Origin of the sequence: Rhodohalobacter sp. 8-1 (assembly GCF_038150125.1) — a bacterium.
Classification (GTDB): Bacteria; Bacteroidota; Rhodothermia; order Balneolales; family Balneolaceae; genus SW132.
Genome location: NZ_JBBVMF010000023.1, coordinates 1 through 57,671, shown reverse-complemented (window position 1 = coordinate 57,671; position 57,671 = coordinate 1). Strand labels below are relative to the sequence as shown.

The 57,671-nt window shown below is 44.1% G+C and carries 34 protein-coding genes (1 of these 34 running past the window's edge); 21 read left to right on the top strand and 13 right to left on the bottom strand.

The features are described 5' to 3' along the window. Positions 1-1,023, bottom strand: partial view of a UDP-N-acetylglucosamine 2-epimerase gene (gene neuC, locus AABW11_RS17305; protein ID WP_340106402.1) — the 5' portion only. It extends 120 nt beyond the left edge of the window; the window shows 1,023 of its 1,143 coding nt (coding positions 1-1,023); it begins with the start codon at positions 1,021-1,023; the stop codon falls past the left edge of the window. A gap of 394 nt (positions 1,024-1,417) precedes the next feature. On the opposite strand from neuC, the gene AABW11_RS17300 reads away from it, so the two are divergent. From AABW11_RS17300 to cysN, 8 genes are all read left to right on the top strand, one after another. Continuing rightward, positions 1,418-2,368 (top strand): polysaccharide deacetylase family protein, encoded by a 951-nt coding sequence (locus AABW11_RS17300; protein ID WP_340106401.1) that lies wholly within the window; start codon positions 1,418-1,420, stop codon positions 2,366-2,368. A 99-nt stretch (positions 2,369-2,467) separates the two neighbouring features. Continuing rightward, on the top strand, positions 2,468-3,136 hold the full coding sequence (locus tag AABW11_RS17295) for a TylF/MycF/NovP-related O-methyltransferase (protein ID WP_340106400.1): 669 nt from the start codon (positions 2,468-2,470) through the stop codon (positions 3,134-3,136). A 330-nt stretch (positions 3,137-3,466) separates the two neighbouring features. Further along, complete coding sequence (locus AABW11_RS17290) at positions 3,467-4,276, top strand: sulfotransferase domain-containing protein (protein ID WP_340106399.1); 810 nt, start codon at positions 3,467-3,469, stop codon at positions 4,274-4,276. A 241-nt stretch (positions 4,277-4,517) separates the two neighbouring features. After that, positions 4,518-6,230 carry an SLC13 family permease gene (locus tag AABW11_RS17285; RefSeq protein WP_340106398.1) on the top strand — a complete coding sequence of 571 codons (1,713 nt, stop codon included), beginning with the start codon at positions 4,518-4,520 and terminating at the stop codon, positions 6,228-6,230. A 339-nt stretch (positions 6,231-6,569) separates the two neighbouring features. Further along, the gene (cysQ, locus tag AABW11_RS17280; RefSeq protein ID WP_340106397.1) at positions 6,570-7,328 is read left to right on the top strand and encodes a 3'(2'),5'-bisphosphate nucleotidase CysQ; all 759 of its coding nucleotides are present in this window, start codon (positions 6,570-6,572) and stop codon (positions 7,326-7,328) included. A 715-nt stretch (positions 7,329-8,043) separates the two neighbouring features. Continuing rightward, a complete protein-coding gene (gene cysD, locus AABW11_RS17275) occupies positions 8,044-8,949 on the top strand; it encodes a sulfate adenylyltransferase subunit CysD (protein ID WP_340106396.1) in 906 nt (301 codons plus the stop codon). A 126-nt stretch (positions 8,950-9,075) separates the two neighbouring features. Continuing rightward, on the top strand, positions 9,076-9,456 hold the full coding sequence (locus AABW11_RS17270; protein WP_340106395.1) for a four helix bundle protein: 381 nt from the start codon (positions 9,076-9,078) through the stop codon (positions 9,454-9,456). Between the two features lie 241 nt (positions 9,457-9,697). After that, a complete protein-coding gene (cysN, locus tag AABW11_RS17265; protein WP_340106394.1) occupies positions 9,698-11,674 on the top strand; it encodes a sulfate adenylyltransferase subunit CysN in 1,977 nt (658 codons plus the stop codon). A 2,461-nt stretch (positions 11,675-14,135) separates the two neighbouring features. On the opposite strand, the gene AABW11_RS17260 is transcribed toward cysN, so the two are convergent. After that, complete coding sequence (locus AABW11_RS17260; protein WP_340106393.1) at positions 14,136-14,816, bottom strand: DUF6266 family protein; 681 nt, start codon at positions 14,814-14,816, stop codon at positions 14,136-14,138. A 494-nt stretch (positions 14,817-15,310) separates the two neighbouring features. Beyond that, positions 15,311-16,330, bottom strand: a complete 1,020-nt coding sequence (locus AABW11_RS17255) for a glycosyltransferase family 2 protein (protein ID WP_340106392.1) — start codon at positions 16,328-16,330, stop codon at positions 15,311-15,313. A 714-nt stretch (positions 16,331-17,044) separates the two neighbouring features. On the opposite strand from AABW11_RS17255, the gene AABW11_RS17250 reads away from it, so the two are divergent. Then, positions 17,045-17,896: a hypothetical protein gene (locus AABW11_RS17250; protein WP_340106391.1), complete on the top strand. Its 852-nt coding sequence runs from the start codon at positions 17,045-17,047 to the stop codon at positions 17,894-17,896. A gap of 229 nt (positions 17,897-18,125) precedes the next feature. Here the strand turns inward: AABW11_RS17250 and AABW11_RS17245 are convergent, their stop codons facing one another. Further along, complete coding sequence (locus tag AABW11_RS17245; RefSeq protein WP_340106390.1) at positions 18,126-19,382, bottom strand: glycosyltransferase family 4 protein; 1,257 nt, start codon at positions 19,380-19,382, stop codon at positions 18,126-18,128. Between the two features lie 561 nt (positions 19,383-19,943). On the opposite strand from AABW11_RS17245, the gene AABW11_RS17240 reads away from it, so the two are divergent. Together AABW11_RS17240 and tnpA are read left to right on the top strand one after the other, a co-directional pair. Then, positions 19,944-20,552 (top strand): class I SAM-dependent methyltransferase, encoded by a 609-nt coding sequence (locus AABW11_RS17240; protein WP_340106389.1) that lies wholly within the window; start codon positions 19,944-19,946, stop codon positions 20,550-20,552. A 917-nt stretch (positions 20,553-21,469) separates the two neighbouring features. After that, a complete protein-coding gene (gene tnpA / locus AABW11_RS17235) occupies positions 21,470-21,931 on the top strand; it encodes an IS200/IS605 family transposase (RefSeq protein ID WP_340106388.1) in 462 nt (153 codons plus the stop codon). A gap of 1,048 nt (positions 21,932-22,979) precedes the next feature. Here tnpA and AABW11_RS17230 read toward each other — a convergent pair. Continuing rightward, positions 22,980-23,966 carry an ATP-grasp fold amidoligase family protein gene (locus AABW11_RS17230; protein WP_340106387.1) on the bottom strand — a complete coding sequence of 329 codons (987 nt, stop codon included), beginning with the start codon at positions 23,964-23,966 and terminating at the stop codon, positions 22,980-22,982. 89 nt (positions 23,967-24,055) lie between these two features. After that, entirely contained in the window at positions 24,056-24,805 is a 750-nt protein-coding gene (locus AABW11_RS17225) for a hypothetical protein (RefSeq protein WP_340106386.1), read from the bottom strand. A gap of 2,285 nt (positions 24,806-27,090) precedes the next feature. On the opposite strand from AABW11_RS17225, the gene AABW11_RS17220 reads away from it, so the two are divergent. Together AABW11_RS17220 and AABW11_RS17215 are read left to right on the top strand one after the other, a co-directional pair. Then, entirely contained in the window at positions 27,091-28,278 is a 1,188-nt protein-coding gene (locus AABW11_RS17220; RefSeq protein WP_340106384.1) for a glycosyltransferase family 61 protein, read from the top strand. 20 nt (positions 28,279-28,298) lie between these two features. Further along, positions 28,299-29,405: a glycosyltransferase family 2 protein gene (locus AABW11_RS17215; protein ID WP_340106383.1), complete on the top strand. Its 1,107-nt coding sequence runs from the start codon at positions 28,299-28,301 to the stop codon at positions 29,403-29,405. A gap of 288 nt (positions 29,406-29,693) precedes the next feature. Here AABW11_RS17215 and AABW11_RS17210 read toward each other — a convergent pair whose 3' ends face one another. From AABW11_RS17210 to AABW11_RS17185, 6 genes are all read right to left on the bottom strand, one after another. Next, complete coding sequence (locus tag AABW11_RS17210) at positions 29,694-32,027, bottom strand: BNR-4 repeat-containing protein (RefSeq protein ID WP_340106381.1); 2,334 nt, start codon at positions 32,025-32,027, stop codon at positions 29,694-29,696. A gap of 19 nt (positions 32,028-32,046) precedes the next feature. Continuing rightward, on the bottom strand, positions 32,047-33,033 hold the full coding sequence (locus tag AABW11_RS17205) for a hypothetical protein (RefSeq protein WP_340106380.1): 987 nt from the start codon (positions 33,031-33,033) through the stop codon (positions 32,047-32,049). An 869-nt stretch (positions 33,034-33,902) separates the two neighbouring features. Then, on the bottom strand, positions 33,903-34,667 hold the full coding sequence (locus tag AABW11_RS17200) for a hypothetical protein (RefSeq protein WP_340106379.1): 765 nt from the start codon (positions 34,665-34,667) through the stop codon (positions 33,903-33,905). 130 nt (positions 34,668-34,797) lie between these two features. Then, on the bottom strand, positions 34,798-35,973 hold the full coding sequence (locus AABW11_RS17195) for a polysaccharide pyruvyl transferase family protein (RefSeq protein ID WP_340106378.1): 1,176 nt from the start codon (positions 35,971-35,973) through the stop codon (positions 34,798-34,800). Between the two features lie 635 nt (positions 35,974-36,608). Beyond that, positions 36,609-37,547, bottom strand: a complete 939-nt coding sequence (locus AABW11_RS17190) for a hypothetical protein (RefSeq protein ID WP_340106377.1) — start codon at positions 37,545-37,547, stop codon at positions 36,609-36,611. Between the two features lie 464 nt (positions 37,548-38,011). Next, a complete protein-coding gene (locus AABW11_RS17185; RefSeq protein WP_340106376.1) occupies positions 38,012-38,545 on the bottom strand; it encodes a hypothetical protein in 534 nt (177 codons plus the stop codon). Between the two features lie 282 nt (positions 38,546-38,827). Here AABW11_RS17185 and AABW11_RS17180 point away from each other — a divergent pair, with 282 nt between their 5' ends. Next, a complete protein-coding gene (locus tag AABW11_RS17180) occupies positions 38,828-40,423 on the top strand; it encodes a hypothetical protein (protein ID WP_340106375.1) in 1,596 nt (531 codons plus the stop codon). Positions 40,424-41,308: 885 nt separating this feature from the next. Here AABW11_RS17180 and AABW11_RS17175 read toward each other — a convergent pair. Continuing rightward, positions 41,309-42,148: a glycosyltransferase family 2 protein gene (locus AABW11_RS17175; protein WP_340106374.1), complete on the bottom strand. Its 840-nt coding sequence runs from the start codon at positions 42,146-42,148 to the stop codon at positions 41,309-41,311. Between the two features lie 1,301 nt (positions 42,149-43,449). Between AABW11_RS17175 and AABW11_RS17170 the strand changes: the two genes are divergently transcribed. The 7 genes from AABW11_RS17170 (at position 43,450) to AABW11_RS17145 (ending at position 57,610) form a co-directional block, all read left to right on the top strand. Beyond that, positions 43,450-44,604 (top strand): glycosyltransferase family 4 protein, encoded by a 1,155-nt coding sequence (locus AABW11_RS17170; protein WP_340106373.1) that lies wholly within the window; start codon positions 43,450-43,452, stop codon positions 44,602-44,604. A gap of 1,486 nt (positions 44,605-46,090) precedes the next feature. Then, positions 46,091-46,978, top strand: coding sequence for a glycosyltransferase (locus AABW11_RS17165; RefSeq protein ID WP_340106372.1), 888 nt, complete (start codon positions 46,091-46,093; stop codon positions 46,976-46,978). Positions 46,979-47,882: 904 nt separating this feature from the next. Beyond that, entirely contained in the window at positions 47,883-49,682 is a 1,800-nt protein-coding gene (locus AABW11_RS17160; RefSeq protein WP_340106371.1) for an ABC transporter ATP-binding protein, read from the top strand. Between the two features lie 2,702 nt (positions 49,683-52,384). Then, positions 52,385-53,323, top strand: a complete 939-nt coding sequence (locus tag AABW11_RS17155; RefSeq protein WP_340106370.1) for a hypothetical protein — start codon at positions 52,385-52,387, stop codon at positions 53,321-53,323. Between the two features lie 148 nt (positions 53,324-53,471). Continuing rightward, positions 53,472-55,160: a PQQ-dependent sugar dehydrogenase gene (locus AABW11_RS17150; RefSeq protein ID WP_340106369.1), complete on the top strand. Its 1,689-nt coding sequence runs from the start codon at positions 53,472-53,474 to the stop codon at positions 55,158-55,160. 565 nt (positions 55,161-55,725) lie between these two features. Continuing rightward, positions 55,726-55,914, top strand: coding sequence for a transposase (locus AABW11_RS20210; protein ID WP_445263795.1), 189 nt, complete (start codon positions 55,726-55,728; stop codon positions 55,912-55,914). A 985-nt stretch (positions 55,915-56,899) separates the two neighbouring features. After that, entirely contained in the window at positions 56,900-57,610 is a 711-nt protein-coding gene (locus AABW11_RS17145; RefSeq protein ID WP_340106368.1) for a sulfotransferase family 2 domain-containing protein, read from the top strand. Positions 57,611-57,671: the final 61 nt, after the last annotated feature.

The window sequence follows — 57,671 nt, the reverse complement described above, 5'->3', positions numbered from 1 at the left end:
TTGGAAATTGTTTGAGAGAGCAGTGTGCATTCCATTCAGGATATCCTGACTAGTGTATTTTTCTATATTCAGAACGTTGTCAGCCTGAGGCCGGCCATTTTGCCGTCTTCCTATATTAAGGCAGGCAAGTCCGAATGTAGGGGCTTCTAGAACCCCACTGCTCGAGTTGCCCACAATCAGGCTGGCTCTCCGCATTAACCCCAGGTAATCCCTCCGGGCCAGGTTTCTGAATAATTGAATATTGGTTCCCTTTAGCTTTTGGAGAGCTTTTCTGACCTCGGCACTACCGCCATCCGCATTGGGATAGATCATAATCGTTTTTCCACCGTATTCTTTCAGGGCCTTGACGGTTTCCTGTATATGAAGTGCGGCTAATTCCTCCTCTTCGGTAACAGGATGCTGTACGGCCAGGATAACTTCTTCATCTTTGTCAAGGTTGAAGCGGTCATTCAGCTCATCCTCCAGGGTGAAGTCCCCGTTAAGCAACTCATCCAGCTGCGGTGCACCCACGTTGTACACTCTGAAATCCTGTTCCCCCATTTTTATTACCCGTTCGGCGAACTCTTTATTTGCAGCAAAATGAAGATGGACAAGTTTAGTGATTGAGTGTCTGACAATCCCGTCAATATTTCCTGATAGCTCACCAGCCTGTATATGGGCACAGGGTATTCCGAGATGGCCGCCGGCAATGGCCCCCATCAGCTGCTCGCCACGGTCGCCTGCAAGAACCAGTAAATCCGGTTTAAGGCGTGTTAGTGAAGTTGTCAGTTCAATAAGTAGCAAGCCAAGAGATTTGGTCATTGTCTGGTTCGTGTAACCGTCCAGCGTCATATAGAGTCGCTCATGAACCTCAAATCCGTCACGTTCAATTTCATTTACTGCCATTCCAAATTCAGGCAGCAGCTGCATGTGTGTAGCCAGAATCTGGTAGTCCATGTCAGGGTCTCCGGCGATTCGCTTGATAATTGGGCGTATGTAGCCCCATTCTCCTCTTGACCCTGTTAAAAAAGCAATTTTTCTCATAAAAATGTTGTAGAGTTTAGACCGAAAAATTATGCTGAAACAAATGGCAGGTTCGCGTACAAATGCATGGCACAGAAACCGTCCTCAGCACAGATACTGGCTCGAATGATCCACAAAAATTTATTATTTGGCTTTGAATTTTTTTCTACTCAGGTTATCCTCTTAGTAGAATATTAGCCGTTTTCACGAGGTGCATCCTGCAGATGATTTTATCAGTTTGATAGTTTCCGTCTGAATTCCCGGTGAATATCCCGAATGATCTTATGATCAGCAGAAAAGAGGCCTGATTCAAGTTAATAATTTTTAACTGCATCTGAATTCACATTAATTTTACGTAAAATACGCAACAGATTTTTTCATCTGTTTTTTTCTCATTCCACAGAATGATTTTACAATGTCTGACTATAAAGAGATTACCGTGGTGATGTATCACTACATCCGTAATTTTTCTGCAAGCCGGTATCCGGAAATAAAAGGGCTGGAAATACGTGATTTTAAACGACAGCTCAATTTGCTTCAGGATCGATGTACATTTGTAACCATAGAGGAGTGCATGGAGTATTTGGATGATCCCGCTTCAGATAGTTCATTCCCGTCAGATGCCGCTTTGCTAACGTTTGATGATGGATATATGGAGCATTTTACAGAAGTTTTTCCAATCCTGAGCCGGGAGAAGATCCAGGGTGTATTTTTCCCTCCAGTGCGATCAGCAGCCGAACGGAAGGCACTCAATATAAATAAGGTCCATTTTATACTAGCTGCGAGCCCTGACCCGAATTCACTGATTCATGAGCTAACTGCCTGCATAAGAAAGTACAAAAATGAGTATGACCTCCTCGAACCCGAAGATTATTACGAGAGAGTCAGCAGTCGTGAGCACAAATATGATCCGATTAATATTATAAAATTTAAACGCGTACTTCAGCGGGAGCTTCCATCAGAGGTACGCACCAGGGTCATCGATGAGCTTTTTAATAAAATAGTGGGCATCAGAGAGGACATCTTTGTAGATGAGCTTTATCTGACGGAGGAGCACCTGAAATGCATGAAACGCAACGGGATGTACATAGGCGGACATGGCCACAGCCATGAGTGGATGAACAAGCAGGACGTTCATGAGCAGGAGCGGGAGGTTACGAAAACGCGGGAGTTTCTCGGGTCTCTGGGTGTAGATATCGATAATTGGGTTATGAGTTATCCTTTCGGTGCCTACGATAACTCTTTGATTCAAATACTGAGAGCAAATCGGTGCAAGCTTGCTTTTACAACCCGGGATGAAAAAGCCGTATTGGATCCGGATAAAAGATTCTGTATTACCAGGATTGATACCAATGAAATTGACTGAAAGGCAATGGTAAAGGAGTCTATTATATTAGCTTTCTATATCTAATTTAAAAGCAACTCGTTATGAGATATAACTTAAACATTTAAAAGTTAAGAGATTATGAGTGAAACGTTTTTTGGGTTTGAAACCGAAAAGATGTGGGATTATGAAAACGGTTTTTACCTGACGAGTCCCGCCAAGAGAATACCCAAGATGCTGGCCCAGTATGAGCTTTATAAATCTATCATTCACTTGCCGGGACATGTGGTAGAGTGCGGAGTTTATAAAGGGGCATCTCTTATCCGTCTTGCAACTTTCCGTGAGGTTCTTGAGAGCCCCTATTCCAGGAAAATCATAGGGTTTGATGCTTTTGGAGAGTTCCCCAAGCAGAAGAAAAAGGAAGATGCAGAATTTATCGAAGAATTTGAGGACACTGCAGGTTATGGGATCCCTGAAGATGAACTGAAAGAGGTTTTCAGAAGAAAAGCTTTTGAAAATTATGAGTTTATTAAAGGTGACATTATTGAAACGGTTCCGGATTACCTGCAAGACCATCCTGAGCTGAAGATCTCATTTCTGCATGTGGATGTTGATGTTTACAAACCAACAAAAGTGATACTTGATCATCTTTACGACAGGATTGTCAGGGGAGGCGTGATCGTTTTTGATGATTACGGAACTGTGGCCGGTGAGACTGAGGCAGTGGACGAGTTTTTTGAAGAAAAAGATATATTGATTGAAAAGCCGTCTATCTCACACATTCCATCCTTTATCAGGAAAAATAAGTAGCTATCGTTAAGATATAGCTTAGGGGTTGTTATCTATTTTTACGCAATCACGTTTTGGCCGGAATCTCCATCAGAATGAAATATGAAATTTGCTTAACTAATTAAACTATTGTGCTTTATTATACAAGATCGGTAAAAAAGAAAGAATGATCGGGAAATAAATCGATGCTATTTCGGAATGAAAGGGATACGAGAATTCTCGTCGCTGGGATTGGGGTCCTAAATTAAAGACAAATTGAATATGTACTCTTTTCAAAAAGGCCTTCAAATTGTTAATCGAAAAAATCTAAAGAAGTAATAAAAGTATTAATAGACCAAAATGTCATCAAAAATGACTCCAAATATACCTAAGGATGCTTATGTCATGATTATTGGTGCGATGAAATCAGGCACCACCTCGCTCTATAACTACCTTGCCAAACATCCCGAAATTTGCAGGGCAAAAACCAAAGAGCCCGAATTTTTTTCAAAAAAAGAAGAAGTGCCGCTCAGTTTGAATGAATACAATACGTTGTGGGAATTTAACTCTGAAAAGCAAAAATACGTAATTGAAGCTTCCACAGGCTACACCAAACATACCCGTAAAAGGGATGTGCCGGGAAGAATTTACAGAACCGGAATTCGTCCAAAACTGATCTACATTGTGCGCAATCCTTTTAAACGAATTGAATCGCACTACAATTTTATGCAGAAGGATGAATCATGGGGTTCCGATATTACCCAACAACATTTGATTCGTGCGAGTAACTACTATTACCACCTGGAGATGTACCGGGAGTATTTCTCAAGGGAACAGATTTTGCTGCTTGATTTTGCTGAGTTGAAACAACATCCGGAGCAGCTCATGAAAAGAATTCAGGATTTTCTAGAAATAGAGAGAGGTTACATGCCGGAAACATTCGAGGCTAAGAATAAGACGGTCGTGCAATCCGGTTTTGAAAAAAAGCTAAAAAAGAGTTTGGCGGGGTTCATTCTGAAAAAGTTTCCGCAGCCCCTAAAGGATGCGGGAAAAAAATTGTTCAGGCCGGAAAAACGCAGGTTAACAGATTCAGAAAGAGAGCGGGTCTACACGGAACTTAAAGAGGACATGAGGTCCCTTTCAGAAGTATATGGTTTTGATGTAAAACAATGGGGTTTTTGAGATACTCACAAGCCGTCTATTTAAACTATATAAAATATCCGATAGTATTACAGTATATGATTTTACATCATAAAACCTATTTTGATTACGCATTTGCGACATGTTGGCCCGAAAAAATAACAACACAGGAAAAGCAAGATCGAGTTTAAGAACCGAATATCGAAAAGCAGAGAAGGAATATCATTAAATGGGATTTGAAAATATCTTTGTTTTAGGAGTGATATTCCTCTGTCTCCTCCTGTTGATAATCAAAAAAATATCACCGGACGCTGTCTTTACCGGTGGACTCACGCTGATTATAGTGAGCGGCATTGTGCCGGTCAGTGATGCACTGGTCGGGTTTTCAAATGAAGGAATGCTCACGGTTGCGGCCCTCTATGTGGTGGCTGCCGGGATGAAAGAGACCGGCGCCATACAGTTTGTTATTAAAAAGCTGCTTGGTAACCCAAAAGCACTGTGGCAAACCCAGGCCCGTATTGTGTGGCCGGTTATGGTGATGAGTGCTTTTCTGAATAATACACCTATCGTTGCATCTTTTATCCCCGCTCTACAGGAGTGGACCCGAAAATACCGGGTTCCTGCTTCCAAAATTATGATGCCCCTTAGCTACGCCGCGATACTGGGAGGTACGTGCACGCTTATTGGAACAAGTACAAACCTGATCATAAATGGGTTGCTGATATCAGAAGAGGGTGTAAACCTGAATATTTTCGAACCTGCCTACGTTGGAATCCCTATCGCAATAACCGGCTTTATATATTTATTGATTTTTGGCAGAAAATGGCTTCCTGACAGTAAATCTGCCCTCTCCACGTTTGAAAATACGCGTGAATATACTATTGAGATGATGGTTCGCGATGACAGCCCACTGGTCGGCAACACGATTGAAAATGCCGGCCTGCGACATCTTCCGAACCTCTTTCTTGTTGAAATTGTCAGAAATGGAACCATTCTTGCCGCTGTTGAACCGGATGAAATCCTCCGGGCAGATGACCGCCTGATTTTTACCGGGATGGTTGAATCGATTGTAGATCTTCATCATATTCAGGGTCTTGAACCAGCCACTGAGCAGGTGTTCAAGCTGGGGTCACCCCGGCGGGATCGTCACCTGGTGGAAGCTGTTGTATCACAGTCAAACCCTCTGAGAGGCAAATCTGTGAAGGATGGAGAGTTTCGAAATCATTTTGGTGGTGTAATTCTGGCCGTCTCACGAGGCGGTAAGCGTATCAATAAAAAAGTAGGGGATATTATATTGAAAACCGGCGATATCCTGCTGATGGAGGCACCACGTAATTTTTCAGATAGATACAAGTCATCCAATGATTTTTTACTAGTCAGTACCCTGGATAAGGAGGGGACTCCAAATTATGAAAAAAGCAGCACTGCATGGAGTATTCTTCTATTGATGGTAGCCGTTGCTGCCTCGGGCTGGCTGACTATGTTCCAGGCATCATTTCTGGCAGCTGGCGCCATGATTATAACAGGCTGCACCCGCACCGAAACGGCACGGTCAAGCATTGACTGGCAAGTTCTGATTGTAATTGCTGCCGCCCTCGGAATTGGCAACGCGCTCCAGGTGACGGGAACAGCAGAACAATTAGCGGGAGGCTTTTTGAAATTTGCCGGTCAGCAACCCTATTTTGCCCTGATCATCACCTACCTTATTACATGGATGCTGACTGAAATGATAACAAATAATGCCGCAGCTGTTCTCATTTTTCCATTCGCACTTTCAACTGCGGCAAGCCTTGGCGTTGACTTTATGCCTTTTGTAATGACGATTATGTTTGCCGCATCGGCGAGTTTTGCAACACCGATCGGTTATCAGACCAACCTGATGGTACTTGGCCCGGGCGGTTACGACTTTAAAGACTACCTTAAATTTGGGTTGCCCCTTAATATTGTTGTAGCCGGAGTAACGGTTCTGCTTGTGCCGGTGGTGTGGCCGTTTTAGACAGCTGACCGGGGACGGTGGACCGATGACGGATGACTGTGGACCGAAGGCCAATTCGACCTGCAAGACTGCGATCCGTCGGCTGACGTAGAGCTGCTGGCAGAGTCGGGGAAAAGACGGGGGACTGGGGACGGATGACCGTGGACCGGAGACCGAAGATGCGACAACATAAATTGGATACTGTTTAAAAATAATGGTTGTTTTTTGACGAAGTAAGAACAGATGCCGACCCGAAATACACGGTCGTCGGTCTACCGTCATCGGTCAACGGTCATCCATCTTCCGTCACCGGTCTCACTAAGACTAATAATTTTTAACCAACATTTGAACCAATTACACATGAAACCAGACGTAACCATTATCAACGATATTGCGAAACTTGCAGGGGAGCAAATCCTGAACTACTACGATGATGATATCGAGGTGGATCACAAAAGTGACGATTCACCGCTGACGAAAGCGGACCTTGCATCGCACAGGGAAATTGTCTCGGGGTTGAGTGAGCACTACCCTGAGATCCCGGTGCTGTCGGAAGAATCAGAAATACCGGATTACTCAGTCCGTAAAGACTGGGATGAATATTTTTTAATCGATCCACTGGATGGCACAAAGGAGTTTATCAAAAAGAATGGCGAGTTTACGGTGAATATTGCGTTTATCGAAAATAATATTCCGGTATTAGGAGTCGTCTATATTCCGGCTGAAGAGGTGCTCTATTTTGCGACGAAAGAAAAAGGTGCATTTAAGCAAAAAGGAGACGGGCCGATAAAACAAATTGAACATGATGAATACAATAAAAACGAACCGGCACGCATTATGGTCAGCCGGTCACATCGCGGCAGCGATACGAATGAGAAACTGGCGGAGATGGGGATTGAGGTGAGTGAAGAGATTCCGTCAGGCAGTTCACTGAAGATCTGTTTTGTGGCGGAAGGAAAGGCGGATCTTTACCCACGGTTTGGCCCTACCATGGAGTGGGATACAGCGGCGGCGGATGCAGTATACCGGTATTCTGGAAAAAACGGGCCTGTGAGTTCGCCGCTGAAATATAATAAGGAGGACTTGCATAACCCGGAGTTTATTATTGGGCTAGCGTAGCTCGAAGCTCCTGCTTCGAGAGCCAGGTGTGCCCCGTGAGCAAGGCTATAAGCTTCAAACAAATTGACCGATGACTGGGGACGGATGACCGGAGAGGGTTTACGAGCTTGAAACTCAAGTCGTCGTCTTTTCAGAAAAGAATGAGGTTAAGGAGGTTTGTAACAAAGAATCTTAGCCTTAAGAAATTTTGGTTGAGCGACAGATATCATTGCCTTTTCAAAACAGGTTAAGGTTGAGAAGAGTTGTAACGAGGAGTTTTGGTTTATTTTGATTGACAGGGTTTGAGCGTACAGCCGCGTGGTAACCCACCCCTCTCGTTCTCCCCTCCCTTCAGGTGTGAATGGAGGGGAGAGGTGTTGGAACGAAGTTTTGATATTTGGAGACTCTCTCCTGTCCTCTTTCACTCGGAGAAGGGAGTAAATTCTCCTACGGCGGAGGAGACAGGGTTTGAGCGTCCAGCGAAGGCGCAGAGGTGGGTCCGTGAAGTGCAGGTACGCTACTTACGTGGTAGTGAAACCGGACTCTTGCCACATGGTGATCCACAGGGCAGGAAGCCGAAAAGCACGGCCACGCTGCCAGGTCCTCGGTCTTCGGTCCCCGGTCCTCCGTCTTCTGTCCCCAACGCAATTAAAAAATACCAACTCGATTTTTGAACCGTATACCTTTAACTTAGACGCTTGAATTCAGGATCACTGATTACAGACAATTTGATACTATGACAAAAATTAAAAACTCACACCTCAAAGAGCTTGAAGACGAGGGAATTTATATCATGAGAGAAGTAGCGGCACAGTTTGAGCGGCCGGTACTGTTATTTTCCGGAGGGAAAGATTCGATTGTGATGGTTCATCTCGCTTTAAAAGCATTTCACCCCGGAAAAATCCCGTTTCCTTTAATGCATGTGGATACCGGCCATAATTTCCCGGAAACGATACAGTTCCGTGATAAGCTGGTGGAGAAAACCGGCGTGGAGTTGATCGTAGGCAGCGTTCAGGAATCGATTGATAAGGGGCGCGTAAAGGAAGAAACTGGTCCAGATGCGAGCAGAAACGCACTTCAGACCACAACGCTGCTTGATACTCTTAAAGAGCACCAGGTTGACGCAGCACTTGGCGGCGGCCGCCGGGATGAAGAGAAAGCACGTGCCAAAGAGCGATTTTTCTCTCACCGTGACAGTTTCGGCCAGTGGGATCCCAAAAATCAACGGCCGGAGCTTTGGAATTTATACAACGGCCGCAAGAACATGGGCGAAAGCTTCCGCGTATTCCCAATCAGTAACTGGACCGAAATGGATATCTGGCAGTACATCGCACAGGAAGAGATCGATATCCCATCTCTTTATTTTGCACATGAGCGGGAAGTATTTAACCGTCGCGGCGTATGGCTGGCTGATACCGATTTTGTAAACCGGATGGAAGAGGAAGAGCTGGAAAATAAAACAGTTCGATTTCGAACAATTGGTGATGCAACATGCACCGGCGCTGTGCTCTCAACTGCATCAAACATGGAAGAGATTATTCAGGAAGTAGCCTCCGCCCGTCAAACCGAGCGCGGAAATCGTCACGACGATAAACGAAGCGAAACGGCGATGGAGGATCGAAAGCGGCAGGGGTACTTTTGAGTTGTGAGTGATGAGTTTTTAGTGGTGAGTGTTTAGGTTTTTTGATCGTTGACCGATGACGGGAGACCGGAAATGTTAGACCGTGGACGGATGACGGTTGACCGAAGGTGAAAACTTACGACAAAATTGAAATTTAATGAGGGGTTTGAGATGGAGTATAAGTTTGAAAAATTGGATGTTTGGAAGATATCATTGGATTTGTCTGATGTGATTTATGACATTGCTGCTCAGCTGCCGGATATTGAACGGTTTAATTTGAAGTCACAGATTATTCTGGCGTGTACGTCAATCTCATTGAATATTGCGGAAGGATCAACTTCCCAGACAAATGCCCAGCAATCCAAGTTTTTAGGATACGCTATCCGGTCACTAATTGAAGTTATTGCCTGTAAGCGGCACATTGAAAGAAGAGGTTATATTCAGGATGCTAATCAAATGACGGAAGCAGAGCAAACCTGTGACAGACTTTTTATGAAGCTACAAGCTTTTAAGAATGCATTAAAATAAATTTTTTGACGGAGGACGGAAGACTGAGGACCGAGGATGGAAGACCGATGATAAGCGGCGATCATTCTCGGTCAATCGTCTTTTGACTAAGAGCCCCCTGTCGTCGGTCGTCCGTCCACGGTCGTTCAAAAAAAATTGAAATTCACTTTCGAACTCAAAACTCAGCACTAAAAAAACCGGTCCACCGTCTCCGGTCCCCGGTCAGAAATTTAATTACTATCAAAAGATACAGAAACCACTGATGAGCAATAATAAAAGCAATAACAAGGTTAAAGAAACCGAAGACAATAAGTACCTCAACATGGATCTCCTGCGTTTTACGACGGCGGGGAGTGTGGATGATGGGAAAAGTACGCTGATCGGGCGGCTTCTGTATGACTCAAAATCTATTTTTGAAGATCAGATGGAGGCTATTGAGAAATCAAGCAAGAGCAGCGGTGAGGAAGAGGTAAACCTTGCGCTTTTGACGGACGGCCTGAAGGCGGAACGGGAACAGAAAATTACGATTGACGTAGCTTACCGCTATTTTGCAACCCCAAAGCGGAAGTTTATTATTGCGGATACCCCGGGCCATACGCAGTACACCCGGAATATGGTGACCGGGGCATCCACGGCGGAACTTGCTATTGTTCTCCTGGACGCATCCAAAGGGGTTCTGACCCAAAGCCGGCGCCACGCCTTTATCTCGTCTCTGCTGAAGATTCCGCATCTGGTAGTGGCGGTGAATAAAATGGACCTTGTTGATTATGACGAGAACCGGTTTAATGAAATCGTCAGCGATTTTCGTGAATTTGCCAAGAAACTTGAGATCGATGATATCACGTATGTCCCTATTTCGGCTCTCAAAGGTGATAACGTCGTAAGCAAGACCCGAACTAAAGAAGGCAATGAATCCAACCACATGCCGTGGTACAACGGTCCCACGCTGCTTCATCATCTTGAAACCGTGAAAGTGGATGCATCCAGAAACGTCATCGATTTCCGGTTCCCTGTTCAATATGTGATCCGTCCCAACCAGAATTTCCGTGGGTTCTCAGGCCAAATTTCTTCGGGCCGTATTAAGCCGGGAGATGAAATCACAGCACTGCCATCAAAAATATCAAGCCGTGTAAAAGAGATTGTCACTAAAGACGGAAATCTTGATGAGGCGTTAGCCGGAGATTCAGTTGTTCTGACGATTGAGGATGAGATTGATATCTCTCGCGGGGATATGATTGTGAGGAAAAACAATGTGCCGGAAGTGACTACGGGTTTTGAAGGGTACCTGTGCTGGATGAACGATGAGGCGATGGAGCCCGGCCGGCAATACCTGATGATGCATACGACAAAGACCACCCCGGTGTTCATCGATAAGCTGATCTACAAAATGAACGTAGATACTCTCAGCCAGGAAGACGCCGACAAGCTTCAATTAAATGAAATTGGCCGAGCGAAATTCAGAACGGGCCAGCCGCTTTTTATCGATGCCTACCAGGTCAACCAAAAAACGGGAAGTTTTATCATCATTGACCCCGCCAGTAATGTCACCGTCGGCGCCGGCATGATCCGCGCCGGTTCAACCGAATCAAATGGCCGGGAAGACTTGACCGAAGACGGCAGACGGAAGACCGATGAACCTTCGGTCGACAGTCCTCCGTCCATCGTCTCTCCCAACGTCACATGGGAACCTTGGAACATCCCTCGCGAAGAACGCGAAAAACGGAACGGCCACAAGGCAAACATACTCTGGCTGACCGGAATTTCGGGTGCCGGAAAAAGCACCATTGCCAAAGCACTTGAGAAGAAACTCTGGAAAGAGGGCAAACAAACTGTTCTGCTCGACGGCGACCAGGTGCGCCACGGCCTCAATGGTGACCTTGGCTTTAGTCCAGTAGATCGAGCCGAAAACATCCGTAGAGTGGGCGAAGTGTCCAGGCTCTTTTTTGAGCACGGCAATATTGTAATCTGTACGTTTGTATCGCCTTATAAAGAAGATCGTGATCGTGTGCGAACCCTTGTGCCGGACGGACGATTCAAGGAAATTCATATCACCTGCAGCTCGGAGACGGCTCAGAAACGCGATCCCAAAGGCCTGTACGAGAAGGCGAAAAAAGGTAAAATCAAAGGCCTGACCGGCTACGACGGAAAATTCGAAACTTCAGAAAGTTTTGATCTGACGATCAATACTGAAGAGGTTTCAGTAGAGCAGGCTGTTGAGTCGATTATGAAGTTGTTGTGACCCACGTAAATCGAAGCTCCCGCTTCGATTATTTGGGTACCATCAATTCATCCATCTTGAATCATATCGTTGATGCAGACCGATGACTGACATTTAATGTCATTTCCCCAATTCACTTCCAAACCTCTCGAACGGAGACGTTCGAGCTACGTAGAGCGGGTCGCTGACCCGCTTCTCATGAGCCAAGTAAACAACTGAGTGTCGTGAAAAGATATGGCAAAGGTTTACCTCTGTCCATAAAAAACTGATTAGCCCGTAATTTGAATCTTTTCCACTCGGCTCAGGCGAGCCAAGCTACGTAGAGCGGGTCGCTGACCCGCTTCTCATGAGCCAAGTAAACAACTGAGTGTCGTGAAAAGATATGGCAAAGGTTTACCTCTGTCCATAAAAAACTGATTAGCCCGTAATTTGAATCTTTTCCACTCGGCTCAGGCGAGCCAAGCTACGTAGAGCGGGTCGCTGACCCGCTTCTCATGAGCCAAGTAAACAACTGAGTGTCGTGAAAAGATATGGCACAGGTTTACCTCTGTCCATAAAAAAACTGATTAGCCCGTAATTTGAATCTTTTCCACTCGGCTCAGGCGAGCCAAGGTACGTAGAGCGGGTCGCTGACCCGCTTTTTGTGAATATTGCAAAACGAGAAATTTTGTGAAAGGAGTGGTTTACTGTCGTGAATATAGGACCTGCCGAAGGTTGACTGACAAAAAATCTTCTTATGATAGGGAGGAGTCTCGGAAAAGCGTTGTTCAGGATTGATCTAAGAACAAGGAGATCCCTCGGTTCTCCGCCAGCCGGCTGATCACTCGGGATGACAAGGTGGTTTTTTAATTGTGGGGCGGCGTTTCCGGTTCATAAATTTGCACAGGTTTGATTAACGCCGCAATCCCAAAAGATTCCCCCGATGCAATTGTGTTAATTGGTTCAATTTTTTTGCTATATGCGCCGCGCATTAACTACCCTGCTAACTCTCATCAGTCGGGGGGAGGACGCGGTCCTGACCGCAGGCGTGTTTTTCGCCGGAGTGGAGGGATTTCGCTGCGCGGGGAAAAGATGAGCCTTTTGCTAGGCAGGTGTATTTAAAAGGCCTTGTTCAAGATGGATCTATGAATAGGAAGATCACAAGTTAAAGCCCGCGATGACGGATGTTTATGCGAGAATCGGCCACTGTGGCCTGCCCGAAACCATAGCCTGAAGGGCTCAAAGATCACAGCCCAGTGCAACGCGCTGGGTAAAGGTGAGGCCAAAAATAATGCCATCGGTATGGATCAATGTAGGGTCTCGAGACAAATACCGATGGGTGTGCAGGGAGGTATATCAACGCAGTTGGACTAAGAATGTTTCTGGGTATGCGTTTCGAAAAGGTGTTGTTCAGGATGGATCTGCGAACAGGGAGATATCTCGACTTCACACCGGAAAAGCGCCGGTTTTCGCTCGATATGACAGGAGGTTTGAGGTGAGAAAGGGCGGCGTATTTGGCTCATAAATTTGCACAGTTTTGATTTACGCCGCCAGGCAATTTGATTAACGCGGCGCAAAAAAGGTAATAGGTTCGATTTTTGGGTTACGAGCGCCGCGCATCATCAAACAAAACCCTGTCATATCGACTGCAGGCCGCGCTTTTCGGCCGGAATGGAGATATCTCCTTGATGTGGATATGTGTCTTGAAAAGGCGTTTTTTAAGATGGATATACGAGTAGGAAGATCGTGGGTCTGGACCCGCGATGACGGTCAAAAAAAAAGTGGATCCTAACAACATGGCATGTCTCTTCAAACCAAAACTGCGGTACAAATTCTAAGCATTTATCAGGCTCAAAAAGCACGCACATAACGAAACAGACATGCAATGTTTCTTATGGGCCTTTGACTAACTCGAAATAAATACTGATGGGAGTGCAGGGTGGTAGACCAACGGTTAAGATTTGGGTGAGAAGGGGAGGGAGTCAGGAAAAGCCGTTGTTTTAGATGGATCTATGAACAGCGAGATATCTCGACTACACACCGAAAAAGCACCGGTGTTTCGCTCGATATGACAGGAGGTTTGGGGTGGAAATGGGCGGCGTACCCGATTCATAGATTTGCAATGCCTTGTCCTACGCCGCCTGGCCAAATGATTAACGCGGCGCAAAAAAGGTAATAGATTCAGTTTTTGGGTTACGAGCGCCGCGCATTATCCAAAGAAAGCCCATGTCATACTGAGCGTAGGTGTGCTTTTTCACCGAAGTCGCACCATAGGCGTCTTGGGAAAGGATCTCCTTGAAATGGGCATGAGTTTTGAAAAGGCGTTGTTTAAGATGGATCTTCGAACGGGGAGATCGCGGGTCTGGGCCCGCGATGAGGAACATTAGGCGGGGAGCTTGTATTCGTGGGTTCCAATAAAAAAACAACTCTGCCAGGATCCCGCGAAATGCACGCGGGAACTCTGGCAGGTTGTTTTGCCTGTAGCCGCATTAAAAAAATGCGATCAGGCTGCGTTTTCAGTGCCGAGGTAGATGCTTTCAGACACTTCCCGGCCGGTTTCCGACCGGAAGGCCAGGTAGCCGGCGACGGGATCACCGCTCCACGATGGCGGAATGGCAATCTGCAGTGTTTCATCCTGCCGGGACGCCCCGAACACGCTGTAAACTACCGCTTGTTTCGCCGTATTGAAGAGCAGCACCATGGCGCCGTCTTCATTGATGCCATTACCGGTTGCGGCATCGTTACTCCACGTGACGTCGGCCGTTCCGGCCACCGAGAGATCGATCCCTGCTGCTGACGCTCCAAGAAGATCACCGGTGGAGACCACCAGCGCTTCAGGGCTGATCTCCAGGTCGGGATAGGTTCCCGTGATCGCCTCACGGACGTTCAGGGACATCGCCCGGTTCATCGCCGTCTGTCCCCGGCCGCTGTTTTGGAACCCGATGCCGATGAAGGCCCGGCTCTTTTTCAGGAAGTTCATCACCATGCTGAAACGCATGCGCTGCGCCAGCTGGCCTTCCGTTTTCGGGTTTTTTACGGAGGAGGGTTTTGAACGGATATAGTCAATACCCCTCCATCGCCCGCCAACTACGTTACCGACTGTGCCTGAGATTCCTCCCAGGATACCTTTACTTAATTTAGCCATAATTATATGGATTAAGTTTAAAGTTAAGCAGACCAGCATGCCGTGTTAAGACCTGCTGTCCTGCAATTCACCCGCAAACTAAACCGGTCAGACGGGCTTCAGTAGCCGCAGAGGGTCACTTTCCGAAATCTTCCCGAATCTCCCGAAATCTTCTTTTCCTTCTAAAACCAGCAAAACACAGTACGTTTCAGGACATTTTTTAGCCACAAAAGTCTGAATCTGTGCGTGAAAACAACCGCGGTCCCCGTCCATACCCCCTCAATTGCACGGCCATAATTTCAGGGAGTTGGTACGGAGATGGTACGGGGTTTGTACAGTGATGGGAGGGAGTTGGATACGGTCTGTTGCAGCGGGTTTATAATTGTAAAATTGAAAAAGTCAAGACCTGCGAAAATCTTCCAAAAGCGTTCGGAATCGCTTCGATTATTTAGACAGGCTATATATGCTTTACATAACAGAATATCGCAGAAACCCGGAAAGGCCTGGCTGTTCTGCCGGCTTTTTACAATTGTATCATACTCTTTCCAAAGCCTTTATTTGGTCGAATCTATTTTAAAAAGTGCAGGATTATGTCGAATTTTTTTCAGCAACCCCGTTGATCGGAGAAGAAATTTTTCAAAGCTATTCAGATGGTAGAAGTTCTTGTAAAGGTCCAAAAGGGATCCCTCATCACTATGCTTCTTGAAATCTTCCAGGATACTGTTCCTGTAGGCGCTGAATTGACGTGTGTCAAAATTTGAGGCTCCGGTAAGACGCGAAGTCCATTTGTTCTTCCAGCTTTCGAACCCCATACAGTCGTAGTGAAGCACATAAAAACGCTCTGAAACTTTCATTTCAGGAACAGAATGCTCAGCTGGCTCAGGAAGGTGGCATTTTATACTGCTGATTTTAGCCGATGTTCTTGTTGCTGATTTTCCGACCTGGTGACCATGTAAAAAGATTCTACCGGTGTGATATTTTGCATGATTTGAACCGAGTAAATCAGCTACTTTTCTTCTTCGATACCACCATTTTGCTTTTTCATATTGTATGGCTTTATTTTTTGGGCTGGTGAAAAACCGATCGTCAGAAACCGGCAGAGCATCATATACCTTAAATAGGCTGATTTCCGCAAAAGCATTGGTGTAGGCGTCTTGTTGTGGGATCGCCTCCATTACTGGAAAACGTAATATTTCAATTTCAGACGGCACGGTGCTGAAATAGCCTTTTAAGGACCCGGGGCCATAAATTAATTCGTCATGGTCTACGTGCAACAGCCACTCAATGCCTGATTTACCCGCCATTTGAAAAGCAAGCGTTGCATTTTTTTCCTGCTTGTCCTGAATTGTTGATTCAGAAGATATCCCAAAATCTGACCAGTGGGCCTCATCACACCTGTATATAGTTAAGCGTTCATCATGCTCTATCTGTGAAATCGCGGGATCATCCGGATCATCAAAAAACAGGTACATCCTGTCTATGCCACTGTTCAGATAATAATGTATAAAAGAAAGGGTTTCTTCCAGAGGTGCCTTTAAGGTTGTAACAGTTGCGACAGATGTGTTATTTATCAAAATAGCTTGCTTTCTTAATTTCAGATGTTAAGTCGTAAATCCCGCTATGATAAGTTTTTGTTTAGCCTGGATTCCAGTCAAAAGTCGGAATATCTCGCAGGTATAGCAAATGGGGTGCAAAGCTAACCGGTTGTTCGAATGAAGCCCCGATGATCAATAAATGCTGAATCCGAATCTGAAGTAATCTACAAATGTATGGTAATAACTGAGGTTAAAAGAAACTCTTACACTCGTCATAATATATGATAACCTGCAAGTCATCTTCCATCCAGTTTAGCAAAGCACTAATATATTTAATAGATTTAAAAAACCTTTAAACTGTTTTTTAACGATCAAAAATCTACTCCTGAATTCAAAATTTCACTAAAAGATAGAAAGACACCGTTACCAAATTTTATTTCCTCCTCATATGTCCGGGCATGATCAAAATTCAGGTCACTTGAATTAACGAACAAAAGCAATTCAGCCCGGAAAGAACCAGTCGATAATCATGCGAAGAGCAGAGATCGTTAAAATATTCAAATTTAGGATTTCGGCGTTAAGGTCATAGATTCATCCTGTTGATTTGACGGGTAAAACGGGGCAAAGTGAAGGAGGGCAATGTACAGTGGAAGTGATAAACAGGGAAGTCAAAATGATGACGGTTGCAGATGCAAAGAGATCAGTGCAATATTTTAGTTTCAAAAGGTCTGTAAAGAATAAAGTTTGGGAATATTGAAGTTCATAAAAAATCTGCTGTTCACACTCAGGCCGGCACTTATGGTTCTGAAGACAAGTGACGGGATTTCTGCGAATAAAATCAGGTTCAATAAAAGGAACAGGAAATGTGTTGTGATGGGCAATGGCCCGTCGCTCAGGGAAGATCTGCCCGGGATTATGGAGCGAAAGGAGGAGGTAGATCACATTTGCGTGAACGCATTCCCGCTGGCAGAGCAGTTTTTTGCATTAAAACCTGAATACATTGTTCTGACAGACACCGCGTGGTGGCGGGAAGACCCGAATATGAACGATGCAACGACCAGGAAAAAAGTTTTCGAAACTCTTGAAAAAGTTGACTGGAAGATGCAGCTGATCATCACCCATAACGGGGATTACAATTTTATACGTAGTAGCGTCAGCAACAAGAACATAGAAATCATAAAGCTGAAAACAGTCAACCTTTATCGCCCCGTAGATAAGGATGCCTTTAGATTCTATGATACCGGGTATTTTGGCCCTCCTTTTAATAATGTGCTGATCATTGCCCTTTACTCTGCAATCAAGGCCGATTACAGGGAGATTGAAATCTACGGGGCCGACCTGTCCTATTTGTTTTTGATCGATGTTGACCAAAGGACAAATGAGGTTTTCATTGAAGAGGAGCATTTTCACAAAAAAAGTGAGAAAGAGATTCTGAGAAGAGATGCCGGAATCGATTCAAAACCCACTACGATGCATGAATTCCTTTACCTGCAGGCCATGACACTTAAAAGTCACGAACTGCTTAGTGAATACGCGAAATCAAAAGGGATCGAGATCACAAACAAGAGCTCCTATTCTATTATTGATGCATACAGCAGAGGATAAAGAAACCGGGTTCTGAAGCCTGAACCTTATCCTGATTCTGGGTCAGATACGTATCTCTTATAACCAGGGTCAATCCTTGCAGCGTTAAAAAGGGATTGATCTCTCAGAAATCAGGTTTCCAAGAAGACATTTATACAAAAAACCGGGATTGCAGAATGATAACTGTGTTTCGTGTTGACTGATTCATGTCAATTGCTCAACCGGCCTCCGATTCAGGTAGCCATCGCATTTACTCGCAAAGGTGGCTGATCAGGCTGCTGATGTTACTCGCATATGCGGGCTGGGAATGGTTCAGCAGGTATTTCTGAAAAGCTGCTTCAGCAATTGTTAAAGTGAGCTCCCTGTTCAGCAACAGCCTTTTAATTGCTTCACTCAGCTCTTTTGTATTCAAAGGTTCAGCAAGAAGTGCTTCCTTTCCGCTTTGGAGCGTTGAGGATGTCCCCGGAATATTGAAGCTGACAATAGGAAGTTTCATCAGCATCGCTTCACGCAAAATCCTTGAGACTCCCTCGGCCCTGGAGCTTTGAATCAGGATGTCTGCATGGGCCATAAAACGGAGGTAATCCTCCCGGTGTCCATGGAAAAACACCCTGTCCCGGATGCCGGATTCAGCGGCCATTTTTTTAAGACTATTTCCGTAATCGGACTCTAAGCCTGAACCTCCGCCAACGATATGCAGATCCAGGGCTGGAAAGTCATCTGAGATATATTTGAAGGCTTCAATGGCAAGATCCTGTCCCTTCCGGTGCTGCACGGATCCCACAAGAACTAAAGCTTTTCTTTCATTATCGTAGGGGCTGTCGAGCAGCCGGGCTGCAAGAACCTCTCTTTCCAGGCAGGATGGCGGAACAACAAAACAATTTTTGGCTGACATCGCCCCTCTGTTGGCACATTCCGCCGCCTGGTCGTGTGCCTGGAATAAGATCCCGTCGTACCGGCTGCAAAAGATGCTGTATTTACCGGAAGATGAAAACTCCTCCTCAGAAAGGTGGTAGTCGCTGATCCAGTAGTTGTCAACCGCATCGGGAGAACCGTTATGGTTGTAAATTACGGGCGCTGAGGTATATTTCTTTATTTCGCTGAAGGTATCTGCGGGCAGCATGCAGGCGTCAATCACCAGATCTGCCTCGGAAAGAACTTGCTGAAATGCTTCTTCGCGATTTTCTATAAATCCGACAATCCGCGTTTTCCAGATGCCGGGATTCAGGTAGGACGTGTTATCCGCATTCTTTTCCATGCTGCTTCTGATGGGCCATGAATCAGGCATCGAATAAATGTTTTCAACCGGAACGACCGTCCCTGTATCTTTGATGAGCCTTAAACGAGATTCAAACCTCAGCTTTAAGGCGCTTCCGGTGGCGATACCCAGCTGCCCGTTATGTCCGAGGCGGTTAACCGCCTCAGCCAGATCGAGGCTCGTGGATGCACCGCCGTTTGCGCGGTAAATTCTCTCGATCAGAATTAAAACGTTGTACTTCTCAGCCATGCAGAAAAATTTAAATTTTTACACGTTCGATCTTTGAGCGTGCATCGCACAGAAAGTTTACGTGTGTATTCATGAAATCTGAATATTTCGCCTGAAAAAGTTCTATGAATGATATGAATCAGTAATTTAGAGGTAAAGATGACCTTTTGTCGATCAATGCCACTGACTGTAGTTATCGGTCGATTTATTACTTAAGATATTAAAAAAATACTCAATTCTACTTTCCGTTCCATTTGTCTATGATGTATCGGCCTGTTCGCGTTGATGTCTTGGGTGTAGGATAAACATCTTTTCATTTAATATAGTCCAGGAAATGATATCACGACATTTGACGCGCAACAGCAAATCACAATGCAGGTAATTGACTTATTGCGTGAAAGTCCGGAATATAATCTGTAATGTTATGCCGGCTTCACCGGACATTAAATATTAAAAAAGGCGTTAAATTCGCTTTGAGGAGTGTCACTGCACCATTCCAGCATCTGTTTTGACCGCAGACGAATCCAATAATTATATTTTAAGAGATTTAGATTTTAGCCATCAAGCCCGATAACTGACATTATGCATCCAAAAATTTACGAGGAATTTGAACGTATCTGTTCAAAACGAAATATTACCGGTTCGGTACTGGAAGTAGGCGCCACACCTTCATCGAAAAGCCTTCTTCGCATGAAGGCGCTGGATAATGTGAAAGAAAAAGTGGGGATAAATCTTGACGGACCTCATACATTGGAGGAGTACAAGATTTATAAAGGGAACGCCAATTCGATGGACATGTTCGAAGATGAACAATTTGACGGTGTTCTCTGCAATGCCATGCTGGAACACGACAAATTTTTCTGGAAGACGCTATCTGAAATCAGGAGGGTTACCAAGCCCGGCGGGTTTATCGCAATTGGAACGCCGGGTTATAAAGACTACAAGGTTGAAAAATACAGATTAATGCTCGACAAAGTCCCCTATTTGAGGCGCCTGAGATTTCACCAGTATATGAACCTGTTTTTTACATCAACCATAACATTCCAGATACACGATTATCCCGGAGATTATTACCGGTTCAGTCCTCAGACGTACAAGGAGGTTTTCTTTGAAGGCATGGATGAGGTTGAAATAAAATCACTGATGCTTCCACCCCGTATTGTCGGGTCAGGAATTAAAAAGCCGAAGTGATACTCGGGTTGACGCAGCCGGTCAGAGACGGAACCCTCCCGGATCTGTAGAAAGTGCTGTAAATAGGCCCTATGCCGGAAGTGACGCCCGTTCTATCGCCCATGCCTATGGCATTCCTATTGTTGTAGCGGCGCTGGACCCCCGGGTTACGCCTGCGGCGCCCTGCTGGCTCACCCGGGGTTATAGATGAGTCATGCCTGACGGCATTGGGTGGTGGGCTGGGAAGGAGGTTTTGAGAAGGAAACGACTACTGCATTTCCTTGAAAAGTGGCCTGTAAAAGTAAATCCAGAACGCACTGGAACTTCTAATCTGCTTGATCACAGATAATTTCCAGTCAAAAAAAAAGTGCCAGAGGCACGCTGGAATTTTATAACCCCGGAATTCATTCCGGGGAACTTGGCGACTGTTCTGAAAGCAAGTGCCATAGGCACGTATGGTCTTTCCCGGTGCATGGTCCATGCCTACGGCATTCACATATCGTAGTGGCTCTGAGTGTCCCCGGGTTTCGCCTGCGGCGCCCTTCGGGCCACCCGGGGTTATAAAATCGGTCATGCCTGACGGCATTGGGGTTTTGGGAAAAAGGTAGACTCAATGGAAAAGAAACGTTCACGCCCTGAAACGGGATGTTTTAGGAAAACCCAGATATTGAATTAAGAATTAAACCCCGGATGAAACCTTAGAGGTTTAAAGTTGACACAAAACCTGGTGTGGAGTGAGTTTTTGTATACCTAAACCGAATCCAAGTGCCCTCGGCACGCCGGCATCTTATAACCCCGGAATTCATTTCGGGGAACTAGGCGACTGTTCTGAAAGCAAGTGCCATAGGCACGTCCAATTCTTTTTAAGGCTTGATTTTTTTGGTCACTTTGCCCTAATTGCAAATAAAACCTAAATCAACTGAAGAGAGAGGAGAGTTATGGCAAATACCTATTTTCAGAACTATGTTCACACTACATTTCCGGTAAAGTATCGCCGCGCAAAAATCCAATCAGAGTGGAGGCAAACTCTCTTTGGTGTGATGGGAAATCTGATAAACGATTCGGGGTGCAAAACTATAATCGTCAACGGTGTTGAAGACCATGTTCATTGTTTTTTTGGATTCAGTCCAATAGTATGTATTTCAGACGTTATGAGATCCGTTAAAGCCAAATCTTCCAAATGGATTAACCAATCGGAACTATTGACTCACAGGTTTGAGTGGCAGCCCGGTTTTGGCAGTTTTACACTTGGGCACTCTCATGTAGAAAAGACTTTCAGATATATTCAGAATCAGGGAAAGCATCACCAAAAGATGACCTTCAAAGAGGAGTATTTAATGTTTCTGAAAAAGTTCGAGATCGATTATGATGATCAATATATTTTTACAGAATTGATTTGAATCTGCTGGATTGGCCCTTCCCATAGGATTAATCTGGACTCTGGTTATGCAATGTTGTCCATGCCTACGGCATTCACATTTCGTAGTGGCGCTGAGTGCCCCCGGGTTACGCCTGCGGCGCCCTGCGGGCTCACCCGGGGTTATAGATGGGTCATGCCTGACGGCATTGGGTGGTGGGCTGGGAAGGAGGTTTTGAGAAGGAAACGACTACTGCATTTCCTTGAAAAGTGGCCTGTAAAAGTAAATCCAGAACGCACTGGAACTTCTAATCTGCTTGATCACAGATAATTTCCAGTCAAAAAAAAAGTGCCAGAGGCACGCTGGAATTTTATAACCCCGGAATTCATTCCGGGGAACTTGGCGACTGTTCTGAAAGCAAGTGCCATAGGCACGTATGGTCTTTCCCGGTGCATGGTCCATGCCTACGGCATTCACATATCGTAGTGGCTCTGAGTGCCCCCGGGTTTCGCCTGCGGCGCCCTTCGGGCCACCCGGGGTTATAAAATCAGTCATGCCTGAAGGCATTGGGGTTTTGGGTGTTTTAATGGTCCATTCAGGAAGCGTGATAGCTGCAATTTCATCTATAGATTGGAAAAGATGTGGAAGAAATATTCCTAGAGTATGAAGAGGCAGTTTAGTTGTTATGAAGAAGCTCCGGAATTAACAATATGTGCCTTCGACACGCCGGTATCTTATAACAAGGTTGTCTAAAAAGTCTATTTTTGGTTTTACAAATGTACTATCCAAGTTGACTTGCTACTACTGGGTGAACTCTCCAGGATTTTCGAACTTCCGGAGGGTTTTTCTTACAGGTGAAGTGCCGCAGGCACGCACGATGTTCAAGGTTTTGCCACGGTGTATTAATCATGCCTGACGGCATTTATGCCCGGACTTAAGTGGGATCTGAGAAGTGGAAAATTGCTGTTTATTCCTGACCGGCATATGTGCAGAAAACACTCTGTTCGCCAGGCCATGGAGGCTGCCTGAATGCGGAGGTCTCAGGTGCAGCGGGAAAAGTGATGACGCCGGATTCAGCTCTTTTTTGCATTTATGCCAGGGGCAGATCGATCAGATCTCCAAGCTTTCTGTCCCATCGCTGCGGAATGAACTCTCCAAATCCACTTTGATGGAAAAACGTCAGCTCCCCGAATACGATTTGTCCTGAATCAGGGATATAGAGATCTACCCGTAAAAAAGGGTGGTCTTTGGAGACGGTTTCGGCAAACCGGATCATTTCGTCCAGAGCCGCCGGCCGGGTAATTTCGCCCGGGTAGATTGGCCTTTTTATCGTAAAGTCTTGTTTCTGCCAGTTGAGATCGTAAAAAGCTCTTTTTGTATTGCCAAGTGTGTCGACATCAACGGTGATGTATTTGACCTTGCCGTTAAAACATAGCAGCCTGAAATCTTTAACATCTCCGGAGCTTCCGGTTGTCAAATACTTTTCTGCAATAATGCATGGCTCAATATCTTTATAGACCCATTCGCCCCAGCGCCGGAAGTGGTAATAATTTTTACGCATCCATTCATCCAGCTTTTTGAGCTTGTTTTTATTGAATGTTTCTTTATCCCGGATTATAAAATTACCTCCGCTCCAGTGGTTTGCCTTCACGACAAATGATGATGGCAGGTTTTTCCAGTCTTCGAGCAGTTCCTCTGAAGATGTGTAAACCCCAAATAACGTATTCAGGTATTTTTCATATCCCAGGCCTGACAGGTAGTTCCTGACTGCATATTTATCAGCGAGCTTATGGATGCCCTTTTTTCTGTAGTGAATTTTCAGCCACTGGGTTTTCTCGTTAAACGTTTTCGGATTTTCCAGATCGGGCTCATAACTCAGTATTTTTCTGAACCGTCTTTTGATGAGCTCAGCATCTCTTTTTTTTAGAAATTCAGGTGAGTGGGTGTCGTAGTGATCTGTAAGATGATTCATATCAAACCTGAGTTCCTTCTGCCCGGTATCCAGCGACCGGAGTTCCGGAAGGAGACGGAACAGAACACGTCTCAGGTACTTTTTTAAAGTTGTTTTTAGATTCATTTAGTATTGACCCTGCAATTCGTTCATGTAATCATTGATCTGCATCACGAAAACTTTTCCGGCGGATCCGTATCGTTTAGAATTCATGGTTATTGAGCTACCTTCAAAGGTTCTCCAGTTTTTTCCCAGCGGTCAAGGGTTTTATGATATAGCTTCCAGTCTTTTCTGTAAAACAAAAGTGTAAACCATCGAATAAGTTTAAGATTAAATTCATCAGGCGAAGGCTTCTCTTTTGATTTGTTCGGGATTTTGCCGCCGGCAATTTCAGAATCCAGGCCCTGAACATGGTCGCCAATGCGGCTGATTTCCTGAAATGGGTAAAGATCGACATCAGGAAGGGGACCTTTGATTTCACTGCCCTCGAGGTTAAGGTACAGATGCTGAGGCATTAAATGCTGGATCACAGGGCTGTAAATATTTACTTGCCGGTTTCCCCTCAGATGCAACAAACCGGAGCCTATATTTTTAAAATAGAATTTGAGCCACAATTTGAAAATAGTCCTGAAACTGCCGAGCAATCTTTTTTTCGATGTTAATGCTCCCGGTCGGTTCAGCATATAGCAGATGACACTTATAAGCCTTTCCTGCGGATTTCGAATAATGGCAAACCATTTTAAGGACAATCCCTTTTCGCCCAGCAGATCGAGCATGTCTGCGTATGAAAGGTGTTGTGTATCGCTCCCGATCAGAAACTCCAAATCGGCTGACCGATTCAAATTCTTGGAGCCCAGGCCCCAGTCAGGCCTTTTTTTGTGAACTCCCATCAGATGCTCAACATAGGTACCGCCGTTCCGCGGTATGTGCACGAATCCTAAACCCTTTTCTAAATGTACCGGCATAAAATCTATTTTATCGGGGTTATGAGTGCAATATCCGCAAAAGTGATTAAGGCTGTAAAATATTTGTTGGCGTACGTTCCGGTCACATGTTGTGCCCGCAAATCAGGACGGTGAGGCTGCTGCCATGCCAAAGATAAACAATTTATTGAGAGTTATCGGTTGAGTGTCCGGAAATGGTAGTGAACCGGAAGCATTCAATCCACAGGAAAAAAGCGGAAATATGCTACACGACAGTGTGTTTTTAACGTGCCTCACGATTTATCTTTGCAAATAAATGATTTTGGTTACTTATATCCGGGCAACTCATTTCAGCGCTATTCTTTGAGATTTGAACAGCCTGGACCGTTTGAGTGGATGGCTGATGGGATGGCGGCACACCCCTCTTACGTACATTTGCTACTATCTGCTAATGAGGGAAAATGTGGATGTGACATAGTTGTCACTGTTAAACAGTATAAGGAACTTAGGATAGGTGCTCTGTGCTTTGGAATTTAAATACAGAACAAGGGTAAATGAGGTATATCACCTACTGCGTCCGGAACCGGAAGTATGCGGTATCTAAATGACAAATTGTAAAAGGTCAGGCTTTGCTACGATAATACCAAAATGAACAAACCCTATCATGATTGACACATAGTAAATGAACAACATTTCCAGCAAAAAGAATAAGAAATCACATAAAATTGGTGAAAGCTTTTTCTGTATCAAAGATGACCAAAGAAAGTATAAATTTCTTTTACGTAATAACTGAAATGTTTTGGTTAGGTGGATTAATCAATTGACCACCACTCGTTTTCTTATCACACTACGTTTACTAAAGTGCATTCTTAATTATTCTGCTGTAGCAACATTAGCTGCTGATAATCCGGCTCGGCAGAATCAGAATAAAACCTGGATAAACATGTTTCTTCTATAATTGAGAGGGTGTCATCAATTTGCTTTTGTGTAAGCTGATTCTTCCATTTTGAAAGCTGAGCATCGGCATCTTCTTTTGCCTTTTCTTTTACTGAAGAGGAGGGCTTATCCAGAGTTTTTAAAAAATCCTTATTTACATCAGCTCCAAGTGCAGTGCAAATTCTACTGAGTTCTGATTGACTTTGTGCTATCAGCTTTTCATAGGGTACAAGCGTCCATGGGTGCCGGTTGGAATGGATGAGCGGCAGATAGTGATCCAGTCACCACATAAGAGTAAGTGCTTCAGTTTTTGTCGATATACGATTTATAACCGGGGCAAAAGTGTTTTGAACAGAATCAGGAAGATGATCAATTTGTACTGTAGGAGATGCGACTGAATCTTTGATAACGTATTCCCAGGTCCATTTGTCCCATTGTCCGAATCGCATCATTGAATTTACCACTGCACATGGATGCCGAATAATGAAAATGATCCCTCGGACATCAAACTGTTCTGCAAACCAGGGCAGCATCCGGTTAATTCGACAGAACTTAACGAGAAGCTTATCTCTTTGACTATGTTCAATAATGCGTCCTGAAAAAGTTTCTGCATCGAATAACCACCGGGCGGATTGATCCATTTGTCCTTGAAGTACACGAGTTAAAAATTTTTTCTGATCAGGCACCAATGTCCGCCGGCGATGTAACTTCGAAGAGTAAACCCATACTTTTTTCGGATTTTCTTTTTGATCAGAGGCTCATTTATCGCTTTGTAACCGTGCAATTTATGCAGCGACTCGAGTAAAAGCGTTGTTCCTGAGCGGGGTGAGCCTGCCAGTACTATGGTATCCTCAATTTTACATGCACCAATTCTTCCCGCTAAAGTAAACGCGGACCTTTGCAGCTTTCCACTTATTCTTCTTAACATGTATGTAAAGAATTTAAGATTTCAGGCGCTTCATGTATCGATAAGAATACAGAACCTCTGCGCTCAGAACAGGTCTTTTTTCAGCTATAAGAAACTATATGATATTATATTAGTAGTGCAAGTAAATTTGCCAATGGTAACAACTGATCTTTGGAACAATAGATATGATTCAGAATGGAAGGAACCAACACGGTAACCTGTTCGAATAATCAAGAAACTTGTAGGATTTATATTGATTGTTAAAAAATGAGATAATCTTCGATATTTGTTTAATGTTCTCCTTTCGAAAAACAGTACTTCATGACTGCCTGCTAATTTGTGATTCATCAGGACTTATCCTAAGTTACTTGTCGCAAAAACGAGTCATAATAACTTATTACAAGATTTGTATTTAAAGTTGACGGAGAGAAGGCATTCTACTACTCATGCTGCTTGATTAATGTCTTGTTGTATAGATAAATTTATGCTTAAAACGCTTTGGGATAAAATCCGGAACTTTCTTATCAGAATAGCCAGAAAAGCTGTAAGAGACCGCCTTCTGTCTCCTTCATGGTTTAACTACAAATGGGTTGAGAAAGAGACCATCCATGAATACATGGATCGAACAGAGCATAGTAAAAAGAAATATGATTATGAGTCGATTCATGAAAAGAAAAAGATAAACAACCCTTTACCACGAAATATAGAAAGACGAAGTGAACTTCCTGATGATCCGGGGTGGTGGGGATATTCATTTTGGGATGTACCGGCCAGGACCAGTGGAGAAACTTTCACGGCAACGCTGCCCGACTGTTGTGTGGTTCCATGCATAAACCCGGACGATAACCAATTCTGGGTTACTATTTTGAACCAGGATGAGCGGTCTCTGGAAATGGATCAGATTACGTTAAGACCATGGAATCTGGATCTGCTTCGATCGAAAAAGCCTTTGGAAGAAACTGAAGAGGCAACATGGTTTCTTGAACGTGTTTTTCGCAATCATTCTCACTGGATTACCTCTCACCTGCCGAAGCTGATTCTTCTGAAAGATCGGGATCAGCTTGAAAATGTCATATTTCCCCCCCCGGAACTCAGAACACCGGTTATTGAGAGTTCTTTTGAAATACTAAATATAGATCCTGACAACTATCGCACGTTTGATTACACCCGTCCCCTTAAAGTGAAGAAACTCACTGTGATTGAAACAGACCGGTTTCGTCCGGAACTTTTACGATCAGTTCGAGATACAGTTTGCACTGCGCAGGAAATCCCACATCGAAGGCTTTATATCAGCAGGGCCAAAGCAAAGCGCCGTTTACTTATAAACGAGGATGAGATTTGGCCTCTTCTTAAACAACTGGGTTTTGAAAAAATATTTATGGAAGATCTGAGTTTTCGTGATCAGATAACCACGATGCAACAGGCTGAAATTGTTGTTGCTCCGCATGGTGCAGCCATCACAAATGTCATATTTTGTTCACCGGGAACGCATGTAGTTGAGATTGCGGATTTAAGTTTTCCGAACCCTAACTTCTATGCTCTCTGTGCAGCCATGGATCATCATTACTGGATTCTCAATGCAAAAAGTGTGGGTGATATGCACCCGCTGGAGAAGGACTTACTAATTGAGCCCCGCAAAGTTCAGTCTGCCGTTCAGAAAATTCTACAATGATTATGCATGGAACGCAGCAAATGAAAATATCTGTGGTCATACCGTGCTATAACGAGGAGCAATATATCGGGCAGGCCATTGGCTCAATAATGGAACAGACCCGGCCGGCAGATGAGATTATTGTAGTTGATGACGGGTCTGATGACCGAAGCACCGAGATCGCAGGAAGTTTTGGCAAGGGAGTGACCATTTTATCCAGCGGAGGCGGTGGTGCTCCTCTGGCGCGGAACATGGGCGCTGAATATGCATCGGGAGATGCGCTGATGTTTTTCGATGCGGATGATGTTTTGGGACCGCACGCCATGGAGGCACTAACTGAACAACTGGAAATGAATCCTGACGGAATAGCTGCCTGTCAGTGGTTTCGCCTGGAAAAAATTAATGGTCTTTGGGTGAAAAGGCCGAGGTCCTGCTCTCCTTTGAGCAGTGAGAAGGATTATCTGGATGGCTGGATAGGGGAGATATACCACCCTCCATGCTCAGTTTTATGGTCTCGTGCTGCATATGAACGTACCGGCGGGTGGGACCAGGAGGTGAGAGTGAATCAGGATGGTGATCTCATGATGAGGGCCCTGGCAGATGGGACTGATCTTCAAATCACCCAAAAAGGTGCCGCATATTACAGGCGCATGCCTGAGGAACAGCTTGGGGCTTCCCAAAGTGCAGGGCGGTTTAAGCGAACAGGCCGGGAATCTCAGATTTATGTAATCCTGAAGGTCATAAAAAAGCTTGAAGAACGGGAAATGCTGGACGACTATCGTCACTCGTTAACTGTTGAACTAAATAAGATATACATGCATTGTAAGGACCTTTATCCGGACCTCGCGAAAGAGTGCAGGCGTGTGATACGGATATACGGAGAACCCGGTTATATTCATTCTGCGAAGGGAATAAAGAAGGGGTTCCGGTCAGCGGTTCGCGCGGGATCTAACCGGGTTGCCGGGTTGCTTAATAAAATCGGTCTGATCGTTTTGCGAGAGTGGTTGTCACGAATTAAAAACAAAATGTTTTCCAGGGAAACTGCTTCAAGTCATGAAGACAGCTCAGATAGTACAACTCCGGCAATTGGTGAAGAGATCAGGTATGGTTTGGAAGCCTGTCAAAAAGCAATCGGTAAAGAGCAGTAGTGATTAGCATTGTTAACACACAAGTGCAATTATTGAGTTATAGAAAGATCTTCTTGACTGAATTCTATAATGATCAGAGTAAAAAAAATTGATCAGGGTAAAAAGCACTGAACAAAAAGTCATGCCGCACCTTGATGCGGCATCTCCCATTCTAGCCTGAACTGTATATCCTGCCGTTGGCGACCTTCTGGCCATTGCGCAGTCAGGAGATGCCACGCAGGGGCGTGGCATGACGATACTGATGATGTACTTAATTCTGGTACGTTCGTTTTGAAAAGTATCATTCACTTATTGAGTGTCAGAAAGATCCTCTTCTTTACCCACTTCAACAAGTAATGCCCCCATCTGTTCAGCTTTGGCTGAAATATTCAGCCAGCTCTTATCCAGCCGTCCTTCGTAAATATGTACAGCCTCTATCCAGCCCTGAAATGGCATTTTATCATTTTCTGGTTCAGGGGCAGTATAGAGGCAGCCCAGATCAGCGGGTGAGAGGTTTGGGTAGTGGGTCAGTGTTTTTTTAACACGGCTCTCCTGTGCATTCAAGCGGGCATATACAGTGCCGTCTTTAAGAATTGAGAGCTGGATAACGGACCGCTCAGGCACAGCAGCGGCATCTTCCCAATCGCGTGTTTTAAAAGCTAAATCGTCAAAAACAATCGATTCCTTTCCTGATGAGGTCAAAAGACGAACTTCCAGTGTGTTGTTTGCTGATTTTCCGATCCAGAATTGAGTTTCGGCCTTCGGTTCACTGCTAAGAATTGCGGCTTCACCTTTTCCTTTTCTGTCGGATGCCCATACGGCAGATATTTCGAATGTAAGAGCAGTTCCCAGCTTTTGTAATGAAAGCTGACCAATACTGTTTTGGGACAGTGTGCCTTTATAGGAAAGAAGGCAGGATGAGGACCGAATCTTGGTATTTGACTTCGTTTGTATGGTTTGATTCTCTGTGGATTTATCACCGTAGTACACATATAGCGTAAGATCTTCATCAGGATTTAGTTCCGCTATCTGCACATAGTATTGGGTATCATTCAGGGTGCCATGGTCTCCTGCAGCAAGAGCCGTATGGTACTCCAGGTAATTAACGTAATGCCCATACTGCCAAAGAACTGGCAGATCCGGGTGCCGGTTAACAGGAACAACCGGTCTGGAGTGAGCCTTGCCCTGGCCTTGCCGGCTGATGCGGGTCCTGTTCCATGTAGAGCCGTTATCGTCCGTTTTATAGCGCCAGATATGACGTGTAAACCCATCTTCAGTGCCATCCGGATTGACAAGTGAAAGATAGACTTGAGACAGATCTACTGTATCTACAACGAATCCACCGGAATATCTTCTCTGTCCGGTTGAAAAAATATTGGACTCGGAATCAATCTTACTTGTTTTCCATTCCTTGCCATCCCAGAAAGCATACCAGTACTCATGAATCTGGTGTGATTTTTTATTCTCTTTTTCACCGGAGTAAACATTAAAAAGCCCGGCGATTCTACCTTCTTCATCAATAGTTATATCATACACCCATGCCTCTCCGGCAGCAGTCGTCCCATCATAGATTTTGGTTGCCTGGGCAGGTGTAAATGGCAGGCAGGAGGCATCTCCAATTAATTCCCCGTCACTTTTGTGATATGTGCCTTTAGAATGATCATAATAGGCATGATAAATAGAGGTTTTGCTCCATTCGTCCGGATGCGCATCTGAAAAAAAGAAGTGGATGTTGTTTCCTTGTTGTGCAGTTACCAGGTATGGAGACCGGTTGGTTTCTTTGATAAACCGTACCGGCTTACTCCAGGTATTACCGCCGTCCCTGGATAAAACAAATGTAGGTTGCCGGCTTATGCCGGACCACGTGGTAAGCGGCCGATATTGGCGCCATATCGTACCGTCGGGCAAAGAATATAAATTTACGTACGAATAAGCCGGGTCGTACACCGTGGGCCGGGTTGTATTTGTTAGTTTGGCCCAAACCCGTTTCGCAAAAAACCAGGGCTTGAAATTAATTCGATTTGCAATCCTTTGCTCCTGGGTGAAAGGAATTTCATTGTTCCAGGAGGTGATATTCTCCGGATGTTCAGAAATACGGCTCCAGCTTTGATCCGTACTGTGTTCGCCATACACGACCAGAATTCGTCCGTCATTACGAATGGTTATAGCCGGATTATTGTGGTCGTCCCACCAGCGTCCTTCTGCACTTTGCTCATGAGATCGCAGCTTATAGTGCTGCCAGCTGTCATTGTTATGGTCGTAGGAACTAATCCACCACCCCCGGTTTGTAGTGTAATAAGCGACATAGGTTTTATCCTGATTTCCGGTATAACGCACAGCCCGCGGGCCGCTCCAGATCGTCCAGACTGCCTGGTCGCGTAATAGTCGCTGGTGGACAACTTGATAAGATGGCAGCCGCGTGGTTCCGTCAGCAGAGGTAAACACGATGTCCCGTCCATCGGGTGAAGCATGCTGCGCCAGGTCGGTCTCGTTGGAAAGATCAATCAGTAAAGGGAAACGGGTAACTTTACCGGGAATATGACGCCTTGAAAGCGTGATTTGCTTTCTTTTTTTCCATTTAGTGTCAAGCCAGGATGAACGTTGGGAATTATATTTCTGCACCGGTTTATTTTTTTTATTCATTGTTACGATTCATCCTTTTTTAAGGGTTTTTCGAAGATGACCCAGGACCAAAATACCCGTGTTCTTCAAGGTTAAGACCTGTTTTTAAGGCGAGTTCCCTGTTACCTGCGGAATAACATTCAAAAACCTGTTGCGTGTATTCAGGCATAAGTTTTATGGTTTTCTCGCCTCCGGTAAAAATCCATTTCGGCAGGGGTATTCCTGCAACACGTTTCCTTTTGTTACGCAGCTGCCATACATCCTGCTCTGACCTCACATTTTTTTTAGTGCCTGATGTTTCATCAAGAATATGTTCAATCGTTTCGGAAGGTGTTCCAAGTCTTCCCAGCAGTGATTCCAAAAAGGCGGCAGGCGTTTGTTTTAACTCTTCATAAGGCAGCATCAGGAGATTACTGTCACCGTATGCATCAGATAGCTGATCATACAATTCGTTGTATTCGAGCAGCATGCCAAATCCGTAGCGAAATCTGTAAGGGGATGTGATATTGCGGATAAGTTTTTTAAAATCTTCCTGGCCGGCTTGGGGATTCCGGTCAGACATTTGGGCATAATGTGAGGCAAGCCAGTGGTCCTGACGCCGTATCATACAGATGAGATGGATCCGTTCGAATCCCCAGTCGCCAGCTTTCTGTTTCATCTCTCTGAAATGGTCAGCAAGCAGCGTGGAGCGGCTTCCCTGCCTCCCGATTCTCTCATCAGAAATGAGCAGATCCTGATCGTTTTTGAGCCAGGCCTGCTGGTCTCCTATCAGATCTTCAAAGATTGTGTCACCAAACTTTTCCCAAATACGAATCGATCTGCTAAAAATATTTCCCAGGCTGCGTTGCTTTGCAGAAAGGTCTTCGATATCCCGGAACATCGTATTTTTTGAGCAGTCCAGGTAATGAAGATGGTGCAGCTTTGAAAAAACGTTGGATTGCAGCCAGGTAGAAGCAGTTTTGGGAATGCCAATGTGCAGGTAAAGTGTTCGCTTTCGATTTCTCGATTTTAGGCAACGATGTTTCATGAATTCTTGAAAAAAGTAGCCGGTGCCAATTCAACAATGGCATAATCACAACCAATTTGGAGAAAAACAAATTGGAAAACAATCTGTTCATTTAACATTTAATCTCAAATTCAGAATTTAATATCTCTTCTATCATGAAGCATTCTAAGTTACAGCAAGTATTACGGCTTCACCTGCAAAAGGGATACTCCCATTATGTTGCAACACTTTTACAAAAATGGTTTTGTCTTCCAGTCCTTATACGGCTTTATACGAATATTGGTTTGTTGTTAAAACCAACGTAACATAATAATTTCAAAAAAGTGTAATTATGTTAAATAGTCAGCAATTTGGTCTGATGAACTTGATAGTACTGCAAAGATGTGTGTATTCCACATTAATTTCTTGTTATATAGACTCCAAAAATTGTCCATCAGGGAATCCATTATTCTACTGTAGTGTCAATAGTCAATTGTCGGTCTGATTATTAAGAATAGTATGTTTATAGTAGTAAATACTTTTTCAGATTCTTCGAAAACTGAAAAGCACAGCTTTCTCAGAATGAAATTACTGATGTAGGAGCGCGGGGCGGCGTGAGGACAGGGCACATATTTGAAACAAGGCATAATACACGCCGCCCCTTCACCCAATTATGCCCTCTGTCATCCCGAGAGAAGCCTGTGTTTTTCAGGCTGAGTGGAGGGATCTGCAAAAAGCGTATACCCATTGCCAAAAAAATAAAACTAACTATTTATCCGACATTTTATACATGACGTAACACTAGTATACAAATTCAGTTAATCGGTAAATGTCATCGTAATTCAATCCAGTAACTTTTAATTTTGTGTACGTCTTAATTTCCGATTTCAATTTTTCAAGCCATGAGATACTCAGCTAGATAATTCGTGTACTTGTTGCTCTTTGATTGTTGCCTGTATTGGGATTTTTCCATTATTTTCCCACAGAATAATTGCTATAGATCCCTCTTTAAAACTTTTTTCAAAATCAAAAACTTCAAGATATACACGTCCATCTATAAAAAGTGCAAAATAATAATTAAAACATACAATTTTGTATTCATACTCCCTGTTTAATTCCATTATAAATTTCTTGCTGCGAATATTGTTCTGAAACTGACCGTTTAGAACTTTATCGAAATAAATTCTGTCATTTTCTTGTCTGAATCTGTATCGGTTATAAAAATCGCGATATCGAAATCCGAATTGCAGTTCCCGGAAACTTGACATTCGCTTCACATAAAATTTCCATTCAAAATTACGCCAAATATGTTCTTCCGGTTTTAAATAGTAATACACCCACTTATCATCTCCGGTAGCTAAAACATTAACATTCAAGTTCCCTGACTCATCCATTTTAATATCATCACCCGGGACTTCATAATTATCAATTTTGGTAATACTTCTACCATCATTTAAAAGTTGCCTGTCTGTCCATCTACTCTGAACTTTTGTCCAGTTTTCTGATTGATAAATCCAGGATGATCGTAAATCCTCCTCACTTGGAGGGTAGAGTATTTCTAATTTCGGGAAACTTGATTTACGGTGCTTTTTAATTGCCAATTGCATTTTAAAACCTTGAGCCTTATCACGTATAATACGCATCAATGTTTTAATTTTTCTTGTAATAATGTTCATCGAATTTTATTGTCAATTTAATCTAAAATTTGTCGGTTGAAGCATTAAAAAATAAAATTCTTTGTATGCTCAAAAGCTTTTTTAACAAGTTTGGACCGAAGAGTGCTATTTCCAATCCCCTTTGGTTGTCTTAGGTAGAAATAATGGATTCAACCCTCTGCCACATGTTTTCCACTTCTTTTTTCTGCTTTGTTGCATGAATTTGCAGCTTATCACGCAACTGTTTGTTTTTCTCGGGAGCAAGAAATTCATTGACCTTATCCGTAATTTTTTTATTACTCAAATTTGGTGATATGAGATATTCTAAACAATCATATGCATCAAAAAGCTCTTCATATTTGTGAGCCCAGGAGCTTGCCAGTGAGGGTGTAGCCTGGCTCAGAGAACTTACGAGAGAATGGTACCGAAAACCGATATTGGCGTAACAAGAGCCCAAATAACCTTTGCTTATGATTCCATCCTCATTAAATACCTTGATATCATTATCAAGTTGGTTAATTAGTTTTTTTACCAAGTTATCATCATTAACCTCATGAAGAATTATGACCGGTTCAAGATCGTTCGCCCTAACTGTCTGTATACATTTTACAAGAAAATCGATATACTGATTGGCTATTTTAGCATCCGTTTTATCCTGCATTCGGGCATTGGGAACTATTGCAACCCTTTTTGACCATATGTCTGAATTTGAAGGTTGAGGGCCCTCAAGTAAATGGGTTACGTCAGGGCATATTTCAAATTTAGCGGAATCAATACCTAATTCTAATATGTAGTTTGCAGAGATAGCTTCCCGGGGAAATATAAAATCAAATAGTTCTAAAAGAATTTTTGCATGTTTCCGAATCTCAGGGTCTTCGAATGGACCAAGTGCCTGTGGCATTAATATCAATTTTATACCTTTTTCACGGAGTTTCTTGTAGTATTCAGCACGTTCTATCATCCGCTTTGGAGGCCACTTATCACCATATGCATATCCAGAACAATCCAAGAGAGCCACTCGATGTCTGGCCTTAATATACCCAAGTTTTCGTAATGTCATTTGAGGCAAGAGTGGAAGAATTATTCCTCGTTTGGCCACCGAAAGAAATTTACTGAAGGATCGTCTCCGAAATATTTCTCCTATTTCATTCTTACTTGGCATTGATGTCAGCTGCGATAATTCGGGTAGATTATTCTGGCCTCTGATTTTAAGATCAGTCGAAATACTGAGTGCATAATGAGGCTCGATTCGCTCTGCAACTGCGCGAAGCGTCAACTCATCTCCTTTATTCTTTAATACTGGTCCTAAAATTTCTACACTTTTCATATTTGTAGGCAATAATTTAATTTGTTTTTAAGAAATCTAGTAATATAGGTAGCGAATGGTACCATCAAATTCCTGAAGTTTGATAGCAGTATTTATTTTCGATTGCAGCAAAAGCGCAGTAAGTATAATTGTCCGGTTTTAATTGCAACCAATCTTTTCATGCGAGATCAAATAAATACTTGAGTTAAATTAAAATATTTTTAGAGATTGTATCCCTGTACCACTCCATATCTTGAGTATTTCTTTTAATTTTTCATGCTATGTTAATCGCGAAGGTAGTACAAAGTCAAATAATTATATTCTAATATGTTCTATCAAATTTGCCCAAAAATCTTTTTAAAAAGAATAGCTAATGGAAGACTAGGAAACGGGAATTGTTTGTTGGGTGAGGGCTCATGGACGTCGAGTAATTGGGGTTCTGAAGGAAGTTCCAAGGCAAGGTCGTATACCGCCGAACAGGAATCAAGTATGGCATTTCTCAAACTCCTGGAACCCCTATGGCCAGCACGCAAAGTTCGCTATGTCTACACCGGCAAATCATATTGTAGACACTCTGAATCCATCGGTCTGTATGTATCCGATAAATCAATTGAGTGTTTACTTTGGAGTAGGGCGTCCTTCGGGTCACCTGGTAGTCAAACAGAACCGTTTTTTGGGGATCTTAAATTTAAATTTGGAAAATCCATGTCTCGGACCCAAGATCTACTGTCAAAGCTAAATAAGTATTCAACATATGCGAGTGCCGATTTTTCAGACCATAAGCCTGAGAGCACATGTGGCCAACGAGTAGCATCTTTTGTATCAGCTATAAAATATGAAGCTTTAAATTGGGCCGGAAATTTTCTAAATCCGAGGGCAGCCATTGCTGCACAACGATGAATTCCTCCATTCGCATTTAAAAAACGATAATATTTCCCCTTGCGCACTATCATCACACCTATGTCTCCGTGATGGCGGTCGTAACCCTCTGTCTTGAGTCGATCGTAGATTTTTTTAAGCCGAGTGAACTCGAATTTTCCCAATTCATCAGATACAGGGCCAAATAGATTTAGCCCATCTTTTTCCCATTGGAGATCGGAGCGGCCATGTTCACGATAATCACTTTTCCTCCAACGCGCCATATTCGCTGAAAGAGATTCTGGAGTTTTCGATTTCCATGGAACAAGAAGGGCGCAATATGGAGGTAGTTGAAGGAATTTTTTCGGTGCCTGTTCAAAACCAGCAAATGCTTCAGCTGCGTTCGTGGGTTGCCACGATTCATAGTAGTGCTTCAGGATTGAGTCATTGTATTGGAGGTTGTTGTTTTGTTCATATTGTTTTAAAGTAGCTACAAAGGGGTGCCATTCATTGGATCCATATCCAAAACCAAGCTCATTCCTGCAGAATTCAATAGGGCAATTGAATGCAACTCGCGTCCCTGTCTGTCGCAGAAGCAATGCTTTTAAAGGGTCATCAATTATTGGTGGGGGTTCCTTGAACTTACCAGTATCTTTTTCAGTAATCCTTTGCAATTCCCAACCCATTTTATGAAGTGCACGTTTACCTGTAGATTTTATAAATTTTGTTAATTTCATAAGTTGAAAACTCTATATCGCTATAATAATTACTACCTAAATATTCCATATAAGGGAGGTGAATAAGATTATAACCCAAAATATATATATAACAATGAGTTAGAAAGATAATAAATAACTGTTAGTAGACCCCTTAAAATGAAAGAAACTTGTCAAAAATCCACGAAAAAAACCACCCCAATTACCCCTTAATTTACCGATGACCGCCTAATCAATTATGGGGGGCTGGTTCCGTTTTCAGATTTTCTGCTGGAAACCCTGAACTTCGGGCAGGCCCTGGCTGAGCATCTGGACCTTGGCTTTGGGGCGAACTGTCAGTATAAAGATTGGCAAATCTTTGGGGTAATCATTTACGGCTATTTATGTGGTCACCGGCAACTGGCCCATTTCGAACAGCTCAGTCGGGATAGCACCGTCCAAAAGCTGTTGGGCTTGAAGGGGCCGATTGATGAAAATACGGTGGCTTAACTGTGCGGGCTACAAACAGTTCGAGCAGCTGGGGCGGGCGACCCGGCAGTTGGCCGGGCGGGTACACGCCGGTTATGAGGAGCCAGTGGTCTTGCCGGCGGAATACACAAATAATTTTGAGACGCTACAAAGCTCCAATTAAAGGCTTTTCGTTTTATATAGCGTAAGTGAGCAGCAAGCAGAGCCGGACGGCTTCCCTGCCTCCCGATTCTCTCATCAGAAATGAGCAGATCCTGATCGTTTTTGAGCCAGGCCTGCCGGTCTCCTATCAGACCTTCAAAGATTGTGTCACCAAACTTTTCCCAAATATGAATCGAACTGCTAAAAATATTTCCCAGGCTGCGCTGCTTTGCAGAAAGGTCTGGGATATCCTGAAACATCGTGTTTTTCGAGCAGTCCAGGAATTGTAAATGGTCCAGTTTCGAAAAAACGTTGGTTTGCAGCCAGGTAGAAGCAGTTTTGGGAATGCCAATGTGCAGATAAAGAGTCCTGGGGTGATGGCCTTGATTTTTATGAGAAACGTTTGCCATGTTCACCGGTTGAATGTCTGACACAATTATTTAAATTTGAAGAACTTTAAACCTTGATGCTAATAAAGATTTTTTATCTGTGAGGGAATTTTTTTCAAATATTATTTAAAAATAGGGCCCGCAGGATTAAAACAGTTCAAATAATAGCTAATTAAATATAATTATTGAAATTATTGCCGGAACATTGGGCCGGAGTGCTCGTTCTCTGTTATCCGTTATCTCAATTTATGCGGACGTTGGCAACGATGGTAAGATCATCTTCAGATAAAAAAAGATAGGTATATGAATAATGATCACCCGGCTCTTGATGAACTTGCACCTCTCAGTCCTGACGAGCTTTACAGGCAATGGGTTCTCACTCCTGAAGGAGATGATGGTGTTCACGGGTGGAGAAAATATTCCCTGCACGGCTGGCAGCTATCTGCTCATCCGGATGCCTATGTCTGTGAATTACTGTCTGCAGAGGGGGACTCTCTTGGGTGGCTGCTGGAACCACTGGCTTACCTTTCCGCAGATGGCGGCATTGTTCCAAAGAAGAAGTTGACTCTGCCGGTAAGCAAAAATTCTGATGTCGCGGAATTTGAGCGGGCCTTTTATGGCCGTGACTCTGCCGGGTATAGTGACGGTACCGGGATTATGGGCCCATGGGTGGCCATTATCATCGGCGGGCCGGGTGGTGCATCTATCAGCAGGGTGTATCTTGGAGCTTCACATTCTATTGTCTACCATCCGCAGAAACGTGTTGTTGCGACATCCCATAATCTTGTGCCCGGTATTCAGCGAAACGAAGAGCTCAGTTTGGCTTACGATTGCCTCAACAGGAAATCTTATTTCTCATTTGGTTTAACTGCCTTTCAAAGTCTATACCGGCTTCTTCCCAATCACTACCTGGATCTTGATACATTTTTGTCTGAAAGACACTGGCCTTCCGGAGCACTGAAGCCAAAACATGTTGGTAAAGAAGGGGCGGCTGCTATGGTAGACCATGAGCGGCGTTTTCTTGATGCCCTCTCTTCTGAATACAATTCGTTCAAAGTTTTTGCTTCAGCCGGCCGTGATTCCCGGGCGGTACTTTCCATGCTCAGGCCTTTTGTGGCAGACGGTGCCGATGTTATACTTTCTACATCCGTCGGATCTGATCTTGAGTCGCAAACGGATCTGTATGTTGCGCGACGGCTGGCTCGAATTACCGGACTGCCACATGAAGTGAAACGGAATACAAACAAAAATAGCGGCAATGAAGATTACATGAGGCGTGGATTTGTTCGAATAGGAGAGGCAGCTTCATCTCCCGGTTTGTTTTCCTCTCCCGGTGTTCACCAAAGAAAGCCTTTCGATTCAAATGCACGTTTTAACCTGGCGGGAATGGGCGGTGAAACAGGACGGGGACCTTTCTGGAAAAAAGGTGTTCCCAGTGAACCCCTGACTCCAGAATTTCTGATGGAAAAAGTTAAAGCACCTCTGGATAATGCTGAGGTTAAAGCTGCGACTACCAAATGGTTAAATGAGATTCCGAGTGAATTCCGTGAAAAAAATGCTGATGTGCTTGATCTGGCTTACATAGAACAGAGAATGGGGTGCTGGCAGGCGCCAATGTCATATTTATCCGGCGGGATGATCAATCCCGGTGGGCTGAGTCGTCAGAGTACAAGCCCTATGGCAGAGGCATTCTGTTATGAAACGATGCTTCGCCTCCCGGTTGAATACCGTGCAGCAGGCGTACTTCAACGTGATATGGTTGCCTATGGCTGGCCGGAGCTGCTTTCTGACATTCCATTTAATGAGCCCACCCGGTTACTTCGCCTTCGCAGGTTCATCAGTAGAAGCGTAAAGAATCCGCGCGTTATTTTTGGAGCTATCAGAAGCCGCCTCAGTTAATAACGGGTTTATAATGTTGATCAGAGATTGGGTTACTGAAATATGCAGTAAGAAATTTTTCGTACTTCGCTATCCTTAACCCTTTTACTGCGAGTGTTGGCCAGGGGGGGTAAAAAGCGAGCATGACATATTTGAGCGCGGCAGATGCGAAATGCCTGTGATGGATTTCAGAGTTCGGAAGATGCCGCACCTACGGCGCTTCTTTTTTTAAGGCATCCTTATACCCCCCGGAAATGCTGCGCATTCCCGGGGGGCTACGGACATGCCGCCCCGAAACGGGGCTGGTTTATCCCCATGAAAAGGTGCACGCCACTCATTTTATATACGATCTGATGGTTTATAAAATAGTGACCGAAGAATGACCAGCGAATCCAATGGCTGTATATGAAAAGTTATGACATGGACTCTTTCTGTCACGTTTGAATGAAACGTATTCTGTAGCCAAACCATCGCCATATTGCGGAGCCTGGGTTAATCTTTGATCTCTTGAGAGATATTGAATTTGAGCGGGACTATCTGTTTTGATTTTAAGTTTGATATTGAATACAGAGTTCAATTTATGCCGCACCTATGGCGCTTCTTTTTAATGAGGCGTCATTACACCCCCGGAAATGCTGCGCATTCCCGGGAAGCTACAGATATGCCGTCCCGAAACGGGGCTGGTTTATCCCCATGAAAAGGTGCACGCCACTCATTTTATATACGATCTGATGTCTTATAAAATAGTGACCGAAGAATGACCGGCGAAACCAATGGCTGTATATAAAAAGTTTTGAAATAGACTGTTTCCGTCACGTTTAAATGAAACGTATTCTGTAGCCAAACCATCGCCATATTGCGGAACTTGAGATAAGCGTCAAAAAAATAAGGGCAATTTTAGTAGCGCTAATTTTTCCTGAAATTTCTCAGGGTTCTGTAGGGCATCAGAATAAGGTTTCCGATTTTCAGGGAAGCGGAAGATTTGTATGTGTTGAGCGAATTTCTGAATTCGTTCAGTACAAGCTCTTTATTGTAAAGCACTTCCACTACGTACTCCTGAAACACTTTCTTATGTTTTTTTGCCATGTATTTTATGATGTCCGGACTGATTTTTAAATGCTGATCATAGTTGGACCCCTCCAATAACCGGTAGTAAAACAGATATTCAGGTATCGATTCTACTCTCCACCCGCACTTGGTAACACCGATAAAAAAGTCCCAATCTTCATAACCGGGTATCTCTTCATCGTAGCCTCCTGCATCCAGCCAGCAACTGTGCCTGAAAAGAAGGGATGCACTTGCATGGTTTCGGATGATAAAATCTTCGATTCCTCCCCCTTCCAGCCGGGCGTATGAAGTCTCTGTTTCACTGAACCGCTTGACCCAGGAGGTAACCATTCCTGCCTTTGGATTTTGATTCAGGATAGCGACCGCTTTTTCCAGAAAGGAGGGCGCAAACCTGTCGTCTGAATCGAGGGTCAGAATGTAGTTGCCGGAGCTTTTTTCTATTCCGTAATTTCTTGCTGAAGATGCTCCGCCATTTTTTTTTCTGTAGACGGTGGTTTTAGGTTTCTGAAGATTCTTCAAAAGGGCCAGCGTTGTTGCATTATCCGATCCGTCATCTACTACAATTATTTCAAAGTCCCGGTACGTTTGAGATAAAATACTGTCAATGGCCTCTTCAAGAAACTCTCCGTGGTTGTAGCACGGTATAATAACGCTGACCAAACCTTCCTTACGTACCATAACAAAATCCGTTTTCTTCAGGTTAAAAATAAATACATCTGCTTCATCTCAGAACAGAAGATGGGGTGGATGCAATGCTCTGTGAAATAATTTCACTAAAATGGAACTCTCTATTGTCACTAACCAGGCAGTGAGCCCGCAGAAACAGTGTGCAGACAGGCAGCATCACTAAGCACTTTTTAAGCGGTTGGACAAATCTAATAAACTAAGTTGTTAATATTAAGAATATTGGATCTATCTAATCGAATAAAGGCTCTATGTTGATCGGTGTGAATGAAAATAAATATCCTTTTATTCTTGTAAAATACAATCCCAATCTACACTGGTATTTTGAAGTCAACAATACGACCCTGCCCCGAAGGATGGCTTGGCCAAAAGGGGCATAGAACACAGCCTGGGGGCACCGCCCCAGGTAAACGGGCACGTCTTGAAAAACCATCGGCCCTTCATCTAATTACAGCATATATCCCATTCCGATGGTTGTTATTCAGGCCGTATCAACGCCCTACTGCCACTAATCGATTTACGATCACCACCCCTCGAGAAGGTATGTAGCGTTGATGACATCTGTTGCCTCGGGGAATGATTGACCCGAATCTCCAACCTGGGGCGATGCCCCAGGCTGAAATATTTGACCCTTTCAGGGTCTGGTTCAAAAGCTGATATCAGGAGTATCTATCTCATTTAAACCTTACAAAATTATTGACAAGAAAATAGCCTTCAACTATAACTCGTAATAAAATTCCACCCCATACCCACACCGATCAACATAGAGCCCGAATAAATTTGATTCATCGAAACGTCTGATTGGTTCTTATTTTAAAATGTATGTTTTTTCCGCAATCAAAGCAGTATGAAAACCGGCTAAAATTTTAAATAAACGGTTAAAAATTGGATATGTTTAACTGTAAAGGATCAATCTATTTTTTTATAATGAAACAGGATTAGTACGGGTGATGTGAAAACCAAAAATATTCATCAGAGTATTTAATCCTGCTATCTCACATTGAGCTTATTGAAAACCGTGAAAATGGTTTTTCGTTCGGAGGGTATAATCGGCAGGTAAGGGTTCAGTTGAATAACAGAGTGTTCCAGAGCACTCTTGGCGAGGATATCCCCATATTATTAAATTAATAATTTCAGCTTTGTTTACCGGACAGATAAAATGGCTTGATCTGAAGTTTGTCGCCCATCGGGCTTTCTGCCGACATATTGCCGTCTTCCTGCTGAGTTCCGCGTGGATTCGGCATTGGTGAGAAAACGGGGTTAACATGGATTTCTCAAATTAAAACAATTGTACAATGGGCCTGCCAGAAGAGACTGTAATTGTCTATAATGATATCCTTTTCCTCTTAAGCCAGACATTTATGTATGAGCAGGTGAAGGTTCTGGCAAAACACTGTAATGTCCACCTGATGGCGAAAAAATTTGAGAATCCGCACAAGTTCAATGCAGATAGCTTTGAAAGAACAAAAATTGATCAGCCACACCTTTTCGCGGATAAGGTGGTTTCCAAACTGGCGAGGAAATACTATGATACGAACCTCTATTTCAATACCCGCACCCTGTTTGAACTGAGGTCGCTACTTAAAAAGAAGAACATTAAAGCCATTCATGCTCATTTCGGGCCCAGGGCTTTAGAGATTCTGGGAATTGCAAAAAAACACAATATCCCCCTGGTGGTTACTTTTCATGGTTATGATGCATCCACTTTGCTCAGAGATAAAGAGTACAGAGAGAAATTGCCGGCTCTTTTTGACTATGCCTCGAAGATTATTGTGGTTAGCAGGCACATGATCGATACCCTGAATCTGGATGAGTGGCTGAATAAAGTGCATGTCATCCCCTGTTCCGTGGATTCAAACAAATTTAGCTCTGACGGGACCGGGCCGGAATCAGGTAAGGTCAGCATACTTCATGCAGGAAGAATAGCGGCAAAGAAAGGTGTGCCGGACCTGATCAGGGTATTTAAAAAGCTGTCACTGGAATACCCTGATATTGAGCTTCACATAGCCGGTGACGGCAAGCAGTTTGCACAGTGCCGGGAACTTGTGAAGGAGTATTCCCTCGAAGACAGGATTCATATGTATGGAGCGGTTTCTCATGAAAAAGTTAAGGAACTGATAAGTAAATCAGATATTTTTGTTTTAAACAGCCGGGTTGCTGAGAGCGGCGATATGGAGGGTACTCCCGTAACAATTCTTGAAGCGATGAGTATGGAAAAAGCCGTAGTGTCGACACGCCACGCCGGCATTCCCCACGTGATCGATCATGGTAAAAATGGATTGCTTGCAGAGGAAAAAGACAATGAAGACCTGCGAATAAATTTGAAGAGAGCAATTGAGAGTGAAGAGTTAAGATTGGCGCTGGGTAAAGCTGCCAGAAAGACCATCGTTGAATCGTTTTCATCCAAAAAAATGGAAGAGAGAATACATCAGGTTTTTGAAGATGTTTGACGGAACTTAATTAAATTTCGGCCTTTTAGAATTTGTTTGGCTCTATATTGATTTGTGTGGGTTGTTTAATAAATCAATTAAAAATGTGTTGGGGCTTTTCACCTAACCGGCCTCCGATTTGAGCAGGTGGTGTCTGCACATTTTAACACGCATGCGATGGGTGTAAAAACATATCGCTACGCGTTCAAAAAATGAGCGGCCGAATATAATTTACAAGGACAAAGCGATGCGGACCTTCGTTTTTACATCGCAAAGTGTTCAAATGTGCCCACCGGAGCAAATCTTTAGCCGGTGGGTTTCCCCGAAGGGATGCCTTGGGCATGGATACTTTTGACCGTTCAAAAGTATCAGGAAAACACGAAAAGCTTATGATTTGATTGCTTGAAATTGATCATTGATTAAATCCAATGTCTGAGATGATACGTTTGGTGATGTAATGTATCCTATGAATTATATCAGAGTTTTAACTAACGCACCCAGATCGACAAAGAGTTCTGTTCATTTTGCCTTGATGCAAAACGAACCTCCCGACAGCTGTCGGGAGGCGCGGTCACATAAGCTCTGCTACCTTTTATCAATGGTCCGCAACGCGTATTGCTTGTTAACCGGTTCCCCGCCGCTCATCTTTTGAACGCGAAGCGATATGATAAAAGGTCCCCGCAGATCTTACGGTTCCCTTGACCGCCAATTCTTTCAAGGCCGAAGGTGTCCTGGACTAATATGGTGCATTTTTCAATTATTTTTTTAGCTCTACTCTATTGTGATTAGATCATAAAAATGAATTACCCACACCGATCAACATAGACCCATTTGTTTTAAAGGGAACATGGTGGGTGAGTATCATAATCGTATTGGTATAGTTCCCTATACAGACCCAATTCATATAATAAGCCATTCAGCCCGTTAAATCGGTGATTAAAGTTGTATGGTAATGCGAGACGTGTTGCTTTTACAGGGACCGCAGAATAATCACAATTCGGCTGTGGGGTAGGGTAGCGTGACGATTAAGTCGATATTAAAAATTTATAGCGACATTCGCCCCGCCCACTCGCTAATCAATGAACTCATGAAGCTATTTAACATGGGCTGAAACAATCGTTCAGGAATTTTGCTCCTCCCCGCAAAGTTTTCGGTAGAACCTTATAGTCGAGTAGCCTTGGGGTGAAATTCTCCTTGGCTATTCGAATTATAAATTATTCCTTTAGTCGGGAGCGCGCATTCGTCATTCTATTCGCATTTACAGGTAGCTGTGCAAGTTGTCATCGGCTGATATGAAATCAGATTTCCGTTCCCAACAAAAATATGCGTACGTAAAATATGCAACTAATGATTTATTATATGTAACAGAAATAGTGTAAGTAAAGCTGATTTTACTCTTGACTAATTAGGCGAAAAATCTTAAATAGACTTGTAAAGAGACGTGTACTCAAAGTCGATTAAAGAATGATTGAAAGAAAAAACCTGGGTGAGAAAACCACAAATAGCTATGGACAATAAATTGAAATTCAGTGTAATTGTACCGGTTTACAATAACTGGGATCAGCTTCAGTTTTGTATTGATGCTTTAGCCAAACAGAGTTACAACAAAGATTCCTTCGAGATCATTGTAGTGGATAACGGTTCTGATAAACAACTGCCTGACGATTTTAGCTACCCTGCAAATATGAGAATTGAATATGAACCGGAACCCGGGTCCTATACAGCCAGAAACCACGGGGCAAAGGATGCAGCTGGAAATTATCTTGCATTTACTGACTCAGACTGCATACCGGATGAGAACTGGCTGAAAAATGCATCCGATTTATTTGAATCAAATGAATGCGACAGCATTGGCGGTGAAATTAAAGTTTTCCGTCCTGAGGATGGCCGAAAGCATGCATATATCTATGATAAGTACCACGCTTTTAAGCAGAAAACCTGGGTGCCGGAGGGAAAAAGCTGCACGGCAAATCACTTTGTAAAGAGAGACGTTTTCGAGTCTGTGAACGGATTCGATACCTCCCTGAAATCCGGTGGAGACTGGGAATTTTCCCAGCGATGCGTGAAACTGGGTTATTCAATGAAGTATGGGGCAGATGTGGTAGTGAGGCATCCTGCACGAAAAAATCTGCGGGCAGTTTTAAAAAAGCACTATAGACATATTTGCTGGAATTCTATCATTATCAGAAGGAAATTCAAATGTAGTCAGGTAAGATTCTTGTTGAGCTCATTGAAGGGAAGCCTGAGTAGGTTTTTCAGATCGAAATCCTACGCCAAAAATGCATATGACAGGGCAGTTGTTTTCTACGTCGATTTTATAAAAATGACAATTCAGTTTTTCGTGAACGGTCTGATACTTATGAATGTAATAGATCCCCAAAAAGTACGGGAATAAAAGGCAAGCTTATTATTCAGACCCGAAAAACTATTTCAATCAGAATATTTCCGACTGTTCGTGCTTTGCTCGCGATATGATCAGTAATCAGAGAATCCTGCTAAAATTATTTACTTCCATTACATCACCTTTTCTTAAAAACGTATCGATATCAATAAAAAATTCGTGATATCGGCCACTCTCTGTTAGGGGATTCCTACTTTGGGAGAAGTCTCGAAAGCCCGAAAATCACGAAGGGTATTTCATTGATAAATTAAACTTCGTGCAGCTCTAGGTCCTTGTGGTTTCGTAGTAAAAAAGAACTGAATCATTAACCGGATTAGGAATTTTTTCTCACCCTCTATCACATGAGCCTGTCCCGAAGCACCGTTAAGGGATTATGAGTGGCTATAGTATTTTCGCCAGGGTTGTGTAAATATCTCAAAACCTCTCGAAGGCATACTTTTAGGGAAAGGGATGGGTGTTTTTGGTGTATTTAGAAGATGACAAAAAACTGAACTCAGGTTTGCATGTGTTCTGATTATGACATAGGTCAGGAAGGCTGAAATTATATTTCGAGGCCCATGAAAACGGAATGACAGTCGAAACCGCGTCCGGTAATTGATGATAAACAGTGTTTTGACCGGGTAGGTGCTTTGTGGATAGTCTGCAATTTAACCAGGTCCAGGGCTTAACGATACAGAATTATAAGATAACTAATAAGAATACACTCAGTATGAAGCGTATTAGAAAGAAATAAATAAATAAGAAATAGATAAATATGTATTTTGAGGATTAGTTATTTTGCAGTCACGACTCAGGCCATGCAGCAATCTGAATTATAACTCTTTTTAGAGAATCCTGTTTTTGGGCTGTAAAGTAATCCGGTAAAAATAAAATGATCAATTTATAAAGAGGTTAGCACTTGTCTGTTTTCTCTGCAATATCCTACTACTTTTCAGTCTACAAAAAATTCATCGGAAGGAGAGTATACATCGTGTTCCTTTTGACGATAGCCGTGGCATTTGCCGAAGGTTTCGGAATCACGCTGCTTCTGCCGTTGATTGAAGCGGCGGATGTAGGAAGTAGCGGCGGGCAGATGAGCCGGCCGACCGAAATCCTGCTTTCATTCCTGGAGGTCATTGGAATCGGGGATTCGATGGTGGGTATATTGCTGTTTATCGGTGCTGTATTTGTAGCAAAAGGCGCGCTGAAGTTTTCTGAAGGGGGGTATCTGAGCTACCTGAAATCAAGGCTTATGATAGAGATAAAGGGAAGAATGTTTGAAGCCTATACCACTATGGACTACAGTTATTACAGTGAAAATAATACCGGCCACTTCATCAATATCATCAATTCTCAGATCTCGAAATTTATTAGGTCTTTTGGTACATTCAAGAATTTCCTTTCAAAAATCATCATGGCAACCGCCTATTTTGCCGTGGCATTTTTGCTGGCATGGCAGTTTGCACTCATGGCTGTGGGTATTGGAGTCATTATACTCTTTCTGTTTAAATGGCTGAACGAATTTGTAAGAGACCTGTCAAGAAAAGCAGCATCAGAAGAGAGTAACCTGAACAAGTTCCTGGTTCAGTCAATACAGGCTTTTAAGTATTTGGTTTCAACTGCTCAAATGAACTATCTGAAAAGTGGTGTCTTTGGAAGTATTAAGAAACTTGCCAGCTATAAACTAAAAAGAGGTTTGGCAGCGGCTTTTACAAGGTCTATAAGTGAGCCGGTATCCGTACTCTTTTTGCTGATGATTATTATCATTCAAGTGTCAGTATTCGATGCACCGATTGCACCTATTTTTGTGGCTTTGCTACTATTTTACAGGGGAATGGGCCAGGTGATTACCATTCAGTCGACCTGGCAGTCTACCCTGGATAATATCGGTTCCCTGGAGATGGTCATTGATGAATTCAACACGGTTACATCTGTTCAGGAGCCGGAAGGGAATGTTGAAGTTCCTCACTTTTCAAAAAAGATAGAGTTCAAAAATGTCTCCTTCGCATATAATCAGGAGGATGGCAATGTATTGAGGCAGATCAGCCTGGAAATACCGGTCAATAAGACAGTGGCATTTGTCGGTGAATCAGGTGCGGGAAAGTCTACGCTGATAGATATGATCACGCTCATGCTGCGCCCCACTTCCGGTGAAATTTTTGTAGATGGCACCGCCGGTTCGGACATCAAGCGCAGGTCTTGGCGTTCCCAACTTGGGTATGTCTCCCAGGAAACAGTGGTATTTGATGACACGGTTGCCAATAATATCAGCCTTTGGAAAGGAGACTACGAGAATGATGAAGACGTTCAGCAGAATGTGAGGGAAGCGGCTGAAAAAGCGTACGCCCTTGATTTCATTCAGGAGCTGCCGCAAGGATTCAATACTATCGTGGGTGACAGGGGGGTTCGTCTCTCAGGAGGCCAGCGTCAGCGCCTCTTTATCGCCAGGGAGCTCTATAAAAAACCAAATCTGCTCATACTTGATGAGGCAACCAGTGCACTGGACTCCGATTCCGAAAATTTCATCCAGGAAAGCATAGACAACCTGAAAGGATCGATGACGGTGGTAATTATCGCTCACCGGCTCTCCACCATTAAAAATTCGGATTATATCTATGTGCTCGACGAGGGCAGGGTAATAGAAGAAGGTTCTTACGATAACCTGACCCTGGTCACCAACGGCAGGTTTAAAGAGATGGTTGAGATGCAGAGCTTGTAGCGCGCGTTATTTTATGTAACCAACACGTTCCACCACAGGTCTTGATATCCGCCTCTACTCAAAATCATACCCTGTCATCTCAACCGAACCCCGACGTGTTTTTTAGAGGGTTGAGTGGAGCTCATCTTTTGAACGCGTAACTGGTGTTTTTCGGGGCGAAATCTCCATTTTATTGGGAGGAGATTTGAAAAGCCATTGTTCAAAATGGATCTAAGAACATGGAGATGTCTTCCCCAGGGGATGCCTGCGGCGCGATTCCGGTTCGAAAAGCACGAACCTCCACTAGCAGTGACAGATTCTGAACATGACGTTTACTCCCCATACTTTTGAACCGTCAAAAGTATGCAAAAACTCCCGGCTGTGATGGCTTCCGGGCATGGGTTGCACCGCGCGGTTACACTACGAGAATGCTCACTGTGTGAGCGCTCGTAGCGATTTCTCCCGCACTGTGATGCAACCCACGCTATTCCTCCACCCATCAAGGCCGGATACCTTTCTCCTAAACAATATTTCTTTAGCAATACTAGATCTTTTCTGTCACTTCTTAAATGGTGTTGCCCGGTTTTTGGGGCAAAATTAGGCGCTACCGATGACAGATTCTAAACATGACGTTTTCTACTCATACTTTCCCCGTGGGGACAAGTGGACCGTCACCCCGCAGGAGCGGGACTAAAAGAAGAAAGTATGCATGCCGAAGGCATCCCTACTTAGGGGAAAACTCTCGCCTGCCTACCGAAGCTTTAGCGCAGGTTGGGCTGTGGTGCACCATAGGCACAGGCAACCCATGCTAAACCTCCACTACCAGTGACAGATTGTAAAAAGTGATGTTTTTAGACTTAAATCGACGTTTTTATATTTTTGAGCACATGCCTTGTAATCTGCCAATGTACATCCGGTTACGCGCTTGTGCGAAACAACAAGCCCCTGGCAGGGGCGGCAGCTTAATAGCCCCGTACAAGCGCCGTGGTTCTTCGGCGCGCAGTGCGGGGTAAGAGAAAGCAGGCGTCGCAAGTCCCCGAGGCATTTGATTCTGCAGAAGAATTGAATTCAGTCGAAGGGGAGTTCAAATGATTAAAACTGGATGTAACATGAGCTGAAGGGGGGCTTTTGAAATTTAATTTTACTCGGAACATCGCACACTACCCTTCACCCGCAAAACGCATAGTACTTTCGGATCGAAAAACGCACCCTGTCACTTTTCAAATGGTGTTGCCCCGTTTTTGGGCAGGATTAGTTGCTACCAATGACAGATTGATAAAAGTGTTGTTATTGGGTTTTAATCACAGCTTATTGCCTTTACGAACACACCCCTAAATCCCCTCTCGAGAGGGGACTATAATCCTGTCACCTTTGAAATAGTGTTGCCCGCTTTTGGGCAAAATTAGCGGCTACCGATGACAGATTCTGAACACGACGTTTACTCCCCATACTTTTCCCGAGGGACAGGTGGACCGCCACCCCGCTAAAGCAGGACTAAAAGCAGAAAGTATGCATGCCGAAGGCATCACTATGTGGAAAACTCCCCGACAGAGGTGTTCTGTCGGGGCACGGGTTGCACCGCGCGGTTACACTATGAGAATGCTCACAAGGTGAGCGCTCATAGCGATTTCTCCTGTGCCTGCCCTCCGAAGCCTTGGCACAGTAAGGGCTGTGGTGCAATCCATGCTATCCCTCCACCCATCAAGGCCGGACATCTTAATCCTAAACAATATTTCTTGAGCAGGACTAGACCTTCTCTGTCGCTTCTTAAATGGTGTTGCCCGTTTTTAGGCTAAATTAGCGGCTCGACATGACATAGGCCCTTGGTGGCAATGGCATGGCGCGCATCGTCAATGAGAAAGGCCGGGGTGTTCAACTGCGTTGCGGGGAATGGTTCACTGCCATGCGGCGTTAGACAGCGTTTTGCAGGATTGGGATGCTGAAACGCCGCACGCATCCACCCCAGCGCCTTGTCATCTCGACTGCAGGCCGTGTTTTTCGGCCGGAATGGAGAGATCTCCATTCTCTGGGTGCTAATCTGAAACGTGCTTTACAAAACTCCTTCCAATAAAATGGAGATGTCTTCCCCAGTGGATGCCTGCGGCGCGATTCCGGTTCGACAAGCACTGAACCTGCACTCGACATGACAGAGCGAGGTCGTTTATATGCGCGGCGCGCATAAATAGTAAGTAGACCATGGCATCCGGCAGCGCCGCTGGAAATACTCTCAGCCATGCGGCGTAAGACAGCGTTCTGCATGGTTGGGATACTGAAACGCCGCACTTTCCTAAGAATGTCCCTGTCATCTTGAGCAAATGATCCGTCGGCTGACGGAGAGTGCGTCGAAAGATCTCCTTGTTCTGAGGACTACTTTAAACAGTGCTTTTTCATACCTGCCCATCACCCGGAAATGTCTCCATGCGCTCTCGTTGTTCGCTTAGTCCCAAAGGGGAAGGCGACATGACAGCTCATGGTCGTTTAGATGCTTAGCTTCACAGCGACAGATTAACCAGGGTTACTGGTTTGCGTAAAATTAAAAAACCGTAAACTGTTAAAATAATCCGCATTCAATTTTACTTTGGCTTCGAACTATAATAAAATAATGATCCGATAAGGTATTCTCTTTATCGGAACAAGTATTCGCCGATAAAAGGCACATGAATCGGCCGGAATCACATTTTTAAATTACGGGGCTCTTTTAGGTTGTGCGGACAAAAACTGACATGAAAAAATTTCTATACCTGGTTCACGGTGCAGATTATCTTGTTAAAAATTATACCTTTCTGGGTGAGAGGAGAGCGGCTGATGTTCTTCTCTCTACTTATAATAAGCCTGGAAAAGGTGCCTATTTCTTCCCTGATTCCACATGGGCTGAAGGCCGCAACCAGCTTCTCGAAAAAGCACTTGAACTGAATGAAGAATATGAGTACTACATATTTCTTGATGATGATATCAGTTTCCATAAAGGAAGCTATGAGCGGTTCGAAGATAGCCTGAATGAACTGAATCCGGCGGTGGCTGTACCGGTATTTATACCCAAAACGACACATTCGGTACTAGGATTTGGCATTTCATTCCACCACAAATTCTTTTTTCCGCTGAAACGTTACCAGGTGTGCCATTTAGCAGATGGCCAGTTTATGGCATTTCATAAAGATGTGATTAAAGACCGGATTCTTATGCCGCTGCAGAACCAGTTCGATGAGATCAGCTGGTGGTTTACCTCTTCAGCACAGCAGCTTTTGATGCATAACTTTTACGGTGATCATACCCTGCAGATGAATGATGTTATTATAAATAACGAATCGCACCGCGAATACACTAAAAATGACTACAAAGAGCAGAGGGCAGAGTGGTTTCAGTCTCAGTTTAGCGTTCCTGTAGAGAATCCAAGGCCCTGGGCGGTCAACCTGATGTCGCTGCAGGGGATTAAATATTTTTTTCTGAACTACAGGATCAGGGACCTGTGCAAGGTGGCACGCCAATTTTTCAATTCTGTTGCAGGGACGTTTCGCTACAAAAAGGCGGAGAGTTATCGTTTAATGAAAGAGGAGGTTCTGCAGAAACTGAAGCCGGATTCAGTTTTATTTAAACAGTACATGGCAGGTCGTCAACCTTATGAAACCTTTCAACAGGTACAAAAAAACAGCAGAACATCGTGAACTCAGGAAACTGCATTATGTACGTACACTCTGATTTTCATTCTCACATGCGGTCAGATTCAGGCCAAAAGAGTGAGGCTGCAGTGAGTATAGATCTCATAAATCGTATATTTGATGAGAATAAACCTGTAAAACCGGTGTTTGCATCATGAAGAGAGCTATCATCTACAGTATTCTTATCGTGACCCTTTTTGTATACGGATTCGCTGTAGGATATTACAAAATTTTCCCTTTTCAGCAGCTTTCATCAGTAAAGAATATGGTGGAACGGATGGGTTCAGCCGAAAAAGAGCCACCCTCGGTCGGATCTGTTGAGATCATGGACACCTTTCTCACGAAGCTCCTGGTTAAGAAAGTTCCACTGCGCGATTATGAAGGATATGGTGGTGGATTGACAAACAGCGGTAACATCCTCTACATCATTTCAAATAAGGGGCAGGTTCAGACCTACGATGTTAAACGGCACCGAAAAGTAGAGAACACCATCCTGCCGCTGCCAATGAAACTCGACGAGTTTATGCAGACCGGTATCTCTGACAGAAACAATTTCAGGATGATTTGGTACCGGGTAAACGGGGTATTTAGTGAGCAGCTGAGTGAGGATGAGCACCGGCTCTATCTCTCCCATATCTCATATGATGAGGACCAGGCGTGTATGACCCACAATGTGAGCCGGGGCCGCCTGCAGCTTTCCGGTGACCGGATTACTCAAGCGGTGGACTGGGAAACGATCTTTACGGCAGAGCCCTGTATTGACCCGGAGCCGGATCATGAGGTGTCGGGAGCTATGTGGGCGGGCCATATCTCGGGCGGAAAGATTGTGAATTACGACAATGAAAACCTCCTGGTAACGGTGGGCGACTACAACCGGAACGGAATTGACGGCTCCCAAGCGTATGCGATGGATAATTCCAATCCCTATGGGAAAACCATACTGCTGAATAAAACAACAGGCAGCTGGTCCGTCTTTACCCGCGGCAGCAGAAACCCGTCCGGTCTTTACAGAGACCGTAACGGAGAGTTCTGGGAGGTAGAAAACGGGCCTGCCGGCGGGGATGAGTTAAACCTGCTGAAGAAGGGACAAAACTACGGCTGGCCGCGTGTGTCATATGGCACATGGTATCTTCCGGAGATGAAACTTCCGGGAGATTATGAAACGGGCACTCATCCTGAATATGCGAAGCCAGTATTTTCGTGGGTCCCGTCCGTGGCACCCTCCGGTGTCCTGAGGATTGAGCACGATAGATTTCCCCGCTGGCAGAGTGATCTGCTGGTTGGAACCATGCGGGACCGAAGTCTTCAAAGGCTTCGGCTGGATGAATCAAACAGCGTTAAATACACTGAAGAAATAGAACTGGGGCACCGCGTCAGGGATATGGCCGTTCTGGAGAATGGAACCATCCTGCTGTTGACGGATGATGAGTACCTTATTGCAATTGATGATGGTGGCCTTATCTACGAAGACATTGGAACGGTTGAGCTGGCGAGAATGACTGAGCTCGAACGGTTCAACAACCTTATTTCCGAAAGCAGAGTGGAAGATAGACCGGTTCGCAGCGCAGCCGCAATCTTTGAACAAAACTGTTCTACCTGTCATAACATGGGCCGCTCCACGCTTATAGGCCCTCACCTGGCAAACCTGGAAGAAAGGGAAGTTGGAGGGCTTGGGGAATACACCTATTCGCAGGCTCTGGAATCGGATCAGCGGCAGTGGAACCGCCGTCTGCTCAGATCTTTCCTGGCGAACCCGGATGAGGAGTTTGCAGGGAGCAGCATGCCAAAGATAAACCTGACGGAGTCTGAAGTGGATAGCCTGGTTCAGTATTTACTGGAATAAACCCCGGTGCTGACCCACCCACTGTCGCGCCCCGGCGGGACTTGACAAAAAGGGAATGTATATAGCTTTAGTTATATTCGAATTGAGTTGTTTGCAGATTTTAGTAGGCTGTTGGCCGGTGTTCCACTGGAGCTATTTTTTTACAAAATCTGATAAATTACATCCGAGAATAATTACTTTTAACTGAGTTCGATTCCAATAATCACTAAAAGGGACTGAGGCTGTCTAATAAAGACGCGTCAACCCGCATCCCGAAGCATCGGGACGGGATCTCCATCCGTTGATTAGGGTAGGAGATACCACGCCGCGGCGTGGTATGGCAGAGTAAGCTGTTATAAAATATCGATAAATAGGCTATATGGTTTTGAATGGGTCAATAAAAAGAACCTATACTATTTGATTTATATTCAAAATAGTATCGTACATAAGCGGCGGTTACTGCTTATGGGATTTCATTTTGCCCAAAGTGGGCGCAGCGTCAATAACATAGTGCAGAGTACTATGGAAGAAGTACAAGTGCATAACAAAAGCCCTGAAAGGGCGTCGCCCAAACCGAAACTTTACCATGCCACAATCACTTTCTAAAGTTTACAATCATATCATATTCAGTACAAAGAATAGAAAAAATTTGATTGACAGCCAGATCGAAAATGATCTATATAATTATATAGGCGGAATCTGCAGAAATTTTGAGTGTAATCCCGTCCAGGTCGGAGGGCACAAAAATCAGATTCATCTGTTGTGTCTGCTTTGAAGAAAGATTGCTCAGTTGACATTAATTCAGCAAGTCAGGCAGGGGGCCTCTAAATGTATTAAAAAAATCAATGCAGGATATACTGGCTTCTATTGGTTCCGGTGTTTCGGGAGATATGGAATTTTCTCTGCATCCCCGGACCATTTTGATACCGTAATTGAATACATAAAAAATCAGCCCAAACATCATCAAAAGATGAGCATTAAAGAGGAGTATAGAAGATTTTTGAACCAATATGGGGTTGATCTTGATGAACGATATGTGTGGGATTGACCGGGATGGCTTTCGCCCGCGTTGGGGCTGCCGGATGAGGCTCTTTTCAAGTCATCGCGCGCTGCACGATGCTGGTGACCGGCGCTCCTTTGGAGCTGTTGAGTACAAAACAAGGTGAATTATATCATGGGTCAACTTTTTTTAAATAGATAAGATTTTCAGAGATACAGTCTGCTTTATATGAATGGATAATAAGATAATTGGGTAAAGGATGATTCTGCACGCATATGTACGTTGAGCAAACCATTTTTCGGATAACGCCGAACACAGACAAATTTCGCAGGGATGTACAGCGAGTTTTATTGAATTGATCTTAAAATATAGGTCAATTGGTTTTGAATCATATAGATAAGATCATTCAAGTTGCTTAGTGAGAATTGCAGGTTTAGGAGGAGTACAGAAGATTTTTGAACCAATATGGGGTTGATTTTGATGAACGATATGTGTGGGGTTGACCGGGATGGCTTTCGCCCGCGTTGGGGCTGCCGGATGAGCCGGATGAGGGTCTTTTCAAGTCATCGCGCGCTGCACGATGCTGTTGACCGGCGCTCCTTTGGAGCTGAATTGTATAGAATCTGAAAATTGTACCCCTGAATTACTTTAAAATTTCAATCATTATCGATTTTAGTATGTACTCATTAATGAAGTGTCTTCATCCGACAGTTGAGCGATAACACAGCACCAGTTTTTTTATAACACTAATATCCTCCGCATGAACCCGGCATACACAATAAAATACCTGGTACGGTCAGTTTATTACCAGTACTCTCATATGAGGCATCGTGACCATTTTCGCGAGTATCGTGAATCGGAGGGGGAATACTCACTCAGGGGTTTCGACAAACACCGCTGCATATTTATCCATATCCCGAAAACAGCCGGAATATCTGTAAACAAGGCACTGTTTGGAGATTATGGGGGAGGCCATAAAGACGTAACCTTCTACAAACGTGCATTTGGCCCGCTGACTTACCGAACCTATTTCACGTTTACCTTTGTCAGAAATCCCTACTCGAGGGTGCTGTCTGCGTACCTTTTTCTCAAAAAGGGTGGCTTTTATGAAAAGGATAAGAAATGGGCTGAGAAACATTTATCTCAGTACAGCAGCTTTGGTCAGTTTGTTGAGGAGTGGCTGAACGAAGAAACTATTCATACCTATAACCACTTTGTGCCGCAGCATAGCTTTGTCTGTGATATCGATCTGGTACCGGATGTGGATTTTATCGGCCGGTTTGAAAAGCTCGAAGAAGACTTTCAGTATATAGCAGGCCGCCTTCGCCTGGACGTGAAGCTGCCCGTGCTCAATAAAACCGGGAGCCGCCGCTGGGAAGACTACTATACCCCGGAACTGGCTGAAAAAGTGAGAGAAGTGTACAGGGAGGATTTTGAGGTGTTTGGGTACGATACGGAGGTGAATTTTTGAGAAGTTACCCCGTTATTTTAGGTGAATCCGATGCCTAATTGGTTGGGATCAAGCCCTTCGG

Coding starts and splice junctions, on each gene's coding strand:
- AABW11_RS17295 (WP_340106400.1), top strand. CDS start 2,468: ATGAGTGAAACGTTTTTTGGGTTTGAAACCGAAAAGATGTGGGATTAT.
- AABW11_RS17185 (WP_340106376.1), bottom strand. CDS start 38,545: ATGGCAAACGTTTCTCATAAAAATCAAGGCCATCACCCCAGGACTCTT.
- AABW11_RS17205 (WP_340106380.1), bottom strand. CDS start 33,033: ATGAAACATCGTTGCCTAAAATCGAGAAATCGAAAGCGAACACTTTAC.
- AABW11_RS17180 (WP_340106375.1), top strand. CDS start 38,828: ATGAATAATGATCACCCGGCTCTTGATGAACTTGCACCTCTCAGTCCT.
- AABW11_RS17155 (WP_340106370.1), top strand. CDS start 52,385: ATGAAAAAATTTCTATACCTGGTTCACGGTGCAGATTATCTTGTTAAA.
- AABW11_RS17220 (WP_340106384.1), top strand. CDS start 27,091: ATGCTTAAAACGCTTTGGGATAAAATCCGGAACTTTCTTATCAGAATA.
- AABW11_RS17290 (WP_340106399.1), top strand. CDS start 3,467: ATGACTCCAAATATACCTAAGGATGCTTATGTCATGATTATTGGTGCG.
- cysQ (WP_340106397.1), top strand. CDS start 6,570: ATGAAACCAGACGTAACCATTATCAACGATATTGCGAAACTTGCAGGG.
- AABW11_RS17260 (WP_340106393.1), bottom strand. CDS start 14,816: ATGCTGGTCTGCTTAACTTTAAACTTAATCCATATAATTATGGCTAAA.
- AABW11_RS17145 (WP_340106368.1), top strand. CDS start 56,900: ATGAACCCGGCATACACAATAAAATACCTGGTACGGTCAGTTTATTAC.
- AABW11_RS17210 (WP_340106381.1), bottom strand. CDS start 32,027: ATGAATAAAAAAAATAAACCGGTGCAGAAATATAATTCCCAACGTTCA.
- AABW11_RS17300 (WP_340106401.1), top strand. CDS start 1,418: ATGTCTGACTATAAAGAGATTACCGTGGTGATGTATCACTACATCCGT.
- AABW11_RS17175 (WP_340106374.1), bottom strand. CDS start 42,148: ATGGTACGTAAGGAAGGTTTGGTCAGCGTTATTATACCGTGCTACAAC.
- AABW11_RS17225 (WP_340106386.1), bottom strand. CDS start 24,805: ATGCCGGTACATTTAGAAAAGGGTTTAGGATTCGTGCACATACCGCGG.
- tnpA (WP_340106388.1), top strand. CDS start 21,470: ATGGCAAATACCTATTTTCAGAACTATGTTCACACTACATTTCCGGTA.
- AABW11_RS17195 (WP_340106378.1), bottom strand. CDS start 35,973: ATGAAAAGTGTAGAAATTTTAGGACCAGTATTAAAGAATAAAGGAGAT.
- AABW11_RS17215 (WP_340106383.1), top strand. CDS start 28,299: ATGAAAATATCTGTGGTCATACCGTGCTATAACGAGGAGCAATATATC.
- AABW11_RS17240 (WP_340106389.1), top strand. CDS start 19,944: ATGCATCCAAAAATTTACGAGGAATTTGAACGTATCTGTTCAAAACGA.
- AABW11_RS17245 (WP_340106390.1), bottom strand. CDS start 19,382: ATGGCTGAGAAGTACAACGTTTTAATTCTGATCGAGAGAATTTACCGC.
- AABW11_RS17190 (WP_340106377.1), bottom strand. CDS start 37,547: ATGAAATTAACAAAATTTATAAAATCTACAGGTAAACGTGCACTTCAT.
- AABW11_RS17150 (WP_340106369.1), top strand. CDS start 53,472: ATGAAGAGAGCTATCATCTACAGTATTCTTATCGTGACCCTTTTTGTA.
- cysD (WP_340106396.1), top strand. CDS start 8,044: ATGACAAAAATTAAAAACTCACACCTCAAAGAGCTTGAAGACGAGGGA.
- AABW11_RS17200 (WP_340106379.1), bottom strand. CDS start 34,667: ATGAACATTATTACAAGAAAAATTAAAACATTGATGCGTATTATACGT.
- AABW11_RS17165 (WP_340106372.1), top strand. CDS start 46,091: ATGGACAATAAATTGAAATTCAGTGTAATTGTACCGGTTTACAATAAC.
- AABW11_RS17230 (WP_340106387.1), bottom strand. CDS start 23,966: ATGAATCTAAAAACAACTTTAAAAAAGTACCTGAGACGTGTTCTGTTC.
- AABW11_RS17170 (WP_340106373.1), top strand. CDS start 43,450: ATGGGCCTGCCAGAAGAGACTGTAATTGTCTATAATGATATCCTTTTC.
- cysN (WP_340106394.1), top strand. CDS start 9,698: ATGAGCAATAATAAAAGCAATAACAAGGTTAAAGAAACCGAAGACAAT.
- AABW11_RS20210 (WP_445263795.1), top strand. CDS start 55,726: ATGCCACAATCACTTTCTAAAGTTTACAATCATATCATATTCAGTACA.